This is a genomic window from Moorena bouillonii PNG, assembly GCF_001942495.1.
GTDB lineage: Bacteria > Cyanobacteriota > Cyanobacteriia > Cyanobacteriales > Coleofasciculaceae > Moorena > Moorena bouillonii.
Genome location: NZ_MKZS01000001.1, coordinates 3,705,349 through 3,763,019 on the forward strand (window position 1 = coordinate 3,705,349; position 57,671 = coordinate 3,763,019).

46 protein-coding genes, 1 tRNA gene and 7 pseudogenes (1 of these 54 running past the window's edge) are annotated in these 57,671 nt (G+C 42.6%); 23 read left to right on the plus strand and 31 right to left on the minus strand.

Translation table 11 applies throughout. The features are described 5' to 3' along the window. A partial coding sequence (locus BJP37_RS41950) for a hypothetical protein (protein ID WP_143727627.1) occupies positions 1–216 on the minus strand: 216 nt, incomplete at its 3' end. A 129-nt stretch (positions 217–345) separates the two neighbouring features. Further along, positions 346–1,148: pseudogene (locus BJP37_RS34470) on the minus strand (IS5 family transposase). A 72-nt stretch (positions 1,149–1,220) separates the two neighbouring features. On the opposite strand from BJP37_RS34470, the gene BJP37_RS44305 reads away from it, so the two are divergent. The 6 genes from BJP37_RS44305 (at position 1,221) to BJP37_RS15160 (ending at position 6,135) form a co-directional block, all read left to right on the plus strand. Continuing rightward, the gene (locus BJP37_RS44305) at positions 1,221–1,700 is read left to right on the plus strand and encodes a hypothetical protein (RefSeq protein WP_330359435.1); all 480 of its coding nucleotides are present in this window, start codon (positions 1,221–1,223) and stop codon (positions 1,698–1,700) included. Then, complete coding sequence (locus BJP37_RS44310; protein ID WP_075899964.1) at positions 1,701–2,042, plus strand: AIR synthase-related protein; 342 nt, start codon at positions 1,701–1,703, stop codon at positions 2,040–2,042. Positions 2,043–2,487: 445 nt separating this feature from the next. Next, positions 2,488–3,000: a 2-amino-4-hydroxy-6-hydroxymethyldihydropteridine diphosphokinase gene (gene folK, locus BJP37_RS15145; protein WP_075899966.1), complete on the plus strand. Its 513-nt coding sequence runs from the start codon at positions 2,488–2,490 to the stop codon at positions 2,998–3,000. 64 nt (positions 3,001–3,064) lie between these two features. After that, on the plus strand, positions 3,065–3,796 hold the full coding sequence (tmpR, locus tag BJP37_RS15150) for a bifunctional dihydropteridine reductase/dihydrofolate reductase TmpR (RefSeq protein ID WP_075899968.1): 732 nt from the start codon (positions 3,065–3,067) through the stop codon (positions 3,794–3,796). 37 nt (positions 3,797–3,833) lie between these two features. Continuing rightward, positions 3,834–4,721, plus strand: a complete 888-nt coding sequence (locus tag BJP37_RS15155; protein WP_075899970.1) for a dihydropteroate synthase — start codon at positions 3,834–3,836, stop codon at positions 4,719–4,721. A 76-nt stretch (positions 4,722–4,797) separates the two neighbouring features. Beyond that, entirely contained in the window at positions 4,798–6,135 is a 1,338-nt protein-coding gene (locus BJP37_RS15160; RefSeq protein WP_075899972.1) for a MurL C-terminal domain-containing protein, read from the plus strand. A 217-nt stretch (positions 6,136–6,352) separates the two neighbouring features. Here BJP37_RS15160 and BJP37_RS15165 read toward each other — a convergent pair whose 3' ends face one another. The 4 genes from BJP37_RS15165 to BJP37_RS15180 all read right to left on the minus strand — a co-directional run bounded on the left by BJP37_RS15165 (position 6,353) and on the right by BJP37_RS15180 (position 10,765). Further along, complete coding sequence (locus BJP37_RS15165) at positions 6,353–7,336, minus strand: L-histidine N(alpha)-methyltransferase (RefSeq protein WP_075899974.1); 984 nt, start codon at positions 7,334–7,336, stop codon at positions 6,353–6,355. Between the two features lie 123 nt (positions 7,337–7,459). Continuing rightward, a complete protein-coding gene (locus tag BJP37_RS15170; RefSeq protein ID WP_075906115.1) occupies positions 7,460–7,891 on the minus strand; it encodes an NUDIX domain-containing protein in 432 nt (143 codons plus the stop codon). Between the two features lie 407 nt (positions 7,892–8,298). After that, a tRNA-Asn gene (locus BJP37_RS15175) sits at positions 8,299–8,370 on the minus strand. Positions 8,371–8,587: 217 nt separating this feature from the next. Further along, a complete protein-coding gene (locus BJP37_RS15180; RefSeq protein ID WP_158069597.1) occupies positions 8,588–10,765 on the minus strand; it encodes a serine/threonine-protein kinase in 2,178 nt (725 codons plus the stop codon). Between the two features lie 417 nt (positions 10,766–11,182). Between BJP37_RS15180 and BJP37_RS15185 the strand changes: the two genes are divergently transcribed. Then, positions 11,183–12,451: a serine/threonine-protein kinase gene (locus tag BJP37_RS15185; protein WP_075899978.1), complete on the plus strand. Its 1,269-nt coding sequence runs from the start codon at positions 11,183–11,185 to the stop codon at positions 12,449–12,451. Between the two features lie 142 nt (positions 12,452–12,593). Here BJP37_RS15185 and BJP37_RS15190 read toward each other — a convergent pair whose 3' ends face one another. Continuing rightward, entirely contained in the window at positions 12,594–13,937 is a 1,344-nt protein-coding gene (locus BJP37_RS15190) for a lamin tail domain-containing protein (protein WP_075899980.1), read from the minus strand. A 494-nt stretch (positions 13,938–14,431) separates the two neighbouring features. On the opposite strand from BJP37_RS15190, the gene BJP37_RS15195 reads away from it, so the two are divergent. Continuing rightward, positions 14,432–14,848 carry a helix-turn-helix domain-containing protein gene (locus BJP37_RS15195; protein ID WP_075899982.1) on the plus strand — a complete coding sequence of 139 codons (417 nt, stop codon included), beginning with the start codon at positions 14,432–14,434 and terminating at the stop codon, positions 14,846–14,848. A gap of 213 nt (positions 14,849–15,061) precedes the next feature. Further along, positions 15,062–16,225: an RNA-guided endonuclease InsQ/TnpB family protein gene (locus tag BJP37_RS15200; protein ID WP_075899984.1), complete on the plus strand. Its 1,164-nt coding sequence runs from the start codon at positions 15,062–15,064 to the stop codon at positions 16,223–16,225. 35 nt (positions 16,226–16,260) lie between these two features. Here the strand turns inward: BJP37_RS15200 and BJP37_RS44315 are convergent, their stop codons facing one another. Continuing rightward, on the minus strand, positions 16,261–16,401 hold the full coding sequence (locus tag BJP37_RS44315) for an HNH endonuclease (protein ID WP_330359436.1): 141 nt from the start codon (positions 16,399–16,401) through the stop codon (positions 16,261–16,263). A gap of 173 nt (positions 16,402–16,574) precedes the next feature. Between BJP37_RS44315 and BJP37_RS15205 the strand changes: the two genes are divergently transcribed. After that, entirely contained in the window at positions 16,575–17,486 is a 912-nt protein-coding gene (locus BJP37_RS15205) for a sialate O-acetylesterase (RefSeq protein WP_075899986.1), read from the plus strand. Positions 17,487–17,560: 74 nt separating this feature from the next. After that, positions 17,561–19,285, plus strand: a complete 1,725-nt coding sequence (locus BJP37_RS15210; RefSeq protein WP_075899988.1) for a trypsin-like peptidase domain-containing protein — start codon at positions 17,561–17,563, stop codon at positions 19,283–19,285. Between the two features lie 209 nt (positions 19,286–19,494). Here BJP37_RS15210 and BJP37_RS15215 read toward each other — a convergent pair whose 3' ends face one another. Further along, a complete protein-coding gene (locus tag BJP37_RS15215) occupies positions 19,495–21,057 on the minus strand; it encodes a pentapeptide repeat-containing protein (RefSeq protein WP_075899990.1) in 1,563 nt (520 codons plus the stop codon). Between the two features lie 58 nt (positions 21,058–21,115). Here BJP37_RS15215 and BJP37_RS15220 point away from each other — a divergent pair, with 58 nt between their 5' ends. Beyond that, the gene (locus BJP37_RS15220) at positions 21,116–21,955 is read left to right on the plus strand and encodes a prephenate/arogenate dehydrogenase (protein WP_075899992.1); all 840 of its coding nucleotides are present in this window, start codon (positions 21,116–21,118) and stop codon (positions 21,953–21,955) included. A gap of 624 nt (positions 21,956–22,579) precedes the next feature. Here BJP37_RS15220 and BJP37_RS15235 read toward each other — a convergent pair. From BJP37_RS15235 to BJP37_RS45025, 4 genes and pseudogenes are all read right to left on the minus strand, one after another. Further along, positions 22,580–22,763: pseudogene (locus BJP37_RS15235) on the minus strand (IS1 family transposase); the annotation flags it as partial. A gap of 411 nt (positions 22,764–23,174) precedes the next feature. Next, positions 23,175–23,358, minus strand: a pseudogene (locus BJP37_RS42540) (IS1 family transposase); the annotation flags it as partial. Between the two features lie 293 nt (positions 23,359–23,651). Beyond that, positions 23,652–25,016 (minus strand): pyridoxal phosphate-dependent decarboxylase family protein, encoded by a 1,365-nt coding sequence (locus BJP37_RS15250; RefSeq protein WP_158069598.1) that lies wholly within the window; start codon positions 25,014–25,016, stop codon positions 23,652–23,654. Between the two features lie 349 nt (positions 25,017–25,365). Continuing rightward, positions 25,366–25,738, minus strand: a pseudogene (locus BJP37_RS45025) (transposase); the annotation flags it as partial. Positions 25,739–25,771: 33 nt separating this feature from the next. On the opposite strand from BJP37_RS45025, the pseudogene BJP37_RS45030 reads away from it, so the two are divergent. The 3 genes and pseudogenes from BJP37_RS45030 to BJP37_RS45035 all read left to right on the plus strand — a co-directional run. Then, positions 25,772–25,840 (plus strand): annotated as a pseudogene (locus BJP37_RS45030) (hypothetical protein); the annotation flags it as partial. 96 nt (positions 25,841–25,936) lie between these two features. Then, positions 25,937–26,200, plus strand: a complete 264-nt coding sequence (locus BJP37_RS15260) for a hypothetical protein (RefSeq protein WP_075899997.1) — start codon at positions 25,937–25,939, stop codon at positions 26,198–26,200. Between the two features lie 103 nt (positions 26,201–26,303). Then, positions 26,304–26,610, plus strand: a pseudogene (locus BJP37_RS45035) (IS1 family transposase); the annotation flags it as partial. A gap of 170 nt (positions 26,611–26,780) precedes the next feature. Here BJP37_RS45035 and BJP37_RS44585 read toward each other — a convergent pair. Next, complete coding sequence (locus BJP37_RS44585) at positions 26,781–26,897, minus strand: IS4 family transposase (protein ID WP_369121304.1); 117 nt, start codon at positions 26,895–26,897, stop codon at positions 26,781–26,783. After that, positions 26,875–28,128, minus strand: coding sequence for an IS4 family transposase (locus tag BJP37_RS15270; RefSeq protein ID WP_143727629.1), 1,254 nt, complete (start codon positions 28,126–28,128; stop codon positions 26,875–26,877). The genes BJP37_RS44585 and BJP37_RS15270 overlap by 23 nt, the downstream gene beginning before the upstream one ends. A 120-nt stretch (positions 28,129–28,248) precedes the next feature. Between BJP37_RS15270 and BJP37_RS36615 the strand changes: the two genes are divergently transcribed. After that, positions 28,249–28,692 carry a hypothetical protein gene (locus BJP37_RS36615; protein ID WP_143727630.1) on the plus strand — a complete coding sequence of 148 codons (444 nt, stop codon included), beginning with the start codon at positions 28,249–28,251 and terminating at the stop codon, positions 28,690–28,692. Here BJP37_RS36615 and BJP37_RS15275 read toward each other — a convergent pair. The 4 genes from BJP37_RS15275 to BJP37_RS41105 all read right to left on the minus strand — a co-directional run bounded on the left by BJP37_RS15275 (position 28,689) and on the right by BJP37_RS41105 (position 32,558). Continuing rightward, a complete protein-coding gene (locus BJP37_RS15275; RefSeq protein ID WP_075899999.1) occupies positions 28,689–29,966 on the minus strand; it encodes a BaiN/RdsA family NAD(P)/FAD-dependent oxidoreductase in 1,278 nt (425 codons plus the stop codon). The genes BJP37_RS36615 and BJP37_RS15275 overlap by 4 nt on opposite strands. 409 nt (positions 29,967–30,375) lie before the next feature. After that, entirely contained in the window at positions 30,376–31,368 is a 993-nt protein-coding gene (locus BJP37_RS15285; RefSeq protein ID WP_075900001.1) for a vitamin K epoxide reductase family protein, read from the minus strand. A 193-nt stretch (positions 31,369–31,561) separates the two neighbouring features. Further along, positions 31,562–32,392: a photosystem I biogenesis protein BtpA gene (btpA, locus tag BJP37_RS15290; RefSeq protein WP_070393211.1), complete on the minus strand. Its 831-nt coding sequence runs from the start codon at positions 32,390–32,392 to the stop codon at positions 31,562–31,564. Next, positions 32,301–32,558, minus strand: coding sequence for a hypothetical protein (locus tag BJP37_RS41105; protein ID WP_198954362.1), 258 nt, complete (start codon positions 32,556–32,558; stop codon positions 32,301–32,303). Before BJP37_RS41105 ends, btpA begins: the two co-directional genes overlap by 92 nt. A gap of 739 nt (positions 32,559–33,297) precedes the next feature. On the opposite strand from BJP37_RS41105, the gene rimO reads away from it, so the two are divergent. The 3 genes from rimO (at position 33,298) to thrC (ending at position 38,178) form a co-directional block, all read left to right on the plus strand. Further along, positions 33,298–34,620 carry a 30S ribosomal protein S12 methylthiotransferase RimO gene (gene rimO, locus BJP37_RS15295; protein WP_075900003.1) on the plus strand — a complete coding sequence of 441 codons (1,323 nt, stop codon included), beginning with the start codon at positions 33,298–33,300 and terminating at the stop codon, positions 34,618–34,620. A gap of 829 nt (positions 34,621–35,449) precedes the next feature. Then, positions 35,450–36,859, plus strand: a complete 1,410-nt coding sequence (locus tag BJP37_RS15300) for a DEAD/DEAH box helicase (RefSeq protein ID WP_075900005.1) — start codon at positions 35,450–35,452, stop codon at positions 36,857–36,859. A gap of 236 nt (positions 36,860–37,095) precedes the next feature. Then, complete coding sequence (thrC, locus tag BJP37_RS15305; RefSeq protein WP_143727990.1) at positions 37,096–38,178, plus strand: threonine synthase; 1,083 nt, start codon at positions 37,096–37,098, stop codon at positions 38,176–38,178. Here the strand turns inward: thrC and BJP37_RS36630 are convergent. Beyond that, the gene (locus BJP37_RS36630; protein WP_143727631.1) at positions 38,158–38,358 is read right to left on the minus strand and encodes a hypothetical protein; all 201 of its coding nucleotides are present in this window, start codon (positions 38,356–38,358) and stop codon (positions 38,158–38,160) included. The two genes, thrC and BJP37_RS36630, sit on opposite strands and share 21 nt — an antisense overlap. A gap of 206 nt (positions 38,359–38,564) precedes the next feature. Here BJP37_RS36630 and BJP37_RS15310 point away from each other — a divergent pair. Continuing rightward, positions 38,565–38,885 (plus strand): annotated as a pseudogene (locus BJP37_RS15310) (DUF433 domain-containing protein); the annotation flags it as partial. A 1,515-nt stretch (positions 38,886–40,400) separates the two neighbouring features. On the opposite strand, the gene BJP37_RS39295 reads toward BJP37_RS15310, so the two are convergent. Then, positions 40,401–40,589 carry a hypothetical protein gene (locus BJP37_RS39295; RefSeq protein ID WP_158069602.1) on the minus strand — a complete coding sequence of 63 codons (189 nt, stop codon included), beginning with the start codon at positions 40,587–40,589 and terminating at the stop codon, positions 40,401–40,403. A gap of 13 nt (positions 40,590–40,602) precedes the next feature. On the opposite strand from BJP37_RS39295, the gene BJP37_RS15315 reads away from it, so the two are divergent. Then, the gene (locus BJP37_RS15315) at positions 40,603–41,877 is read left to right on the plus strand and encodes an MATE family efflux transporter (protein ID WP_158069603.1); all 1,275 of its coding nucleotides are present in this window, start codon (positions 40,603–40,605) and stop codon (positions 41,875–41,877) included. 41 nt (positions 41,878–41,918) lie between these two features. Here BJP37_RS15315 and BJP37_RS15320 read toward each other — a convergent pair whose 3' ends face one another. From BJP37_RS15320 to BJP37_RS15355, 8 genes are all read right to left on the minus strand, one after another. Beyond that, entirely contained in the window at positions 41,919–42,944 is a 1,026-nt protein-coding gene (locus BJP37_RS15320; RefSeq protein WP_075900009.1) for a GNAT family N-acetyltransferase, read from the minus strand. A 233-nt stretch (positions 42,945–43,177) separates the two neighbouring features. Next, complete coding sequence (locus tag BJP37_RS15325; protein WP_075900011.1) at positions 43,178–44,035, minus strand: hypothetical protein; 858 nt, start codon at positions 44,033–44,035, stop codon at positions 43,178–43,180. 93 nt (positions 44,036–44,128) lie between these two features. Beyond that, a complete protein-coding gene (locus tag BJP37_RS15330; protein ID WP_075900013.1) occupies positions 44,129–44,503 on the minus strand; it encodes a VOC family protein in 375 nt (124 codons plus the stop codon). A gap of 17 nt (positions 44,504–44,520) precedes the next feature. Continuing rightward, positions 44,521–45,402 carry a sugar phosphate isomerase/epimerase family protein gene (locus BJP37_RS15335; RefSeq protein ID WP_075900015.1) on the minus strand — a complete coding sequence of 294 codons (882 nt, stop codon included), beginning with the start codon at positions 45,400–45,402 and terminating at the stop codon, positions 44,521–44,523. A gap of 37 nt (positions 45,403–45,439) precedes the next feature. Then, positions 45,440–46,219, minus strand: coding sequence for an SDR family NAD(P)-dependent oxidoreductase (locus tag BJP37_RS15340; protein ID WP_158069604.1), 780 nt, complete (start codon positions 46,217–46,219; stop codon positions 45,440–45,442). Continuing rightward, positions 46,209–46,736, minus strand: coding sequence for an SLOG cluster 4 domain-containing protein (locus BJP37_RS15345; RefSeq protein WP_075900017.1), 528 nt, complete (start codon positions 46,734–46,736; stop codon positions 46,209–46,211). Before BJP37_RS15345 ends, BJP37_RS15340 begins: the two co-directional genes overlap by 11 nt. Positions 46,737–46,881: 145 nt before the next feature. Continuing rightward, positions 46,882–48,120 carry a DegT/DnrJ/EryC1/StrS family aminotransferase gene (locus tag BJP37_RS15350; protein ID WP_075900019.1) on the minus strand — a complete coding sequence of 413 codons (1,239 nt, stop codon included), beginning with the start codon at positions 48,118–48,120 and terminating at the stop codon, positions 46,882–46,884. 159 nt (positions 48,121–48,279) lie between these two features. Further along, entirely contained in the window at positions 48,280–49,506 is a 1,227-nt protein-coding gene (locus BJP37_RS15355) for a glycosyltransferase (RefSeq protein WP_143727632.1), read from the minus strand. Positions 49,507–49,876: 370 nt separating this feature from the next. Between BJP37_RS15355 and BJP37_RS15360 the strand changes: the two genes are divergently transcribed. Next, positions 49,877–50,182: a hypothetical protein gene (locus tag BJP37_RS15360; RefSeq protein ID WP_198954056.1), complete on the plus strand. Its 306-nt coding sequence runs from the start codon at positions 49,877–49,879 to the stop codon at positions 50,180–50,182. Positions 50,183–50,869: 687 nt separating this feature from the next. Then, the gene (locus BJP37_RS41110; RefSeq protein WP_198954057.1) at positions 50,870–51,040 is read left to right on the plus strand and encodes a hypothetical protein; all 171 of its coding nucleotides are present in this window, start codon (positions 50,870–50,872) and stop codon (positions 51,038–51,040) included. A 236-nt stretch (positions 51,041–51,276) separates the two neighbouring features. Here BJP37_RS41110 and BJP37_RS15370 read toward each other — a convergent pair whose 3' ends face one another. Both BJP37_RS15370 and BJP37_RS15375 read right to left on the minus strand, forming a co-directional pair. Continuing rightward, positions 51,277–52,089, minus strand: a complete 813-nt coding sequence (locus tag BJP37_RS15370; protein WP_143727633.1) for a hypothetical protein — start codon at positions 52,087–52,089, stop codon at positions 51,277–51,279. A 194-nt stretch (positions 52,090–52,283) separates the two neighbouring features. Beyond that, positions 52,284–57,671 carry the 3' portion of an alpha-2-macroglobulin family protein gene (locus tag BJP37_RS15375; RefSeq protein WP_075900027.1) on the minus strand. Its footprint extends 369 nt past the window's final position, so the window shows 5,388 of its 5,757 coding nt (coding positions 370–5,757); the start codon falls outside the window, past its right edge; its stop codon occupies positions 52,284–52,286.

Sequence of the window (57,671 nt, forward strand, 5' to 3'; positions counted from 1 at the left end):
AATTCTAGCAAACAACGTCATTGCAAGCTTTGAGCCACTTGTGTCAGGCAGCCAGGTTAATACCTTGGGATTGGGATTGAGCAATCCTCCAGGAAGGAGAAAATTATGGGCTGCTGGAAAAGACAGCACCATCCCACCAATACCAGCACCAGCAATGGCTAGGGCGTGTCTGCAAACCCAATAATTTAGGTTAGAGAGATTTGCAATCGCGAGCATAAGGAAAGGAATTTGGGCAAAGCCCGACCCTAAGCAAACGTTTTGCTCAACTTGACCATAAATCTTTCTATGATCAACAGTTTAAAGATTTATTTTTATCTATAGTAGTCATAAAAAACATGATTTCAACTAAAGCCAGAGTAATATAGAAGCAATAGTCAACATAGCTAGGTAATTGACTGCATATTTCTCATAGCGAGTTGCTATTCGTCGATTTTGTTTGAGACGGTTAATTAGTCTTTCAATCCGATTACGTTCTCTATATAGTCCTCGGTTGAAGCGTTCTCGTTTCTTTTCGTTACTTTTTCTGGGAATAATAGGAGTTGTACCTCGACGACGTAGTTTTTCTCTAATAGTTTTACTACTGTATCCTTTATCACCTAAAAAGTAGCGAAAACGGCTTTTTGGCCTTCCTCGACCCTGACGTTTAACTTTTCCGAGGGCAAGCAAATCATCAAAACCAATGGTATCATGGCGTTCTCCTGATGTTAGAGCAAAAACCATTGGTTTGCCCAATCCTTCCGACCGAATATGAATTTTTGTGCTGAATCCTCCCTTACTCCTCCCTAGTGCCTGTGAGTCTTGCCCCCTTTTGCTCCGGCTGCGTGTTGATGTGCTCGCACGACTGTAGTATCACCCATGTGAACTTCCCAATCGATCCGACCCTCAGCGTCGGCAATTTGCTGAAGACTTGCCAAAATCTCCTCCCATATGCCCGCTTTTCGCCAACGATAAAACCGACTTGACACCGTACTATGGACTCCATAAGAGGTTGGTAAATCCCTCCAGGGCGCACCTGTTCTCAAAATCCACAGTATGCCATTTATGATCTGGCGATGGTCATGTGCTGGTTTTCCTGTCCAAGCTTTTTGAGGAGGTAACAAAGGTTTAATTTTTTCCCATTGGGAATCTGTTAAGTCTCCTCTTGCGATCTCAGTCGAGGCAAGTTTTTCAGCGAGCGCTCTCATCACAATACCTGAATCATTTTACTTCAGTATAGCAGTTTGCAGACACGCCCTAGTATGGACATGGCAAGGGTTTGGATGGACAGAGTCAATAATTGTGGGAATTGCACTCCATTAATTTGTGGTGGAAATGACCCTGTAGAATGCCATCATGTCTTTTGGGTGACTCAAGCTTCGGCTCCGAGTTGGATTAAAGTCTCAGGATTAACCACAGATGAGCAGGGATTTATTCTAGTTACTGATACCTTTGGTCTATCCTGCAACGGTCTAGTTCATCCTGAACAACTGCTGCGCAAAAGCGGGATGAAACCTGGTCAAGTGCTGATTCTGACTAAAGCCATTGGGACGGGAACTCTCTTTGCTGCTAATATGCGCTACCAAGCCAAAGGTCGCTGGATTGAACAGGCAGTGGAATCGATGTTACTATCCAATCAAACCAGCGCCCAAGTCTTTCGTGAATGTGGCGCAACAGCTTGTACTGATATTACTGGATTTGGAGTGTTAGGGCATCTCCGGTAAATGGTTAACGCCTCAAACGTAGGCGTGGAATTAGAGTTAGCAGCGATTCCGCTTTTACCAGGAGCAATAGAAACTGTGGCAGCAGGAATCACTAGTTCTATTCACCCTAAAAATTTACAATTTTCTATCTACATCAAGAATAGATTAGACGTTAGTCATTTCCCTAACTACCAGTTGTTATTTGATCCTCAAACCTCTGGTGGAATCCTAGCAGCTATTCCAGCGGAAAAAGCTGATGAATGTATTAATAAATTGAAAGCTTTCGGTTATAAAGAAAGCTGCTTAATTGGTCGGGTCATCCCAGCTCCAGAAGCTAAATCGAGAGCGATTACTATTATATAGCAGTTCTCAATTGGGTGAGGTACTTTCGTTCTTGGTTAATGATAGTAGGTAGTAGGCAGTAGGGATGGAGCGCAGTCTTAGGGGTTTACCTGATGAGCAACTTCCTAAGAGATTGCTCTTCACAAAGTTGAGCGAGCCATCGGCTAACTGCCTGTTGTCATGGAAAATCTTTATCCTCTCTAGATTAGCTCTTATTCCTTTCCAGATTCTAGCTAAAGTACCAATAAAAGCCGATTATCCTCTAAAATCATCAGTAAATGTAGCCCCTGCTAATCTCTGCCCAAGGCTAACACATGGGTTGTAGTGATATGCCTAGGTATTATTGCTAGTTAATAGCAGTTAGTCAGAATAGCTTAAAATTTTTTTCGAGCTATTGAATCTTTCTATGGTATTATAAATGTTTGTACAAGAGTAGCTTGCCACCAATTCTTCTGTCAGGAGCTGTATGGTATCTAATTCCCAAGTCTTATCAACTAGCAAAAGTACCCTTAGTGCGATCGCACTAGGTAGTAACCTCGGTGATTCTCAAGCCACCTTAGAAGCTGCTCTGATTGAACTCGATCAAACTCCAGGGATTACTGTCAAAACCCGCTCCAGTTGGTACAAAACTAAACCTATTGGACCTGTGCAACCAGATTATATCAATGGTTGCGCCCTAGTGGACACACAAGTAAGTCCCCAAAAGTTGCTAGAGACTCTGCTAGAAACAGAGCAAAAGTTTGGTAGAGTTCGTTTGGAACATTGGGGAGCAAGAACCTTAGATTTAGATTTAATCTTGTTTGGTAACCTGATTCTAGATACCCCTGATCTAATCATACCTCACCCACGCATGAGAGAGAGAGCGTTTGTGTTAGTGCCCTTGGCCGAAATCGCTCCTGATTGGATAGAGCCAGTCTCAGGAATGAAAGTTTCCCAACTTCTCGAAAGGTTAGATATTTCCGGAGTTACTCGGTATTAATTCTTAGGATATCAAATCTGGTTGATGGACTATATAAACTGAAAAACAATGGTGAACAAAGACAATGCTGAAAAAAGCTTTAGTTACTGGTTCAGCAGTGGGAATTGGAAAAGCGATCGCTCTCGATTTAGCTAGTAAGGGATTTGATGTTGCATTTCACTATAACCGCAGTGAAGAAGCAGCCAAGCAAGCTTCTGAGGAAGCAGCGACTCACGGAGTAAAAGCGATCGCCCTACAAGCAGATATCACCAAACCAGAGCAAGCAAAGTTATTGGTAGAAAATGCAGCAGCACAACTAGGGGGTTTATCAGTAATTGTCAATAATGTAGGCAACTATTTTAGTAAACCCACTAGCCAAATATCAGTAGAAGAGTGGCATTCTGTAATTGATTCCAACCTCAATACTACTTTTTATGTCACTAGTGCCGCAATTCCCTACCTGAAGTCCGCAGGTTGGGGTCGCATTGTTAATATTGGTGCTGCCAGTGCCCATAATGTCACTGCCCGTGGTACTAATACAGCTTATATAATCGCTAAAACTGGCATCATTATTTATACTAAGTCCCTTGCTAAAGAGCTAATTGCAGATAAAATTACTGCCAACGTGGTATCTCCAGGAATAGCAGAGAATTCCTTTGAATACGATGATGATTGGCAGGATGCTATGCCTAACTTACCAGCAAAACGCCCTGCCAGTTTGTCAGAAATTGTCCATGCTGCTTGTTTTTTTATCAGTCCTGATTCTGATTACATCACAGGACAAGTAGTAGAAGTTTCTGGCGCTTGGAGTTTATAGTTTTAGTAAATAGAACAATATTTTGAATAGGATAAACATGCTGACTCTCGAACATCTATACGACATTCATGAACAGTATAAGGATGCCTTAAGCGTAAAAGTTGAAGAATTTACCATTGGCAACAAACATTTGAATTTTAATTCTGAAAAAGCTATCTTAGGAGTAGTCAATCTTTCTAGTGATTCTTGGTACAGGGAAAGTGTCTGTTTAAGTTCAGAACAAGCGATTCGTCGCGGCATCATGTTAAAAGCCCAAGGAGCAGATTTTGTAGATATTGGTGCTGAATCTTCTTTGCCCCATGCTGAGAGAGTAGAAGATGTGAGGCAACAAAGTAAAATTTTGCCTGTGTTGGAAGCCCTCCATCAAGAAGGTGTGTTAACTTCTATTGAAACCTATTATCCTCAAGTGGCTAGGGAATGTTTAAAAGTTGGAGCCAATATCATCAATTTAACGGGTTCCCAAGACAATCAGGAAATTTATCAACAGGTATCGGAGTTTGATGCTGGGGTGATCATCTGTTACGTTCAAGGAAAAAACGTCAGAGAAGTTGATAACTTTGATTTTGGCAACGATCCAACAGACTTAATGTATGATTATTTTGCCAAAGAGATTGAACTAGCTACTAAACTTGGTGTTAGGAAAATTTTTGTTGATGCCGGGTTAGGTTTCTACTACAAAAATCTTCAAGACAGCGCCCTACGCATTCGTTTTCAAATGAAAACCTTTTTAAATACTTTTCGTCTTCGGAAATTGGGTTTTCCCGTGTGTCATGCCCTCCCCCATGCTTTTGAATGTTTTGGGGAAGAAGTCAGAAGTGCTGAACCTTTCTTTGCAGTTCTAGCAGCATTAGGAAAAACCGATTTGTTTAGAACTCATGAAGTTCCTAAAATTAAAGCTGTTTTAGATACTCTTAGTTTATTTTAAATCAAAACTAATGACCTCAACGACATCACATTTTTAAGATTTCAAGAGTAGATATCATGAGTCTCGAATAGAGTATATGGCAACAGGAGAGTCTCCAACCTGTGATGTCATTTCATCTGAAATGCCTTACTGGGAAAATAATAGGCTAATTTTTCCTTTTCTAATTAACGACTGGAAGCATGTCTATTATATCGACTTTCCTCTGGAATTTAAAAATACACAGAAACCCCATATATCTGTCTTAATTGGGATTGCAATGGCTGAAATTTACCGCCTTTGTGAAATCTGTACGCCTCAGATAGTGCAAGTTCCTTGGTATAGTTGCCTTCCGTGGGAATCAGATTGGTGGAATGAGGACATTTATTGGTATCTCCAGCAAAAGTTTTATCTGGAAAAATGGAGTTGGGATAGAATGCCTCGAATAGAGTTTTCCCGAAGTGAGCTAGAGAATTCTTGGTCACCATCAGTAAAGGATTCCTATCTTCTTGCAGTCAGTGGAGGTAAAGAAAGTACCTTTGCCTTTGAGTGGATGCAGCGAGCTAACCTGACCATGGAAACCTTTACTCTACACCATGCTGGGGGAATACTAGGAGACAATTGGCAGAAAAAGTTCCCAGTATTCGAGCCCATAAGAAAGCGATCGCACCTTTGGGAAATACTTACTCATCCTAGGGAAGATCCTGCTCAACATTTTGATTATAAGGGGGTACGTAACGATCCCACAATTACCAATGCCTTGTTCGTTATGATGATTATTGCAGCACAGCAGGGGCATAAGTTTCTGGTGCTAGCAAATGATAAAAGCTCCAATGAATCTAATGCCACCTATCAAGGACGTAGCGTTAATCATCAAAGTGCCAAGGGCAATGCTTACATCGAACGTTTTAATGATTTCTTGGAGCGCAAGGGTTTGCCATTTCGCTATGTTAGCATCTGTGAAGAGGTTTACTCTATAGCAACAGTTCAGCAACTATCCCTTTGGAACAAAAGCATCCTGAAGGATCTTACCTCCTGTAACGAGGCGCAGTGGGCTCCCGGCTCCTCTCGGTGGTGTTGTGGCTGTCCTAAGTGTGCTTTTTCCTTCGCGTTGATCGAAGCTGCAACAGATTATGATTTTGCTATCGATGTAGTGGGAGAAGACTTATTCAGCGTCAAGAAACTTGAGGAACTGTGGACACGTCTGTTTGACCCAAGGGCTGAGAAACCATTTGAATGTGTTGGGGAAAAACGTGAAACTTTGATGGCATTAGTTAAATGTAAACAACAGCGTATCAAGAATGGTCAACCCTTGGGTGCTCTTGCTGAGATACCAGATGTTAAGTTTGACAACTCTCTGCTGATGATATCTCCTCCCAAGAATATTCCTATGCCTCACAGAGATAAATTAGAGTCTGTCTGCACATTCCGACTTTGAGATGAACGATGGCAGGGAAGCGCAGCGCGATCGCGCAGTTCGATGAACGAAAAATCTGGAATTTATAATTCATCATTCATCATTCATTTTTTTCCTTGTGTATATAGCAATCCTAAATCAGTTCTAAAATCTGCCAAATCTTAAATCTTTACTGGACAAGGGTTATAGCGAGAGCTTCGGCCACTAGATTTTACGAATCATTTAGGACTGCTATAGTTTAAAGTTTTTGACAAAGATAAACCCCTTCTTCTTGATTAGCAGCTTCCCAGTAATCCAAAACCTTAATACCATAACTCTTTAGTATTTCTTGAATCATAGGAGTAGTATAACGATAGGAAAAAAATAATCTAATTCTATCTTTGCTTCTCCACTCAATAAGGTTGTTTTCTAAACTAAAAATCACATCGTTTTCTAATTCAAAATAAGCAGCAATTCTTTTAAATTGTTGATTTGGTTCATCCTGTTCTATTGTAAATTTAATAGTCCCATCTTTGGCTTCGACTCCAGCATCAAGTAAAACAGTAATTAACCACTCTTTAGTTAACTCATTATCATATTGAGGAAGAACTTTTTGAATACCTTGCAGATAATCAGAACCAGGGGCTAAATTAGCACTAAAAAGCAATATATCTCCCTTGCTTAGAAAATTACTTAAAATCGGCAAAATTTCCTCAGGAGCGAAATTGGGAATCATGCCAAAAAAGGTAATTATATTTCTTTTGTCTTGATTATCGACAAGGGAGATTAAATCATCAGAGTGAAGCAGATCGCAAACAATGGGCTGTACCCGTAAATTAGCAAAATATTCTCTGATCTTTTGAGCAGAAATTATCGCCAGAGATAAGCTAACATCAACAGGATAATAAGTTAATGCTCTTTCAGAATTTAATAATTGGGAAACTAGAAGTTTATCTTTTTCTCCACCACCACAACCTAAGCCAATTAAATTTAAATTTAGACTATTATCATCTAAAATTTCTGCGGTTTTTTTAAAACACTTGGCATAGGCATCAATACAGCTTTCATCTTGTCTAGCTGGAGAATAAGTTTCGTGTATTTTTAACCATTTTTGGCTTTGCTTGACACTATCGTAATGAAATTTGTGATTGATTTTACAAGAAGTAAAGCCAGCTAAATAATCTTGAAAAACTCGCTCAGGAAATTGACTGGGATGTACGTATACTTTTTCAAAGTCTAACATATATAAATTCTCAAACTCATCAGGTACAAATTTATTGGTTTTAGGAAACAGAGAACAGGAAACAGGGAGCAGGAAATAGGTGATAATAAAAAAAATATCTGTACCTAATAGCTATGATAAAAGCTATATATTATAGTGAGTATAGATTTGCTTTTCTAGATAGTCCTCAATTAACACGCGAGTGTAGCTATTGAGAGGATATTCCAGAGCTTTTTGGGGAGTCACCCATGCCCATTCCTCAATTTCTTCGTTGGGAGTGATGGTTTCCGTGGCAGAAAAGGCATAGTAATTAACCATGATGAAATGGGCTTCTCGCACAAACTGTGAGTCCAACACTGCTTCCTGTAGCAACCCAAAGCGTACCTGGGTCAAATCTAGACCAACTTCTTCCCGAAACTCCCTGAGGAGTGCATCCTCAAGGGTTTCACCCCATTCTACTTTACCTCCTGGTACACCCCATTGACCCCGCCATTTAGTGGTTTTGACAATCAAAATTTGTCCACTTGTAGTTAAGACAAGTGCCCCTACCGTAGTCAAAGGAAACTGCCCCTGCACAGATAGCCCTCCATTTGTGATTTCCTCTGGAATCCCATTGCTTAGCTTGTGTCGAATTTTTTGTTTCACAGACCTACCTGGAATAGGTTAGCGCAGTTTCCAATCTTTAAGGATCACAATCTGAGATCACCAATCACCAATCCTGATTTCTGGGCTAGTGGCCAGTAAATCAGGATTTTGTGAATTTCAGGGGTAAGCTCGAAGCTATTCCCTGTTTAAAACTTGATTCTCACAATACTCTACCATGCCCAAACGCGCTTATCGTCTAGTTGAGCAACAATGAACGACCCCTTAGTGAAAAATCTTCTATCCACTGGCAAGGCATTTCAGGGGAAGCCTGAGCCGCTAACTCTCTAGACCTTGAAGAACTTCCAGGCTACTAGGAGTTGTTATACTGAAAATTTAAACTCCCCAGGCAAGATTCGAACTTGCGACCAATCGGTTAACAGCCGACCGCTCTACCGCTGAGCTACTGAGGATTGCCAAACAATTGCTCTTCACATCTACTTATTATAATCATACAGTACAAAGTCTGGCAAGTACTTTCGCAAATTTTTTTGAAATCACTGTGGTGTCGGGAGTTTTGAGTACAAGGGAAAGTAAACAATAAATAGTTAACACTAAGCAGTCAAGTAAATATAAGCCAGTCAGTAGTCACCAGTCAGTAGTCACCAGTCAGTAGTCAACAATACTATCCTAATCGTTGACTTCTTGCCACTGTAGCCCATGCTTGAGTGGGGAACGGCTTGATTCAACGTTGACCTTGAGCAACGGTTTTTGGTTAACCCCTGATTGCCTTTGTTTTTCTAACACTGCTCTAGCTAATGCCGCTTGTCGTTCCACTTCTTCCTTTAAATGCTGCTTACGGGAATACTCAGCTATCTTGATTCTCGCTTTCTGGTAGGTCGGGGTTTCTTTAGGGATTTGAGACAAATAAACTAGCGCTTGAATAAAGTTACCCTGTCCTCCTTGTTCATAGGCTTCTTGTAACAAATACTCTGCTCGAATCTGTTGCTTTTGCTGATATTCCTTCAGCTTTGGTTGGACTTTAGCACCGGTGGGGGTTTCTGGATGGATTTGTTCGAGTAGTGCGATCGCATTGCTAAAGTCTTGGGCTAATGCTTGTTTGTAGGCTTGCTTTAATAACCCTTGGGCTTCTGCCTCAAGGCGAGGTTTTGCCTTCTTGACTAAGGGCTCCATCTTCTTTTGCCAAAAGCCAATTGAGGGCATTTTATCGTATCCCTCAAGCACATCTGACCATCGTTCTTGATAAAAGGCTTGCTCTGTAGCCTTAAATAGAGCTTCAGCACCTTGCCATTGTTGCTGCCACTGTTGAACCGTATTTAGGGATTGTTCATAGATCAGACTATCGCTAGGAATCGATTCTGCTAGTGCGATCGCTTCCTCCAAATCACCGGCTTGATAGTGTTTGATTGCCTTTTGTAGAATATCAAATTCAGAACGAGACGCAGAAGCATTCAGTAGAGCATAAAGTCCGATTAAAATCGCTATACCATTGGAGCTTGCTGCTCCGACTCCGATTCTTTTCAGTAAAGGTGGCAATTTTGGCCAGCTATATAGGGCGAATTCACGGACATACACTTTCCAATGTAAGTCAGGCTCATAATTGCTAAGTGCTGAGTCGTTATTACTAGTTTTTGAGTCTTGAGTGCTGAGTGTTTCCTGCTCAGTTTTGACTCCTGAGTCAGACAATAGCGCTGCCTGTTTTAATTCTTGTGAGCTAGACTCCCTAGTCAGTGCTGAGTCTTCAATGCTAACCCTTGAGTCAGACTTAGTATCCAGCACGCTTAATTCAAAAGTGTCATTGTCACTAAACTCGATACTGAGTGCTGAGTGCTCCGTTATCAGTTCTGAGTCAGACTGAGTATCCAGAACGTTGAATTCAAGAGTGTCATTGTCACTAAACTTGATACTGAGTGCTGAGTGCTCGGTTATCAGTTCTGAGTCAGACTTAGCAATAGATACTTTTAACTCAGGACTTTGAGTAGACATGAGTGTTTTAAGTACGATTAATGCATCATTTGCTGACTGATAACGCAATTTGCTGTTGTAAGAGACCATATGGTTGAGTACAAACGCCATTTTATCGCTAACCGATACATGGTTTCGCCAATGAATCTCACCAGTCTCAGGGTCAGCCAATTGCATTGGGGTCATGCCTGTGAGGGCGTGAATCGCAATCATTCCTAGGGAATAAATGTCACTGTTAGGAAAGGATTGACCAGCAAGTTGCTCTGGGGGTATGTAGGCGAAGGGACGAATTGTGCTGGATGCATCAGACCGTGGATACTCGGTCAGATGGGCTTTGATTGGCTTTGAATTAATCAGCTCAGCAGCACCAAAGTCAATCAAAACTAGCCTACGGTCTGACCCTCGTCTGATTAGGTTATTGGGTTTGAGGTCTCTATGAATTATCCCTTGGCGGTGAATAAATTCTAGAATGCCTAGAACATCTTCTAATAGTTCAATGCACTGGTTTTCGCTAAAGCGTTTATTACTGTTTTGGCTGATTGGCAGTTCAGTACTAAGAGTTTCTCCGACAATTAAGTTTTGAACTAAGTAAAATCCCTGGTTATCTTCAAAATAATCAAGTAGACGGGGAATTTGGTTATGGCTGCCCAGTTTGATCAAGGTTTGAGCTTCATTGAGCCAGAGACGCTTAAGAAATTGCCATTTTTGAGGATCATCGCTTTTGGGCTGAAGATACTTAATCACATAGCGGGGATTGCCCTGTTGTCGGGTATCCTCTGCGATATAGGTTTTGCCAAATGCCCCAGCACTTAAAGATTCAATGATTTTATAACGCCCGTTGAGGAGCTTTCCCCATAAGGAATGATTTGGATTAATTTTCAAAGAATTTTTTCCTACCAGAATCACTTCTATTTAGTTTTTTTCAAGAAACCAACAGTGTTTCCGGAATTAGTGGTTGATAGAAGTAATTGGATTTGCGGTAGCGTCACCCGGTAGGAAATGGGATGTAAGCAATCAGCTATATTAAATCAGCTATATTAAATAAGATATATTAAATCACCTATCAGTGATCAGTAATTTTAATCATGGGCGTTACTCCCGTTGCGGGATGATATGACAATTGTTGACAACCCCAAAGCTTCCACTCTTCACCCTTCTTCCCTCTCCGGATGTTGTCCTCATTTGCTACAACAGAAAGCAACTGGGTATAAAAACTATATGCCAGGATAGAGATTAGATGTGTGTTCTTCGGTGGTCATCATATCCGCTTCTTAAACATGGAAAGTTGAAATTAGCACTATGAGCAAGGATCTAGACTTTAGCCCCCAGGGCTATGAAATTAAACAAGAGTTAGGACAAAATCACGCTGGGGGTAGAGTCACCTACCTGGCGACACAACTGGAGACTCAGCAACCGGTTGTGATTAAGCAGTTGCAGTTTTCCCAATTAGGTACTAGCTGGGCAGAATACGACACTTATGAACGAGAAATTAAACTCCTGCAGCAGCTAAATCATCCTAGCATTCCTCGCTATATCGATTCTTTTGACACTCCCACTGGATTTTGCTTAGTCCAAGAATATAAACCAGCACCTTCCCTCGCGGAAGATTACCACTGGACACCAGAAGAAGTTAAGCAAATTGCGATCGCGGTCTTGGAAGTCTTGGTTTACTTGCAACGGCGGCAACCTCCTGTGATTCATCGAGATATTAAACCAGAAAATATTTTGGTTGATAGACAGGGCAACTTGAAGGTGTATCTAGTAGATTTCGGTTTTGCCCGGATAGCAGGTGGGGATGTGACCCTCAGTAGCGTTGTTAAAGGTAGTGTAGGGTTTATGCCACCAGAGCAGATGTTTAATCGGCAATTGACCAAAGCATCTGATCTCTATAGCTTAGGAATAACCCTGATTTGCTTGCTGACAGGGACAAAATCTAGCGAAATCAACACCTTAGTTGATGAGAATTATCGGATTAATTTCAAACCACTGTTGCCCAAGCTAAATCCCCAGTTTATTCATTGGCTCCACAAAATGGTGGCACCTAACCTCAAACATCGCTATCCCGATGCAGCAACTGCCCTCAAAGCCCTGAAGCCGATTGATGTGGTGAATGATATCACTCCTCTAAAAACACTGTTGCAGGCTATACAACCAACAAAAGCAGTAGTAAAACTTGCCACCCTCAGTCTTGTGGCTGCGTCTTCATCGGCTATAACCTATGCCTGGATCACCAGTCCAGCCAGACAGTTGCTAACCAGTGGAGAATGCCAAGGCTGCAATCTCCCAAATATCAACCTACAGGATAAGAACCTCAATAAAGCTAAGCTGCAGGGGGCTAATCTGAGTGGTGCCGACCTAGAGGGGACTAACCTGTGGAAAGCTAACCTCAAGGGGGCTAACCTGTCGGGAGCTAACCTCGAGGGGGCTAACCTAAACGGTGCTCTCTTGCATGGTGCTAACCTGGGCGGAGCTAACCTCAAGGGCGCTAACTTAGACATCAAGAGGGCTAAGCGCTGGCGTATTAACCTCAAGGGCGCAACTATGCCTGATGGCTCTATACATAAGTAGAGATAAGTAGTCCAATAGTAGTCCGATCGTGTCTGGTTGAATACTTATCATTCTGGGTTTTTCGTCAATTGAAAATTAACAATTAACAATTAACAATTAACGATTAACCTAAATACCAAGTGATTAACCTGATTCGAGATGACTAGTTAAATTGAAAGATGTGACCAGAACGAGCACGAGAGTATTTCACTGTTGCTATCTGGTTAGAGGAGCGATCGCGTACTGTGATCAATCCTGATTTATTGCTCAAGTGCATTGAGGATTGAGTTAAACGGGTGATGGGGAAGCGCTTAACTTCGTTAGGTTGGAGAATGCCACTCAGGAGTTGGGGACGACCTAGTTTATCTGCCATCTCCCAGCCAGTGAGGTCAATGGCTTCACTGGTCACATTCTTCAACTCAACCCACTCCCTTCCCCCTTCATCGGAGCCTTCAGGATTAGGTAATGCCGCTACGATTATCACAGGACCATCATTCTTAATGATATCATCTACTGGCACAACTACTGGACGATCCATATCCGGTTCTTTTGTGCCATCCTTGCTCAGGAAGATGGGAAAGAAGGAACGAATAAACTCGCCACGGCTACCATTGGGATTGGTACTGCGGTAGAGGACTAAATCGTAAGTGGCATCATTGATAGTAATTCGAGCCTTGTCACGAATTTTGCCGTAGACACTTTCATAATAGGCAACGGTTGCGAGCGCGATTTCACATTCAGGGCTTGGTCCAACAAAAAATCCGCCTTTCTTCTTGAACAATTTAGCAATAACATTGCCTCGAATATCAGTCACATTTTGGGTCATTTGTAACGTGACAACGTTGGGATTATTCGGTCCTTGATTACCTCGTAAGTCATACTTGTAGCCGAGAAAATTAACTCTATGATTTTGTTCATCAAGGTAGAATTTTACCCATGAGTGATAACCAGAAATGCTGCCAAGGGTTTCTCGTTGATCTCCAGAGCGGATATTGTATTTTCCTTCTCCAACAAATACATGCTCAAAGCCAGAAGCGAAGTGAGTTGATTTGCCCTTGTAGTAATTGGTATAGAGTTCAAACCAGATTCGCTGTAGCTTGAGTCTAAATTGCTGCTCCGAAAGAGTCTCACCTAACTCTTCGTTAATATAGTTTCGGGCAAGCTGTATCGGTTTTGTAGACATAATCAGAGAAATAAAATCTAACTGCTCATGTTCTTCTTCTTCAGGAGTAACTTCTGGGTCAACAGAGCGGATAGCGTAGTTATCTAAAAGTTTAATGAAACTGCTATAAGTGCGGGTTTCATCGAATAATTTGTCTTCATTGACTTTATAGAATAAGGGTCGGGTAGCTAAGTCGATTTCCCGTTGACCGCTAGCTTTGACCTGCTCATCTAATAGAATGTCAGCAGTTTCGTCTTCCCATTCTCCGGAGCTAGTGCGAGTGCTAACCGAGAATTGGTTTTCGTCACTTTCCCAAATTTGTTGATAAATATTGGTTTCGCTCATGTCTCTCTTGTTTAAGTTAAATGATCTAAAAGTTGTTGAATATCTCTATGCCAAGTTGAATGATTGACGGTCAACGGTCAACGGTCAATAAATCTATTCTAGGCTCAATATTTTCAGGAGACAGTACCCTTGAGGGTACTTTTTTATTGCTCAGTCACCCAGGGGGTAATCTCAAATCTGACTATTAAACTCCCTTAACCCACTCTACCCATGCCAGCGATTCCGTGAGGTAGCAACAATGTAATAGTTTGACAAGACCCATACCACCCATTAATTCCTCTTAACTCACTAGACCTATTCCAGTCATTCCGTTAGATAGCGACAATACAATAGTTTTACAACACCTAAACCACCCATTAAGTATTTTTAGTCCATTAATCCCATTCTGGCGACTCTATGAGGGTAGCGATAATGCAATAGTTTTTCTAAACCCTTGCATCTTATCCAAAATGTGGTTATACTAATAGTATCTTTAAAGCAATGGTTTTGCCGCCATGATGATTTCTACCGCACAAGCCGCTGATTTACTGGGTGTTTCCGCCACTCGCGTCCGTTACCTTCTGGGCAAGGGCAGAGTCAAAGGAGCGTATAAGGTCGGTAGAACTTGGGTGATTCCTTTGTTTGATGGCATGCCAGTGGTCACCCCTGGCACTCGTGGACCAAAGCGGAATTGGTCAAAGCGTACAAATTACACGAAGGCTGTGATCCACGTTAATCAGAAAGTGATTCGCCAAAATCACAACACCGGGGAACGCAATCCAGTGATTACGGTAAAACGAGGATCTAAAAACATTTACGGTCATACTGTCGAAGTCAATGGCCCTTGCCGGGTGATGTATCGCCCTGATAATCCGCTACATTGTGGCGCAAGGGTCTGGATTGAGACTATCTCAGATTTTCAAGTGATTTGAGCCAAGACTCTCACCGGGTGACAAGCAGCTTGAAAGCATGAAGCAGCAAGCTTTAAATCACATTGACCGAAAACCCTGAGGGCTAACCCCATAAATTCCATTTATGGGGTTAGCCCGAACAGGAATTTATTCCCTAACTGTCCTGGAAGTTATACTATGGGGATATCGACTATAATATTAAGTAAATCAAGTAAACCAAGGAGGTGATTTTAGGTGTTGGTAATGGAGTTCAAGGCTGTCCTTAAAGAGTCTCAAAAATTAGCGATAAATGAGGCAATTAGAACGGCTCGCTTTGTCCGAAATAAAGTACTTCGGTACTGGATGGATAATCGTGGAGTGGGAAAAAAAGAATTGTACCGTTACAACACCCAAATACGCGAAGAGTTCAAGTTTGTCAAAGACCTGAACAGTCATGCATGTCAAGCCTCAGTTGAAAATGTGGAACGGGCAATAAAGCGGTTCTACGACAACTGCAAGAAAAAGGTACCTGGGAAAAAGGGTTATCCCCGTTTCAAAAAACATTCTAGATCAGTTGAATATAAGCAATCTGGTTGGAAATTGTTGCCCGACAAAAAATTCATTAAGTTTACCGATAATAAAGGGATTGGAAAGGTCAAGCTCAAGGGAACCTGGGATTTATGGCGTTTCGAGTCAAAATTAATCAAGCGGGTTAGGATAGTCCGTCGAGCTGATGGTTATTATGTCCAATTCTGCGTCAAAGTAGATAATCACGAACAATTAGAAGCGACTGGGTTTACTGTTGGGTTGGACGTGGGACTAAAAGAGTTTTACGCCGACTCTGATGGGTACACCGAACCCAATCCTAGATTTTATAGAAAAAGCGAAAAAGCTATCAAGTTTTATCAGCGTCGAGTTTCCCGGAAAAAGAAAGGCTCTGCCAATAGAAAGAAAGCAATTAATAGGCTAGGTAGACAGCACCTTAGAATAAGTAGGCAACGTAATGAGCACGCTAAGAGACTGGCGCGCTGCGTAATCTGGTCTAACGACCTGGTCGCCTACGAAAATCTAAAGGTGAAAAACTTAGTTAAAAACCACTGTCTCGCCAAGTCTATTAATGATGCTGGTTGGTATCAATTCCGGGAATGGTTGGAATATTTTGGTGAAAAGTTTGGTCGAATAACTGTCGCAGTTAATCCTGCTTATACTAGCCAAAATTGTTCCCAGTGCGGCGAGGTTGTGAAAAAGTCACTATCAACTAGGACTCATACCTGTAAATGTGGCTGCCAGCTAGACAGAGACCATAACGCCGCCAAAAATATCTTAACGAGAGCCTTGAGTACGGTGGGGCACACCGGAACTTTTCGAAACGCTCGGGGAGAATCGACCTCTACTCTTCTTGGCTCCGGCAAGGATTAGCAAGTTGGCTCGTTGAACCGAGAATCCCCCGGTTTCTAACCGTGGGGAGTGTCAAAAGCAGGGCAAATAGTAATCGTGGGACCAGGTTTCATCTTTTTTCGCTTAGTATTTTGTCGCGGTATCAGGTGATGAACTGTCAATCGCTCTACATCTCTTCCACAAAGTTCACAAGTCATTGATAATGATAGAAATTATTATTTATTTAGGGACAAATTATTAGGGAGTAGGGAGTAGGGAGTAGGGAGTAGGGAGTAGGGAACTTCGAAGTTGGAAAAAATCCTGTGGACTTCATTACTACGATAACCGTAAAATCCTAAGTGTTGAACATCTCAACTAAACATCCAATATCATGAAAGCTTGGTCAATAATTTCCTATCTAGTTATCGGTATAGTTATCGGTGCTTTTTTAGGTATTATACTACAAAAGTCTGCTCAAGTAGACCAGTTGCTCAGACGCTACGGTATCCTCAGCACTTCCACCACTAAGCATGATCAAAGCAAACCAGTTCCTGCCAATTTTCAAGGGAAGATGTCCCTGTTTATTTTGGCAGGACAGTCGAATATGTCAGGAAGTGGTAAGGTAACACCAGCCAGTTCTGTTACTCACCCCAGAGTTTTTGTCTTTAGAAACAATTACCGCTGGCATCTAGGCCAAGAACCGATTGATTCACCAACCGGACAAGTTGATCACGTCTCGGAAGATAAGTTAGCTGGAGTCGGTCCAGGGATGGCGTTTGCTACTGAATTGCTCAAATACGATCCTGAGCTGATTATTGGTTTAATTCCCTGTGCTAAATGGGACTCTACTATTCAACAGTGGAAAAAAAATCTAAGTGAAGATACTTTGTATGGCTCTTGCTTAAAGCGAGCCTATGCAGCTTCACCAATGGGAGAAATTAAAGGTTTACTATTCTTTCAGGGAGAAAGTGATGGCCTTAATCCTCAATCCTACCCAAGTCGAAGATTCTTCCCTAATCAGTGGGCTGATAAATTTGTTAGGTTAGTAAAAGATTTCCGTCAAGACTTAGGGAAACCTGACTTACCAGTAGTTTTTGCTCAAATTGGTACCACTACTGATCCAGAAAAGCTCCCGAACTGGGAAACCGTGAAAGCGCAACAGGAAACAGTCCAGTTACCAGCTACTGGGATGATTACTACAGATGACTTGGGTTTGCAAGACCATGTTCACTTGACAACGGAAAGTTATTTGATTGTTGGAAAACGATTTGCTAAAACATTTTGGAAACTTACTCAAAGATAATAGTCAAAGATAATAGGGTGGATCAAGACAGGGAAAACTAGAGGAAACGTCGCCATTGATTCTGGTCAAGCTTGATGAACATCTTATCTAAAACAGTTCTTGATGCAGTCGCTCATGGGGGAAACCCCCAAGACCGCGCTGCATCGCTTCCAGCGCTTTTAGTTCCAGGGTTTTTTTTAATTGGAAGCATCGCCATCATTCCAGCAATTCCCACAGTGGTGATATCAACACCAGCTGCTAAAACTGTTGCGCAACAAATTACTGTCCGCATTGATGGTCCAAAACAGGGTGGGAGTGGGATAATTGTTGAACGCCAAGGAAATGTATATTATATCCTGACTAATGCTCATGTACTACAAAAAGCTGGCATCTACAGGATTCAAACCCCTGATGGCAATCGTTATCCTGTAGACTCCCGCTACATCAGACGGATGCCAGGGGTAGATTTAGCGATATTACCTTTCATTAGCACCTCTAACTACCCAGTGGCTAGGTTAGGGAATTCCCAGCAAATCAGTGCAGGTCAAAGGGTTTATGTTGCTGGATGGCCCCGTTCTGGAGGTGCTTCTCAACAACGGCGGTTTATTAATACCGAAGGATTGCTCACGGAGGCTAGTTCTAAACTTCCTAGGGGATATGCTCTGAGTTATACCAATTTGGTGAGAATTGGGATGAGTGGTGGACCGGTATTAGATAATCAGGGGCGGGTAATAGGCATTAATGGCATGGTCAGGTTAGTGGGGAATTCTGACACAATTGTCGCATCTGGGATTAGCATTGACACCTATTTAACCTGGCGCTCTCAGCTGAAACTACCAACTCCTGTAAAGACTCCTCAAGTCGCTGTCTCTCCTACAGCTGTATCTGCCAAGACCGGAACAGTTTTCTACAAGTTGGCCAATACCCTTAAAGTAGGAACTGGCTCAGTTAGTTCTGTGGGGATTGGCACCCTTGCTCAAGGGAGATCAGTACAGGGATTGATGGCCGCTAGTGGTCATAGTGATGGCACTATCTCCCTGTGGAATCTGTCAACTGGTCAATTAATTCGTACCTGGCGAGGTCACGGTGGCGCAGTGAATGCTGTGGTGATTAGTCCGGATGGTCAAACCTTAGTCAGTGGCGGTGATGACCGTATGATCAAGACCTGGAATATTAACACGGGTAAACCGTTAGTTACCCTGACTGGACATCAAGATACAGTGGCGACTTTAGCCTTCAGTGCAGATAGCAAAACTTTAGTTAGTGGCAGCTGGGATAACACCATTAAGATTTGGCAGCTGCCTAAGGGTCAACTGTTGCATACCCTTACCGGACATTTAGGTTCGGTGAATTCTGTTGAAATCTCTCCTGATGGCAAAACCTTAGTAAGTGGTTCTCAAGATACCACTATTCGGCTGTGGAATCTAGCTACAGGTAAGTTAGTGCGTATCCTCAAGGGACATTCTCGATCAGTATCGTCTGTAGCGATTAGTTTGGATGGGAAGATTTTAGCCAGTGGTGGAGGAGACGGCACGATTCGCTTGTGGAATCTTAACACTGGTAAACTGACTAGGACCTTGACGGGTCACACAGATGGAGTGTGGTCAGTAACGATGACTAGAGATGGAAACACCCTAATTAGCGGTAGTTGGGATAAGACCATTAAGTTGTGGGATATGAGGAGCGGTCAGTTGAAAAGCACCTTAAATGGTCATTCGGGCTATGTTGTGGCTGTTGCTTTGAGCCAGGATGGTCAAACCCTGGTTAGTGGTGGTTGGGATCAGCAGATTAAAATTTGGAGAAAGCAAATGTCTAATTAACTTGAATTAACTTGAGTTTAAGATAAGCGATTCGGCAAAGCCGACGCTTCGCGAACGCACTCCTAAGCTAAAACGCATTTAAAATGGGCTTTAGCAAGGCAAAAGCCAAAAGCCAAAAGCCAAAAGCCAAAAGCCAAAAGCCAAAAGGATAAGCAATGTCGCTCAAAGGTTGGTGAGAATTGCTATAGATGTGGGAGTTGTCTACACCATCAACCGGTCAAATAATCCCACGCTTTAATAAATGCAACAATTTGACTCACTGGAGGCAGGGTTGATACTGGTCTTGATGGTGTTGTAGTGTCTTCAGATTGCTCGCTCCAGCTTGATTGATTCATCAGATACTTCCCAAAATCTTGATTATAATAAATACTTAATGAGTAGTCTCTAGAGTTAGTAATAATTGTCTTAGTCGGAGCCATAAAAAAGTTAGCCGATGATTTTATTTCTGGTGCTAACTTAAGGGTTTTAATTGGTTTAAGCAGCTCAATAGCTTGGCCAATATTTGTAAGTAATTTATTTATTTGCTTTTTGTCTTGATTACTTAAAGTGTATATTGATCGTGAGGGTAGGCTATTTAATAAGGTCACAATATTGCGATGAGTTTGACCTCCATCTTTGAAGGGGACAATTGCCAAGTAAGCGATAATGAATAAGTCAGCGTTGTTGCTTGTAAAGGTAATGGTTGTTCTGCGAACACTCACCTCAATGCTGGGTGGTTGATTGAGCACTTCAGACACATTGGCTATCTGATTATAAATCGAGGCTAAAGCCAAATTTGCTTTGAGGTCTAACGGGGTATCAACGATAATCTTTACTGTTGGCAGGGTCTCGTTGAAAAAGGTTTTGGCAGCTTCGGAAGACAGACGGATAATTTGACTTTGATCGCCATCGGGACTCAAGTCAACCCATTCACAGATCAGTCCTTCAGTTTTAAGACCAAACCGGGAAACGGCATATAGTTTTGCCCCAGTCAGGGTAGCACCAGTCAAATCTGCTCCAATCCAATTGGCTTTAATCAGCCTTGTCTTACTAAGATCAGCGTGTACTAAACTGGTATTAACTAAATTGGCATTGCTCAAATCAGCCCCAACTAAGGTAGCTCCACTTAATTTAGCGTTGCTGAGATCAGCCCAACTGAGGTTTGCTCCACTTAAATCAGCCCAGCGTAGATTTGCCCCACTGAGATCGGCTCCCCTAAAATTGGCACAGGTGAGATTTCCTTGTCTGATTTCAACCCCTTTGAGATTACTACCGCTGAAATCGGCTTTGTGCAGATTTGTTCCGTTTAAGTGCGCTCCCTTCAAATTTGCTTGACTAAGGGTTGCCCCGGCTAAATTGGCTTCATTGAAGGTAGCGCGGCTGAGATTAGCTTGTCTGAGGGTGGCTTCTCGTAAATCAGCACCAGAGAGGTTTGCTGCGGTTAGATTTGCTCCACTTAGGGAACCACGAACCATCTCAGCACGAATCAGTGATGCCTGAATCAGTTGGGCACCTCTTAAATCAGCCCGAATCAAATTTGCTACATTGAGCTGTGCTTGTGTTAACTTGGCTTTAGAGAGATTGGCACCGCTGAGTCTAGCAACGTTTAAGTTTGCTCGGCTGAGGTTTGTGCCGCTCAAGTTAGCACCACTTAAGTTAGTTACCCTCAGGTTAGCTTCACTCAAGTCGGCACCACTAAGAGTAGCGCTGCTTAGGTTAAGTTCCGTAAGATCAGCAGCTGTAAAATCTCTTACCCCTGCTGCATATTGTTGGATAATTTCCCTGACATTCATTACAATCTAACAAAAATTAATATTTATCATGGCATAGGCTGAATCCCGCTGAGAGATAATGAAAATTGGTATTGTAGGACTGGGATTGATGGGTGGATCCCTAGGATTGGACTTGAGAGCACAAGGTCACCAGGTCTTGGGAGTCTCTCGTCAACCAAAAACCTGTCAATTCGCACGTGATCACGGCATTGTTGATGATGCGAGTATTGACTTAAGTATCCTAGCCACAGCAGAGGTTGTATTTATTTGCACCCCGATAGCCGCGATCGCCTCTACTGTCAAGGATTTAGTCAACTATCTTAACAAGGATACCGTAATCACTGATATTGGTTCGGTCAAAATGCCAGTGGTTAGAGACATTGCTCCCCTGTGGAAAAATTTTGTAGGTGGTCATCCGATGTCAGGAACGGAACACAGGGGTGTGGAAGCTGCGGTGTCGAATCTATTTGCAGGAAATCCTTACGTACTGACGCCGATTGAGACAACACCACCACCAGCACTTGAGAAGGTGGAGGAGATTGTGCGATCGCTTAAGTCATTGGTTTACATCACAAGCCCGGAAAACCATGACCAAGCGGTAGCATGGATTTCTCATCTACCGGTGATGGCGAGTAGCAGTTTGATTGATGCTTGTATGCAGGAGACTGACCCAGTGGTGTTGAGCTTAGCCCAACAGTTAGCTAGTTCTGGTTTTCGTGATACTAGCCGTGTCGGGGGTGGTAATCCAGAACTGGGAGTAATGATGGCTCGTTACAATCAGGAGTCGATAATGCGATCGCTTGTAGGGTATCGCGATCGCCTTGACCAGATAATTGAGGTGATTGAACAGGAAGATTGGTCGAGTCTGGAAAAAATCTTTGAAACTACTCACGTAGCGCGGAAAAAGTTTGTTTCGTGAGTTTGTGGGTGAGGTACCCCGCCCTGCCCTTTACCAATACCCACACTCGACCCAGCCCCTTTCTGATCAGGGTTTCAGGAACGAGTGTGGCATTCCCCCTAAGAGAGCATTTATAAAGTAAAAATAAAGAAGGTGAGCGTACGCCAAAAATCGACTTAGGGTGTTGAGGAGGAAAACAAGTGAGCAAGTCCAGTGTGTTCAGGTTTAAGAAAAGCATATAAGAGCGACCATTTCAGATGCAGAGTGGAAAATAATCGAGCCTCTGATTCCAGCAGCTAAAACCGGAGGTCGTCCACGTACAGTAGACATCTCCAGGAATTGCAAAGCATTTCTATCACTAGCTTTGAGATGATTGCGATCCTGACGGGGCGACATGAAAGCTACAAGGCAGACAGAACTTGCAATCTAGCCCTGAGACCCTTTAGATAATTAGGCAACTTATGGCGGTTAATTTGCATTAACTCCTGCACACATTCAGAGTAAAGTTGAAATAAATCAACCCACAAATGAGCATGAATACCAACATAATAACTACTATGTCTACGGATATAACGTTGAGGTTCTCGCTGACGAACTAAGTATTTTTGTAAGCCCGGTAGTGATAAACATGTAGTGATGGCCTAATCAAACCGACAAACATTGATTCGAGTGATGAATAAAATTCCAAATAGCTCCTAAGTGATTTTCGTTCTTTTTTGGAAAATGACAAAGTTTTTCTTACCAGACGACTAATCCTTTGTCTTAAGGTATTATTTAATCTTTCAATATGATTAGTTTTACCAGTTTTTTTTGCTACTGGCTTGTGACGTTGTCTTGATGCAGTCGCTCATGGGGGAAACCCCCAAGACCGNGAGCCTCTGATTCCAGCAGCTAAAACCGGAGGTCGTCCACGTACAGTAGACATCTCCAGGAATTGCAAAGCATTTCTATCACTAGCTTTGAGATGATTGCGATCCTGACGGGGCGACATGAAAGCTACAAGGCAGACAGAACTTGCAATCTAGCCCTGAGACCCTTTAGATAATTAGGCAACTTATGGCGGTTAATTTGCATTAACTCCTGCACACATTCAGAGTAAAGTTGAAATAAATCAACCCACAAATGAGCATGAATACCAACATAATAACTACTATGTCTACGGATATAACGTTGAGGTTCTCGCTGACGAACTAAGTATTTTTGTAAGCCCGGTAGTGATAAACATGTAGTGATGGCCTAATCAAACCGACAAACATTGATTCGAGTGATGAATAAAATTCCAAATAGCTCCTAAGTGATTTTCGTTCTTTTTTGGAAAATGACAATGTTTTTCTTACCAAACGACTAAGTCTTTGTCTTAAGGTATTATTTAATCTTTCAATATGATTAGTTTTTCCAGTTGTTTTGGCTACTGGTTTATGGCGTTGTCTTGATGCAGCGCGGTCATGGGGGAAACCACGGCAGTCGCTCATGGGGGGAACCCCCAAGACCGCGCTGCATCGCTTTTTAGGTAAGCTGTGATAACAGCTTAACCTTTTTGTTAATAATAAAAATTTAGCAGTTTTCTAAGGATTATTTAATCAGTATTTTTGATTAATTATATAAGTATATCTAATTAATTGATAGTCAAATTCCTATATTTTTCCATAAAAAAAAGCCTTATTTAAAGTCAATGGAATGTTGCATGAATACTTATTTATCACTACCTAATTTTTGACTAAGTTTCGCTAATTAATTCCAGTCCATTTTTTCTAATTTCGTAGAGTAACTTATGAAAGTGACTAATATTAATTCTGTGATTCATAAAAACAACACGCAGAGAATTAATTCCATCAATTTCTACCTTCGAGATAAAAAAATTACCTCCTTCCTTAATTCGGTTTCTAATTGCCAACTGAAAATCAGACAACAGATTATCACTCAAATTTGACGGTACATATCGAAAACAAAGGATATTCACCTCCGGTTGATGAATGGTCTGGAAATCTGGTTCATGTTTTAGTATTTGATAGGCTTCCTGAGTCAACTGACACAAATATTCAATTTGATCAGCAAATATAGCCTTTCCATAGAGCGCCCATAATACCCACAAGTTCATAATTAGGGGTCTTTTAGTACATTCAAAATTCTGTTCTGCACTATCAAATTGAGTATAGATATCAGGAACTTTTTCAAAGACATAACTAGCGTTTTGGCGGAATGCTCCATAGCTCTTTTTTTTGTTCTTATAGAAAAGAAGGGTACACACTCCAGGCAAAAACATCATCTTGTGCGCGTCTAAGATAAAGGAATCTGCCTTTTCAATTCCTTTTAATTTGTGACGCAACTGATCACAAACCAGTAAACTACCACCATGAGCGCCGTCAATATGAAGCCAGATATTTTTATCTTTGGCTATTTGTGCTAATTCATCAATCGCATCAAAAGCACCTACGGAAGTAGTTCCGGCTGAAGCCACCATACAGAAAACATTTAGTCCCTGCTTCTCTGCTGCTTCTAGGGTAGGGCGCACCTTATCTATACAAATTTGCCTTTTCTGATTAACTGGTAAACGGACAATTTGATTTTCTCCGATTCCCATAATCCCCGTAGCACGACAAACACCATAATGTGCATCTTCACTCATAGCAATTGCTGGACGATATTTGTCCCCCAATGCATAAATACCTTCTGACCAAATCTGAGGAAATTTTTCATTCCTAGCTACCAAAAGAGCGGTTAAATTGCCTAAGGTCCCCCCAGATGTAGTCACCATAGCAAAACTATCAGGAGCCCAACCAATAAATTGGTTAAATTCATCGGCCATAATACGCTCAACTACATTCGGTAACGGCCCCGCTTCATAGAAGGAAGATGGTTGATTCACGATTGAACTCATTAAATCAATCAGGCCAGCTAAAGGAATTACGCCAGAAAACTGTCGCCCCATATAACCGGGTGAGTACACTTGTATTCCGGTTTTAATGTATAAGTCAATAATGGCTTCTAGCTTTTCTTGATTGTATGTAGCCGTGTTCTTCTGTCCCTGATTCATTATATCTTTTGCTGTTTGGGACAAGTCATAAGGATTAGTCAGTGCCAACCCTCTGGTTGATGAGTCGGCTAAGTATTTTTCTAGCTTTGATATAATAATCTCAGCGCTCTTCCGAAACAACTGATGATCAAAAACTCCTTCCTTATTTCCCAAGTTTTCGATATCTCCTACAGATTGCAAATGCATACTATCTCTCACCCTTGTATTTTTATTGTATTACGATTACGATGATGATTTGATGAGTAACACGAATTTATAAGCTGTTTGAAATTTTAGACACACAACAGCTTAATCAATTTTACTTTCATAGGAGAATAATAACTTTTACATTTCACTCTGTCAAGTCGAAAAAAAAAATTACTCCCCTACTCCTTAGAGCTGATTTGTAAACAAAAAATTAAGACGCTAATCTTCTTGTCATTAAACGAATTAATGAACCATATATCATCCCTGTACTCATTTGTGTATATAACTCATAGTCTTTACTAAGCGCGTCTAAATCGATAAAACCCGCCAAATGTTCTTTCTACAATCCACCGCTTCGGTAAAATTTCAAACTCTTTTGATTTCCTTTCTATCACTTCGACTCGAACAGAATCACCACATCCCTGTTTGACGGCTTGAGCAAAATTCCTTCCTGAATAACCAAAGGTCCACCCAGACCAATTCTAATAACTGAGTGCTTCAGACAAAACGACTACTGCTCCGAGCCTTTCAGAAGCATTGGCTGACCTTACTAATACCCCAATGAGTAATCCCTGAGAATCGACGGCGTTGCTGAATCAAAAAATGGTATACTAAAAATAAAACCATGGAATGCCCGCGCATGTCATAGCCATAAAACTCATAAATATGGTCATCAAAGAGGAAAACAAAGATATAAATGCAACGAATGTGGACGACAATTTATAGAGGTTAAAACTGAGCGTGGTTACGATGAACAAACTAAATTGCTCTGCCTAAAAGCGATGCAGCGCGGTCTTGGGGGTTCCCCCCATGAGCGACTGCCGTGGTTCCCCCCACTCGCGCTTTGCATCAAGACAATGTATCTAAATGGCATGGGCTTTAGAGCCATAGAAAGAGTTACTGGCGTTCACCATACTACCATTATAGGTTGGGTTAAAAAAGTTAGTTTACGATTAAAAGATGTATGTTTTACTGAAGAAATACCTGAAATACCTGAAATTGATGAGCTACAAACATTTGTAAAAAAAAACCAGATTTGGGTTTGAGACGAAACCTTGGAGAGGGTAGCCAATGAGCGTCGGCAGGTTATGAGTAATAGTTTGAAGTCTTTTGTAATAAGGCTACCCTCTCCTACGGTAACTTTAAAGGACGGCAGCTAATAAGCGCTATCCCGGGATTTTAAACTTTATAATTGGTGACCGTAGTGCTGAAACTTTCAAAAAGCTTTGGAAAAGCGTAAAGCGATGCAGCGCCGCCAAAGGGGGTTTCCCCCACTCGCGCTTTGCATCAAGACATAGAAAATGAAAATATGAGATTAAGACATTATTTTGCTAGACTACATCGACGAACTCTTTGCTATTCTAAATCATCAGAGATGTTGGAATTATCAATTAGGCTTCTTATTTATTATTTAAAATATCACAAAATCCCCCTTCCTGGTGAAACCATTCTATAATTCAGCAACGCCGATTTTTCAGCCTCCCCAGCACAAGTTCATGTCTTTAGTTCTGGATGAATCTTATAAACGTACCTTTGTAATGTTAGGGGGGCGGGGGACGCAAGAGAGTTTTGTTCCCCCCAGAATTGCTATCCATTAGGCAAAAGTAGTCGAAACGGTGATAGAGACTAGGATGTAGAAGCAAGTTGTGAACCTTCAAACAAATGGTAGAAGGTCGAAAGCCCTCGCCAGAGAGTTTTCAGGCCAGGTTCACCATCTCCACTACGAGCCAAAAATCCACCCAAGCGCGCAATCGCTCATCAGAGCTTGATGAAGAGTAGGAGGTTTTTTCGAGCGGTTTTTGGGTTGAAATTTACGTCGCAAGAGTTTCCATTCCGCTGGAGAGAAAACAACTTGGCAAGAAGCATTCGGATTAAGTCGAGCTTGATAAGTCAACCACATTAGTCGCCAAGCAACAATGTTATAAGTAGCCAATGCTTTGAGTAAACGCTCTCGGGTTTGGAGTTGAAGTTTTTCCACACCACAACCACTTTTTAGGGTAAAGTGAAAGCGTTCTATAAGCCATCGATAGCTATACCACCGTACACATTGCCAAGCTTGTTGGAAGTCATCAATGGGTAGAGTAGTGAGCAACAACCAACGAATAGGTTGACTACCATCAGCCGGTTTCTCCGTTTCTTCTACCAGTAGTACGTTAATTTCCACTGGATGGAGATTGTGAGGTTTGGGGTGATTTTGAGGTACTTCCAGTGTGACTCTCATCCCTCGGATTTGCAATGTTGCTTGACGAGCTCGACGTTTGGGATTACGCTCCAAGTTAATGGTCATTGTACCTAAAATTGACCCTTGTTCAATCATCGGTAACAGATATCCCATCTCCTCTTTCACTCTGCGGTTATACTCTCCTCTAATCAGTAATTCGCTATTGGCAGAGCGCTTTTGGGCAAATAACTCAAAGATATCAGCCTCACGATCTGCAACATGTATAAGCTGGATTTTTTCGGCTAGTCCTTCTTCGGCTCCTTTAGCTGTCTGTAACCATCGATAGCTTTCTTTTTCTTGAATTGGTTTTTTCTTGCGTTCTTTTTTCTTTCCACTCCTTTGCTTTCTTGTCCAACTCTGCTGATGTAGCATTCCCAATGGTTCTCCTTTGCTACTTACTGCTATACAGCTATGAACTTTGATTCCTTGTTGAGGAGTCTGATTGATATATCCCAAATCTTTGGTTGCTTCATGTGTTGTATACTCCAAGTCGGTCGTATCCTGTATAGCCAGTACTACTCCTGCTTCTACACACCTCCTGACTACACCTTCCCTGTGTGAAGCCAATATTTGTGTTTTTTTCACTTTCTCATTTGACCAAAATCTGTAGATACTTTGGCTTTTGTTCGCATTACCACTCGCTTTCGGTACTGTTTCTCCTGGATGTTCGCTTAAGAGCAACAGTGTCTTTCTCAATCTTTTGGCATGGCGTATGTCCTGAAAAATTTTGGATTTATTTCCTGGCTTATCCAATCCTTCATTTGTTCTTCTTCATCCCCTGATTGACTTTTCCTCTGATACTCTCACAACCTTAGCCTTGCTGTCCACAAAGTGCGAACACGATTGTTAAGTTGATACTACAACTGGGAAAGATTGGGCGGCGCAGCGGAGGTTGAAGCGCTCCCTACGGTATCTTGCCACGCCAGTACAGTGTTTGGGTGGGGAGCAGCTTCAACCCGCCCAATAAGCGCGAAGCGTTTCCCAGTGGCGATAGCTATGATTTGGCCTAGCCTCTCTAAGAGTTGGCAATCGCACTCTTGGGAGACCCCTATTCGTCTAGCGATCGCACTTCTTATTTTGCGATCGCACTTCTTATTTTGCGATCGCACTTCTTATTTTGTGATCGCAGTCTTGGGAAACCCCTATTCGTCTAATAATGGCTCTCACCACTCCTCTCCCAATCCTTGCCTAAATCCTAGTCTCTATCACCGTTTCGACTACTTTTGCCTAATGGATAGCAGAATTGGGGGGCTAGGGGGGCGAAACCATACCCAGAATCAGCAACGCCAAGCAAATTACCAATTACCACAGTACTAACTATTTCCAATCCCTTGACCTCCCAACCAACCGGTTGTCCAAGCACTCTGAAAATTAAATCCCCCGGTAATTCCATCAATATCGAGAATTTCCCCAGCAAAGTAAAGACCTGGACATTGGCGGCTTTCCATAGTCTTGAAATTCACTTCTTTGAGACTAACACCACCACAAGTAACAAACTCTTCCTTAAAAACTCCTTTACCTTGAATCAAATAGCGTCCTTGAGTCAGTTCTTGAACTAACTGATGTACGGTTTTTTTGGATAACTCAGCCCAACGGTTTTCTGATCCCACTCCGACACTAGTAACTAAACTCACCCAAAGGCGCTTTGGGATAGGAATGGGACAACTAGTAGTAATGAAGCGTCGAGGTAACTGGGATTTAACATCAAGGAGTAATTTGCGCAATCGGTCTGGATTGTAATCAGGAAGCCAATTCACCAACAAGGGCATTTGATAATGGTGTTCGTGCAACACTCTCGCCCCCCAAGCAGAAAGCTTCAGTACCACTGGACCACTTAAACCCCAGTGGGTAATTAGCAATGGTCCCGTTTGTTCCTTCAAGGTTTTACCAGCATCGGGTAATTTGAGGCAGACCTGTTTAACACTCACCCCAGCTAAATCCTGTAAACGGGAGTCTGGGATATTAAAAGTGAATAGAGAAGGAACGGGGGTTTCGATGGTATGACCTAAGGCTTTTGCCCAACGGTAGCCTAGGGGATTGCTACCAGTAGCAACCAAAACGCGATCGCATTTTATAGTCTCACCATTCCTCAACCCAATTTCAAATCCTCCTGGGGTCTGGTGTGGCGTGTCAGGAGTTGGGTGTTGGGAAAATTGCCGAGAGATCCACTTAACCGGATTACTAGTGCGAATATTCACCCCTGCCCTCTTAGCCACTTGTAAGAGACAATCAACAATAGTTTCCGAACTATCAGTAATCGGAAACATCCTGCCATCTGCTTCAGTTTTCAGCTCAACACCGTGAGCCCCAAACCAAGCAATGGTATCCTTCGGTTGAAAGCGGGTGTAAGCCCCTCGCAATGCTTTGCTTCCCCTCGGGTAAGCTTGGACCAATTGGGCTGGATCAAAACAAGAATGAGTAACATTACACCGTCCACCACCAGAGATGCGCACCTTCGATAATGGATGGCGTGAGGCTTCTAGCAGAGTGACATTGGTATGGGGATGAGTAGTTGCACAGGTAATTGCCCCAAAAAAACCAGCGGCTCCACCACCAATGACTATGACATTGAGATTTTGTGAATTATCCAAGGGAATCGGGAATTGGGAATCGGGAATCGGGAATCGGGAATCGGGAATCGGGAATCGGGAATCGGGAATCGGGAATCGGGAATCGGGAATCGGGAATCGGGAATCGGGAATCGGGAATCGGGAATCGGGAATCGGGAATCGGGAATCGGGAATCGGGAATCGGGAATCGGGAATCGGGAATCGGGAATCGGGAATCGGGAATCGGGAATCGGGAATCGGGAATCGGGAATCGGGAATCGGGAATCGGGAATCGGGAATCGGGAATCGGGAATCGGGAATCGGGAATCGGGAATCGGGNCCCCATCTCCCCATCCCCCCATCTCCCCATCTCCCCATCTCCCCATCTCCCCATCTCCCCATCTCCCCATACTTCCCATACTTCCATCTCTTTACCTTTTGCCTTCAAATCCTAGGATCGTCCTGGCAAATAGTACTTAAAGTCCCTTGAGCCTTTATAGTCAGTGACATTAGCCAATTCTTCTAGAGTTTGGACACCAGGAAGCAATTCGCCATTAATTTGCCAAGTAGGATAGGATTTAATTCCAGCAGCGATACAAGCTTCTGTCTGAGCATTTTTGCCATCACGAGCACACTCTATATAATTGATTTGAGAGAATGCCTGTTTTCCAAACAGTTGCTTCTGCTCATAGCAGTGGGGACACCAGTAAGCTCCGTATTTCTTAGCACCAACCTCAGTCAAATGACGCGCCAGATCAATTTCCGATTGACCAGAGGTTGTGTTAACTTTCCAGCCACCAATCGCTGCGTTTGGCGCACCAGAGGCTGTGGGAATTGGACCACCATTGTCTGCTGATGTAGCCACGGATTCCCCAACATTAGCATAAACGCCTAAGGTACCTACCAAGGTGATCATGCCCACGATCAGACCGATAAAGAAAATTTGACCAATATCTTCCCAACTTCGACCCACAAGGGTTAGGACTAGCAGGCTAATGGCAAATAATGCTGAAGTGATGCAGTATATACAGAGTGCTTGGATCTCAAATGCCAGCAAGTACATCAAGTAGCTACTGAACACTGTCATAGCTGCTGCACCTGCCAACAGCAGTAACCAAGTCCAATTTTCTAGTTTTGAGCGAAGTCCTTTCTTTGGGTCTCCCTTTACTAACAAGGGAGCCAAGGCAAATGTAGCCATACTGGTGTATGCCAAGAAACCAAACAAGGTTAGTGGCAGACCAAATATACTAGCATAAGGGCTGGAAAGGACATCATTACAGCTGGAAGCATTAGCTGCACCCGCGCTGCAAACTGCAGTACCACCTGTCAGTTTAACCACAGTCAGATAAGCAGTTAACAGGGCACCCACGACAGCGATCGCAGCAATCAGCTGACGGGACCAACGATAAATCCAGGGGGCAGAACGCCTGCGACTTACACTCATAATCTAGATAATGAGGAATAGGGGTTGCTTGAAATTTCTAACTACTACGTTATCAAGTCAAACAACCAATAGACAGAAATCAAGTTAACATACTGTTGAAAGCCAACCTTCACCCTTCACCCTTCACCCTTCAACCTTCACCCTTTAACCTTCAACCTTTAACCTTCAACCTTCAACCTTCAACCTTCAACCTTCAAACAATTGGTTTTTGTTCTTGTTTAGCAGACACACTACTGCGTACTGCTTCCACAAATTGACTGACCCGAATCGGGTCAATAGGTTGATCAATTTGTCCACGACGCTTGAGGGAACTAGAGACAATTACCCCATCAGCATATTGCATCAGGGTGGAAATATTTTCCCAATTAGCGCCACTGCCAATAAACACTGGTTTGCCCTTAGCCGCCGCCGAGGCTAACACCAGATCTTGAGGATTGGTAGGAGTACCGGTTCCCCAGCCAGAGAGAATCACACCATCAGCTAACCCCCGCTCTATGGTTTCTTGTACAGCTATGGTGATATTGGGTGACTCCAAAGGTTGTCCATGTTTGACTAGAACATCAGCAAGAATCTTAACATCACTACCCAGTGCCCGACGGTAGCGCAAGAGTGTATGAGCCTGTCCCTCAATTAACCCCTGGTCTGTTGCCATAATCCCAGTCAGAACATTAACGCGGATAAATTTAGCCCCTACACAAGTAGCAATTGCCAAAGCACTATGAGCATCATTGCGCAAAATATTGATCCCTATTGGTATAGGAACCAGGTTCATAAGTCGCTCGACTATGATCGTCATGGTACTGACTACTGCTGGATCGACCTGGTTTTTGGTAAATGGGGCGTCGAAAAAATTCTCAACAATCACCCCATCCACTCCACCAGAGCCTAAGGCGGTGACCTCTTGCTCGGCTCGGTCAATGACAGCTTGCAGGCTACCCCCCCAGCGCGGGGAAGTAGGGAGTGGCAGCAAATGCACAACTCCTATGATCGGATTCGGTGTCTGGAAAATTTGCTCTAAGTTCACAATCGTGGGATATTTGGAAGCCCCATCTCATCAGGGAGCGGGGAGGAAAAGCTACAGATAGAGGGAACCAGCGCCCCCTGTAGAAAACTTGGGAATTGAGAGTAGGGTCGGATGCCTTGTCTTGATGCAGTCGCTCATGGGGGTTTCCCCCAAGACCGCGCTGCATCGCTTTCTGGCATCGGTCTACCACTGGCATTAATGGTAAAGCTATGGTGCTTACCCTTTTGATTACACCTGGGATTTAGTTCTCCCGGTTGCTAAAACCAGTTGCTAAAACCAATTGTATCGGTCAGTGCTATCCCCAAAGCAAGCACCTTAATTCCTGAAGACGATTTCTAGTGGTGGTAGGTTAACAGAGGTGAGCCCTAAAACTACTACATCTGTTTTGAATGCCTACTTATTCTAGGTCAAGGGTAAAATAGGATTATATATAGTACCAGTAGATTGTACCTTTGTCCTGTCAACTTTGAGCTTTTCGAGCTGCTTGTGGTTAAGAGCCCAGATCAGCACTACTCGATTTAATCCCTGTAGGAGCTCAGCCCCCCGCTCCCCCATAGAGGGAGCTTACCAACACGAGCCCGTTGGAGTCACGATCCCCGCGAGCCCATGATTTTCTGTGAGGGATATTTTTAGATTTCCTCATATTTTTTTGAATATTTTAATAAAATTTAATTTAGAATGAGTGTATAGGTTTTCATAGTGAAATCAACATGGAACATCAGTACTAGTAGATTAGGAGAGCAGATATAGAAGTTGAGCACATCACTTACACACTAAGCTCAATCACACCAAGCTCAATCACACCAAGCTCAATCACACCAAGCTTAATCAATGGTGTAAGGTTCTGCTAAAGGGCAGTAGGTGATGTGACTAAGCGGTAGTAAATATAATAAGATGATTAATGAATGGGCAAAAAGCCAACTGTAGCAATATCTCACTTGGGCTGCGAGAAAAATCGCATTGATACCGAACATATGCTGGGTCTGCTGGTTCAGGCAGGATACCAGGTTGATGCCAATGACGAATTAGCTGACTATGTTATTGTAAATACCTGTAGTTTTATAGAAGAAGCGCGGCGAGAATCAGTCCGCACGCTGGTAGAACTGGCGGAAGCTGATCAAAAAATTGTGATCACCGGCTGTATGGCTCAACACTTCCAAAGCCAATTATTGGAAGAGTTGCCAGAGGCAGTGGCAGTGGTGGGCACCGGGGACTACCATAAAATAGTAGATGTAATCCAAAGAGTAGAAACAGGCGATCGCGTTCAAGAGGTTTCTACTGAACCAACCTACATTGCTGACGAAACAACGCCACGCTACCGAACAACTTCTGAAGGGGTGGCTTACCTGCGGGTGGCAGAAGGCTGTGATTACCGCTGTTCATTCTGTATCATTCCGCACCTCCGGGGAAAGCAGCGATCGCGTACCATAGAATCTATTGTTGCGGAAGCTGAGCAGTTGGCATCTCAAGGGGTTCAAGAGCTGATTTTAATTTCCCAAATTACCACCAACTATGGTTTAGACATATACGGCAAACCCAAACTAGCAGAACTGCTGAGAGCATTAGGTGAAGTAGACATCCCCTGGATTCGGATCCACTACGCCTATCCCACGGGTTTAACCCCATCCGTGATTAAAGCCATTCACGAAACTCATAATGTTCTTCCTTATCTCGATTTGCCTCTACAGCACTCCCATCCAGAAATCCTCCGCTCCATGAACCGTCCTTGGCAGGGACGAGTAAATGACGCTATAATCACGCAACTAAAAACTGCACTTCCTGATGCAGTGTTGCGAACCACCTTTATTGTCGGGTTTCCCGGCGAGACAGAGCAGCACTTTGAACACTTGCTGGAATTTGTCCAGCATCATGAATTTGACCATGTTGGAGTGTTTACCTTTTCTGCGGAGGAGGGAACAGCAGCATACAAATTGCCTAATCAGTTGCCCCAAGGGGTGATGGATGCCAGACGGGATGCCCTGATGGCAGTTCAACAACCGATTTCCTTGAAAAAAAATCAAAACTGTCTGGGCAAGATAGTTGATGTTCTCATAGAACAAGAAAATCCCTTAACGGGTGAATTTATTGGTCGCAGTGCCAGATTTGCCCCTGAGGTGGATGGATTGGTCTACGTTCAAGGTGATGCCTCTTTAGGAACCATAGTAACAGTAGAAATTACTGATTCTGATGTCTACGACTTGTATGGTTCTGTAGTACTACCTCCGTAAACAAGCCACAGGCTTTAACTAGGGGCTGGAATTAAAAACTCCACCACTAGGGGAAGTAATCTGGTCAATCCTGAACCAGAAATGATCCTTGGTCTTTTAGATTATGGAGCTGTAAACAAGGTGTCTAGCCTTGTCAAAAGCAGGTGTCTGTCGCCCATAGTCATGGCACACTAAAGCGCACACTAAACGGCACACTTAAAAGACCTGGTTAGGGGGTAAAAACTAGCTTAGCGGTGCATCAAGTCAGCTTTGAGGGTTAAATTTGGGATGATTTACCCCACCCCAATCCAACGGGCAATACCTAGGTAAGGAGCCACCCTCAACCTGACAACTGTGTCTAGGGCATTAACCATTGCGTCTGTAAGACGTGTTCTAGTGGGATGAACCTAATCTCAAGCTTTTAGACACACTAAATAGGTCGCAACAGACCCCAGCTGATGGTGACAGCGATGCAGAGGTGCGACCCGTGGCGAATTTAATTCTTAACGCGGAAAGCGCACCATTACCGACCTGAGGGGGTTTAAGCCAAAGCGCGACTGCATCAAGACTAGGTGCAACTTATGAGTTGATGCCTATCAACAGGTGCGACCCGTGGCGAATTTAATTCTTAACGCGGAAAGCGCACCTAACCAAATGGGTGGAAACTAAACCGCTTTCTACTCATGTAATCTCATCATAGGTTTGTCAAGGCAAAATCCATGGTGAGTCAAAGCTGATGGCTCACTGTCTTTATAGCCATGACAGTGTTTCCTCACACGTTCAACTACTAACTTTCTGACTTACCAGAAAAAAAACCACAACTAACCAACGAAAAATCGAAAAATAACTTATGACCGTTTCTTTCCAAAGCCTGGGATTGTCTGAAACTTGTGTAAGCCAACTCGAAAAAATCGGCTTCACTACACCTACTACTATCCAAGCCCAAGCTATTCCTGAACTGCTCAATGGCCATGATGTACTCGGTATGTCTCAAACCGGTACTGGCAAAACAGCAGCGTTTTCCCTACCAATGCTAGATCGCATTGACTTGGACAAGCGAACCGTACAAGCCTTAATTCTAACCCCAACCCGAGAGTTAGCCCAGCAAGTTAACCAAGCGATTCGGGACTTCAGTGAGGACCGTCGATTGCATATACTAACCGTCTGCGGTGGTCAGTCCATTGAGCGGCAAATTCGGATGCTCTACAAAGGCGCTCAGATTGTGGTAGGAACTCCCGGACGGGTGATTGACTTGCTAGACCGGGGAGACCTGAAGCTGGAAAACCTGAGCTGGGTGGTACTCGATGAAGCCGATGAAATGTTAAGCATGGGCTTTATCGATGATGTTAAGAAAATCCTGCAACAGACTCCCGAAGAGCGTCAGACTACTTGCTTCTCAGCAACTATGCCCCGGCCAATTCAGGACCTAGTCAGCAAATTCCTGAAATCCCCCGTCACTGTTAAAGTTCAGCAATCGAAAGCAGCACCAGCGCGCATTGAACAGCGAGTTTACATGGTACCCCGTGGCTGCTCCAAAATCAGGGCTCTCCATCCGATTCTGGAACTGGAAGACCCAGAAGCTTCAATCATTTTTGTGCGAACACGAAAAGCGGCTGCTGAACTAACCAACCAATTACAAGCGGCTGGTCACAGTGTGGATGAGTACCACGGTGATTTGAGTCAGAGTCAGCGGGAGCGGTTATTGTATCGGTTCCGGAAAAATCAAGTGCGTTGGGTAGTAGCAACCGATATTGCTGCCCGTGGTCTAGATGTGGATCATCTGACCCATGTGATCAATTTTGACCTGCCGGATCAAGTAGAAAGCTATATTCACCGCATTGGTCGTACCGGTCGTGCTGGTAAGACAGGAACAGCAATTACCCTGATTCAACCTTTTGAACGCCGTAAACTCTACCAGATTGAGCGCAAGGTGCGGCAAAGGTTGGAAGTTACCCGGATTCCGACCCGCTCACAAATTGAGACCCGGCGCTTAGAAAGACTGCAGGCAGAGTTACGGGAAGCTTTATCAGGGGAACGGATGGCTTCTTTCTTGCCAGTTGTACGGGAATTGGAAGAAGAATATGATGCTCATGCGATCGCAGCGGCAGCATTGCAATTGTTCTATGACAAAACTCAACCCCCCATTAGTGACGATATCGAAGAACGAATGGTGGAACGTCCCAAACTGCGGCTTAACACAGACAAACGCCATCGCACAGAAAAACCCAGAAAGCCTGTGATTCAGAATCAGTCAAGATAAGATAGACAAAGATGAAGTGTAAAGGATGAAGGCGTATTGGATGAAGTAGCAAAATATACCAGTTGCTGAGTAAGCAACAATAATCAATGGGAGGGTTGACATATCATAACCTTCATGCTTCATGCTTCATGCTTCATACTTCACACTTCACACTTGATACTTCACCCTTAATACTTCCCTAACCAAACGTGGCTTCAAGTCTGTCTGTTTCTGATTCCTCTACTGTAAGTGGTGGCATTTCTACTTCGCTCAACTGGCCTGGCTTAGTTGAGGCTTACCGTACTTATTTGCCAGTCACTGACTCCACACCAGTGGTAACCTTACTCGAAGGTAATACTCCTCTAATTCCTGTCCCCACTATTGCCAAAATTATTGGCAGAGGAGTAAAGGTACTGGTGAAATATGACGGTCTCAATCCTACCGGTAGTTTTAAAGACCGGGGCATGACCATGGCGATTTCAAAAGCTAAGGAAGCAGGAGACCAGGCGGTAATCTGTGCTAGTACCGGAAATACCTCGGCATCAGCAGCAGCCTATGCTCGTCGAGGGGGAATGCGGGCATTTGTAATTGTTCCTGATGGTTATGTGGCTCTGGGGAAATTAGCCCAAGCGTTGGTATATGGAGCAACAGTAATAGCGATTAAGGGAAATTTTGATGACTGCTTGAAAATTGTCCAGGAAATGGCATCAAAGTATCCCGTGACCTTGGTCAATTCCCTCAATCCTTATCGGTTAGAAGGTCAAAAGACAGCTGCGTTTGAGATAGTGGACAACTTAGGTGATGCTCCTGATTGGCTGTGCATACCAGTTGGCAATGCTGGCAATATTTGTGCCTACTGGATGGGATTTTGCGAGTACCATCAGCAGGGGAAATGCGATCGCTTACCCCAAATGATGGGATTTCAAGCATCTGGAGCATCTCCGATTGTCGCTGGCAAAGTCCTAGAGCATCCCGAAACCATTGCAACGGCAATTCGGGTGGGCAACCCGGCTAGCTGGAAAAAAGCGATCGCAGCCCAAGAAGCTAGTAAAGGGGCATTTAATAGCGTTACCGATCAAGAAATTTTAGATGCCTATCGGTTATTGGCATCCCAAGAAGGAATTTTTTGTGAACCAGCGAGCGCCACATCAGTCGCTGGTTTGTTGAAAGTAAAAGACCAGGTGCCCACAGGAGCAACCGTGGTTTGTGTACTGACTGGTAATGGTCTCAAAGATCCAGATACTGCAATCGCGCACAGCAACAACCCATTGACAGAAGGGATTGAGCCCACAACTGCTGCTGTAGCAGAGGTGATGGGGTTAAAGCCGAAAGAGGCTTAAAGATGAGTGGTAACGTCGGTTGTTAGGTTGAAGGTTAGTCGGTTGTTCCCGTAGCGTGGCCAATAGGCCAAGGTTAGTCGGTTGTTCCCGTAGCGTGGCCAATAGGCCAAGGTTAGTCGGTTGTTCCCGTAGCGTGGCCAATAGGCCAAGGTTAGTCGGTTGTTCCCGTAGCGTGGCCAATAGGCCAAGGTTTAGCTAATCCAGCGAGATTAGCCCTATAGCAATGTTCGTAATGGTGTTTCCAAATTTAAGGAACGAAGCGATTCAGCGCGGTCTTTCATAACTGTTCCCGATTCCCGATTCCCGATTCCCGATTCCCGATTCCCTGTTTCCATCAATCCTAGTAGAGCATCTCATTTCAAAACACTATCGCCATCAAATTACTTATGCAACTAGAAGAGTATTTCAACTTTTTGGCTCCTGATGACATTCGGATTAAAGGTCATCGGATTGGGATTGAAACGGTGTTGTACGAGTATTTATTTAAAGGACGCACTGCTGAAGAAATTGCCAAAATCTACTCGACTCTGACCTTGGAAGAGGTCTATGCCACAATTCTTTATTACCTACAGAATAAAGACACAGTTAGTCAATACATTGCTGACTGGCTAGAGTGGGCACATCAACAGCGTAAAGCTCAAGCCTTGAATCCTCATCCTGCTGTTGCTCGACTCCGGAAAATCAAAGCAGACAGACAAGCCCAGTTGAAGCATTTCACCCAGGCGGTCAACGAAGAGCTTGAGGACCTCAGCTCTAGCTTCAAGGCCAAGGTTGGGGACGTTAACCGATTGTTCCAACGGTGGAAATGGCAGAAGCGGGAAGGAAATAAGTGGATTGCCATTGGGGAAGGGCGGCGGCACCGCAGAGGCAACCAGTGGCACAACTCGTTGATTGAACCTGTGGCAAAGGAGTTGTCAGTTGTGTATTGCTCTGCAAAGGAGCTGCTGGGAAGAGTTTCAGCGGAACTGGGCGGGATAGACATTACCCCGAATAAGCTCAGCTCAGTTTTGGCTCAGTTGGGGCTACAGGAAAGAGTCGATGTCGAAGGAAAATACAAGAAATGGATCCCGGGCAAGAATGCGATCGCAACCGATGGAACCGAGTTGATTCGAGCCAAGGCATCAAAGGTTGTTTATCATCCCGATGTGGTGAAAGCGGTGGTGAAGAAACGTTCACTTTTTGTTGCTTCAGAACGCAAAAAGATAAAGAAAAATACTGGGGTAGAGTCTTTTGGGTTGAAGGTTGCGATCGCGACTATGGGCAAGGTGGAGGACTTGATGGAGCGACTTGTTGAAGCAACTTCAAGCTTTCTTGAATACACTGAAACTCCTTTTCCATATACTTCTCAACCACTTAAAGCTCAATCAGAAGTGGTCTCAGTAGAAGTCGATCCGCAGGTCGATCCACAGCAGGAGCTTGCTACTCAACTAGATCTGGCAGCAAAAATAACTCCAGAAAAATTAATCGCAGCCCAGCCTGACCATATTGCGCAAGGGGTCGCGATCGCGGAATGTATACAAGGGAATTATCGTGAATTGTCCAAAAAATTACACCCAGATTCATCCAGGTTCCCCACCCCCATAGCTGAAAGATCGATCAGAATTCTCAATGCGGCCAAGGTTTTGCTCGAATCTAAAGAGACTCAAGCGACGACTCCCTGGCAAACTGCCGCTAGCAAGCTTCAAAGATGGTGGGCAGAACAACAGGGACGTACAACCAGGGGAGCGATCGCTTAGAATAGACGAGTACCCCTGACAACTCCCCTGGGGATACATTGCTCCCGCGAACCCCTTTGAAAAGAGTTGACGGGGTTCGCACTTTTGATCAATTTTTGGAATTTATTAATCCCACGGTTCCAACAAAGACAGAGGGAATGAAACAGTTATCGCCTCCGATGATGGTCTCGATCAAATCGGCGTAAGCTTTAATCCCACTCTTAAAATCGACACCCTTGAGGACGGCATCAATCCCTTCGTTGAAATATTCGTTGATACCTCGATCAAGGCTGTACCTGTGCTTGCTTTCGCTTCTGCGGCAGGCAGCTAGGGGTATTGATAGAGAAGCTGCTATAAAGTGCCATGCTTACTTGAGAAGTTCCGTATCAGCTTTGGGAATTGGAACTTTTCTCTTTTCAACCTCATTCCTCTGTCCAAAATACTTGAATTCAGTACAGAATTGGTGAAAAAGTTCCGACACCCGTATTAATCAGTACTGTGTTAACTTCAGTAAAGAATTGCCTGAAAGCTAGACAGATTAATGCTTTCATTGACGTTGGCACTCTGTGCCAGCTTTCCTAGCATTAAGCCATATTGTTGAATGAACACAAATATAGAAGATAAATCACTGTCTCCAGCAGTATTGAGCGTGCGGAGCATACCAAAAGCTTTTTTAAGGTTGGCGACTGTTAACATCCTCTCTAGCCTTTTGATTCCCCTCTCAAGTACTGTAAGTGTTCTATTTTTAGGGCATTTGCATGAAATCCATCATCTAGAGGGAGTAGCTCTAACTGCTGCACTGCTCAGCAGTCTCTATGAAGCCCTACTCTTTCTCCGTGCAGGCACTACAGGAATCACAGCTCAAGCCTCTGGTCGTGAGGACGAAAGAGAAATGATTCTAATACTGGCACGCAACAGTTTACTAGCTTTGATAATAGGAATAGCCTTGACGGCCATGCAGCTTCCTATGCAAGAGACTTTTTTGGCAATCCTGGAAGTTGCCCCAAATGTCAGCGCTTCTGTTTCTTCCTGTTTCAGTGCTCAGATTTGGGGGGCACCAGCAATCCTATTAAATTTTGTCTTCTTTGGTTGGTTGCTAGGGATTGGCCAGAGCAGACTAGTTTTGTTGCTGGCGTTCGTTGGGACTTTTACAAATATCATTATGGATTATTTTTTGATAGTTGTCTTAGATCTAACAAGTGCAGGTGCTGGAATATCTCAAGCGGCTAATCAATATGTAACTTTGTTAGTTGGGCTATTTCTCGTATGGCGAAAAGTGAGGAGTTATAACATTGAGATAGACTGGAAAAGTATCTTCAATGCTTCGGCAATAAGGGAAACATTATTTTTAAATAGCAATATTATGGTTGCTCGCATCATGTCCCTTACGACTTTTCTCTTTTTCAACTATAAAAGTTCTACCTTGGGGACGAATATTTATGCAGAAAATACCCTTCTCATGCAGGTTGTTCTAATTGGCTATGCTTGCTTTGATGGACTGGGTTTTGCAGTAGAAACTCTAAGTGGAAACTTCAAAGGAGCAGGCCAAAAGAACAATCTAATAGATTTGATGTCATTTGCTGTCAAAATCGCTCTGTTAATCAGCTTAATCATTGCAGGAGTATGCACGTTATTCCCGACATGGGTATTTAACTTGTTTACTAATCATAGTGAGATAGTAAGTGGTATACATCTATATTCTCCATGGCTAGTGTCCGTTCTCTGTTTCGGTTCTATCGAATTTGCATTGGGTGGCTATTATCTGGGGCTAGCAGAGGGATGTGCAATTCGTAATTCGGCTTTTATTAGTCTTTTCACAGCCTTTTTACCCATAGCGATATGGTCTTCTTATGCCCATAGCAACCATGCTTTATGGCTAGCTATGTCTGCATTCCCTGCTGTTAGAGCAATTGTATTTTGGATAATATTTCCTAAAACTTTAGATTTGCTTCTGACTGAAGATTCAGATTTAGCCACAAACTAGAGGGATATAGGCCTAGAGGATTTCTGAGTTCTTGCAAACCTCTAGGTTAAGTAAATGTTCTGATTGATGAACTCTGTATTAGCATAACGGTATTTATAAGGCTCATGGCCTCGCATAAAATCAAATGCTTGGAGACCTTTTTCTCTGAGATGATAAAACATCATGCGATGCATCACATGTCCCGGAGAAAATCTATAATATTCAGTGTTAAAAGACAGACGATATCCCCAATATATGCGTTTAAATATGAACCCATAATAATAAGCTAAGGGATTTTCATCCAAGGAAAGTTCTGTTAGTACTAGCAGACCTCCAGAAGCTAAATAGGAAATTGATTGGCTGAAAAATCTTTTAATTGCTGGGTCATCAAAAGTATGTTTTTTGTTTTCTCTGTGAGACCACTCTTTCATATGCATTTCAATGAAAAGGGGCATGCGTATTGAGATTTCTTCTAATGAGTTAAAATGCTGACACTTAAGCTTGCCTTTTTCGCCTAACTTACGTTGCTGAGTGGCATACTTCTTCTTGTTCGCAGCTATAGTAAAAGCTTCTTCCTTTTGTAACTGTAGCTGCGGACATCTAGAACCATCTTCTATTCTTACTTTAAAGTTGTATTGTGTTGAGTAATGGAAGTAGTCAATCAATTCCGAATGTTGACAAATTTCCCTTAAATTAACCTCATCCCAGAGGACTCCTAGTCTTTGTTTGATGTAATGAATTATCTTGGCATAAGCTATTCTTGGCTCAATCATCGATGTGTCGACAACAATATCACTGTAGTCAGCATAGGGATCACTCAGAAATAAAAGCACCTTGTTCATTTCAGATGTCTCGAGCATCATGGGTGCAATCGCGCACACAGTATTAATCTTGAGTACCAAAATAATATGTAGGCGAAGGGATGCCTCAAAAGTACCCACACACTCCCACCACGCTAAATTCCACTGAGGAGTTTGGAATGGAGTCCTCGCATAAACTTTAGCAATTTTGTTCCAGTCTGGTACCAGAGTTCTAAATGCTTTTTGTGTATCTACTATCTCTATCGTGTACATTTGAATATTACCCATGAACAATGTCTGGATCTAGCAATAAGGCCAACTACTGGAATTAGTTTTGTGGCAATTTGCACGAATATTACTACCTCCAACCTCAGGGATGATTCAATGATGGAATAGCGTTCCTGCCTATCTCATCTGAAAATGAATCAGCCCTGCTTCCAACCTTACCTTTGCTAGCAGCCTCTCAAAAGAGTCCTGAGTTGACCCATAAATCAAGCAGATCAACGAGTTTCTATCGCTGCTTACTCTAGCTCACAGTCATCTTCCATTGAAAAGTCTAGTCCATAAGATATCTGAAGCCTCATAAAGTACTGAAGTGCATTGTAAGGATTTTCCTTGAATCTAGAGTGGACGTAGGTCATGTATTCCTGTTCATAGAGGTTTCTAAATACACTGCGAGTCAACTTGAAGCCAAGGTCAATATTATTCACTTTGGCAGAGTAGAAAGCCTCAAAGCACTTGAAGCAATCTCTGCACCAACCTTTGTTTGAGTTGTCGCAGCTACCATCAAAGGGGATACTATTCTTGTGCAGGTATTCTATTAACTCTTCCTTATGCAAGTGGGAACACACAGAAATGACTTCATTTCCAGAGCAGTACTTATTCCAGTGCTGCGCAAACAGTGGATCTCGTTCGATAAAAGAATGTGATACAGCATTCCGACACACGAAAAGATCGTTTCTTTCCATTCCAATATAAATTTTCTCATACCCCAATTGTGCTGCAACAGCAGCACAGAGGAAATGAACCTGCCCAACACGGCGATGAGGTCCAGAAAATACTGGGTAATCATCAATGCTAAGCAAGTCTGGTTTGAGGTGTTCAATTTTGTGAAGGGTATACGTTGACTCAACCCAACCAGAATACCAGAGTGCCACTGGCTTGTGGGGCTTTGGATATTCAAGAGAAGGTAGAGTATTATCAACTTCAAAAGAATGTTCCTTTCCAAAAGTAATGAAGCTTGCATACCATCCCCAAAATTCTCTGTCATAGTTTGGCGGAACCTTAATTACCTGTTCCCCCGTGAGAATCTGATGACGAATATTCAGATCTTGGGCTGCTTTCAGCTCCCGATCCTCATCGTTCAAAAGTATTGCCATATCCTGTCTTTGTGTACTCCGCCTCTATTTTATAGTATCTTCTACCATTACTTGATTATGGAACAAGTATTTCCGTGAAACTGATTGCCTAAATTAAGATTTTTTATCTTGATTAAGTTCGATTAGATAACCATTAGGATCTCGAATAAATGAAATCACTTCATGACCTATTTCAAAGGGATCCTTTACAATTTCAACGCCTTGAGAACGTAGCTCTTCTGTGAATGAAACTACATTATCAACTTCAAAAGCTATATGGATCCGTGTTTCTGGGAGATCCTGATATGTTTTGTCATACCACAGCTCAATACCTGGAGGGGTTCCAGTAGTAGATAATTGGATAATTGCACCGTTATCAATTTCATACCTACATATAGGCTTAAGATTAAAATAACCGCAATAGAAATTGAGGCTTTCCTCAATATCTAAGATGTCAAGCTTAACATGGAGAAAAGATTTAATTCCCATATTTCATAACTCCTATTTTAGGATTTTAACTCTTCAATTGATAGTTGCTTGAAAATTGTTCTAAGATGATTAACAGATTGTAACCATGAGTTTTCAAGGAAAGATCTTTGAGAATGTGGTTCGAGGGAAAGAAAACCATCATACCCATCTTCCTTTAGATGATGAATTAATCCGACCCAATTTATAGCTCCCTGACCTAGAGGTTGCATAATATATTCCCGGTCAAAATCTTTATAGTTCTTCCAGGAACTCTCTTGCGAATGGATTTTAGGAGAGTAGCAGCTACCATCTTTTACTTGAATATAGGCAATATGAGGCTTTAAAGTTTCGTATGCTAAAGGAAAAGGTTCTAAGCCAGTGTAATAGTAATTACAAGGGTCGAATGTAAGTTTAAAGTTTGGACTATCTACTTGCTCCATCATTTTGAGTAGAGAAAGGGGACGACGAGTAATATCACTTTTGAAAAGATCTACACCAAACAGATCAAATTCATTCTCTAAGGTGATTGTTACTCCCAATTCCTCCGCTAATGAAAGGCATGGTTTGAGATATTTTTGATATTCAGACATTGCTTTTTTATCATCCTGAATATTACTATATCCAAAATAAGTATTGGCAAAAAAAGCTTGACTCTGGTGTGCCAACTCGATTGCTTGCATTAGCAACTTTTGATCTTCTAATGAGCCTCCTGCACGATATAGTTCACTACCAGTCGATATACAAGCTACCTTGAGCCCTGCTTCTGAGATCAGCTCAAGAGTAAGTTCAACCCCTTCCACTTCAAAATTTTGGGGATACCATAACTCAACAAACCGAACTTCATTCTTTTTAGCCTCATTTATCAGTTTTGTAATTGAATCAGACGAATTCAGTTCAGTTCCTGAAATTGCTAATAACATTAATACTGCCTCGTTAATATTATTACTTATCGTTTTACTAGGGCATTACCACCCCTCTATTAACTACGATAGTCTGTCCTGTAATGCGGTCACTTTTTGATGAACAAAGAAACAACATCGTGCCTACAAGATCTTCTGGCGTTTGCTCTTTTTGAATTGCACAAGCTTCCGTTACTATTGGCTTAATGGTTTCCATCATGAATTCTGAGGACTCAACTGCTTCAGATATTGTCAAACCAGGAGCAATCGCATTTACATTGATATTAAACTTCCCAAGTTCACGAGCTAAACAGCGTGTCATAACAGCCACAGCTCCTTTTGAGGCAAAATATGCTAACTGCCCTTCATATCCTTTCCAAATAGCATCTGAGGTAATATTAACAATTTTGCCGCCCCCTATTTTTTCCATAATAGGCTTAACATACTTGCAGCATAAGTACACACCGGCTGAATTAACAGACATCACACGATTCCATTCAATCTCTTCTAATTCCCAAAACGGTTTAAATGGTTTCTCTACATCTAACATAATGGCTGCATTGTTAACTAGAAAATCCACACGTTCAAAATAACTAAGAATGTTTTCAAACATCTTTTTGACACTTTTTTCAGAGGCAACATCTACCTCGACGGCTAGTGCTTGCCCACCTATTTTTTCCAATTCACTAGCAGTTTCTTGAGCTCGTTTGTAGTTAATATCCGCAACAACTACCGACACTCCCTCCGAAACAAAACCTTCACAGTATGCTTTGCCAATCCCCCGTGCTCCTCCTGTGACAAGTGCAACTTGTTTAGCAGATTTTTTATTAATGATCATGTGACTCATACTCCTTAATCATTCCTAAAAAATCATCAATAATACTGGGAATTTGTTCAAAATACTCTCCATCAACGTGATTGAAATAGGGAGATTTGATTTTCTTAATATCTATCAATTGCTGTTTTCCGAGAATCAACAAAGGCTTGCCAATATCAAGTGTAAGAGCAGTTTCTGTCAGTGTTCCATACATTCCATCAAAAGCAATAAGACCAGATGCTGTCCAGACAACGATATTGTTTCTTGCCAAATCCATTGATGTAAGAATAGGGTAATCAATATAATTGTTGGCTAACAGCCTTTCTTTTCCTTTCATTATCCCAATTGTTGCACCTCCTGTCTGTTTGCAACCTTTACACACAGCTTCCATGATGCCATCTTCTCCTCCACAGACGACAGATATTCCGCGTTTTCCCAATTCCTGACCAACATTTTCTGCAAGTATCACTGCTTCTGGAGTAGTACTAATGGTGCGACCACCAATAATTCCGACAATTAATTTTGACGATGCAATCATATTCTAAAAAACACCTATAAATTTTCGGGAAACGAATCTTCATAATCAGATTCAATTAGAGTAATCTATCATAATTTAATCGTTAAAAAGCAATATCAGTATTACGTGATCAACTTAGGTATCTGCTTGGGAATTTTTTCGTCCTTTAAGTCATAATTGAAGCAGTCAGATCGCGAAATTCTTGAGCTTTTTCAGCGATTGACTCATCTTCATAAAAAATATTGATCCCGAAATCGGTTCCAAGGTATGAATCAGATACTCCAATACTTAAAGTAATTGCACGACCTAAAATATCATCAGTTTGTGGAAGCATTCCTTGTGTATAAACAACCTTGCTTGGGTAAGAATTTTCACAAGCAAAAGGACAGCCATACTCCGTCGGCATGTTTTTATTAAGTAGTTGAACCATGTTTCCATAGTAATGTTTTCCTGATTGCAATAGCGTTTTACTGCCTATTGACTTTGCTACAGCTTTAGCAACTGATTGAGATTCGAAAAGGAGAGTAAGAGTCGTGGAAGCATCTCCCTCTTCATCATGAATATTTTGGAAGTACAAATTTGGAATTAGAGAAAGTGCTTTCTTAAATTTGTATTTTTTGTCCTTTAGAGTACTCAGAATTTTTGCTAACTTTCTAACCTGAGCTAGTGCAACCGCCCCAACAAGTTCATTCATACGTAAGTTAAGACCAAGAAGGTTTCCTTCGCCAGCAAGCCCTAATCGGAAAGGCTGCGAACCATGATCGTGGAAGGCAAAGGCTCTTTCGTATGTATTAGTATTATTAGTGATAAGCATTCCCCCTTCACCGGATGTAATGACTTTGAAGACATTTAAAGAGAATGCTCCCACGTCTCCAATAGTTCCTAGTTTCTTGCCTTTGTAACTAGCGCCACAAGCTTGTGCGACATCTTCAACGAGATAAAGGTTATGACGGTTAGCAATTTCTTTCAATCGAGTCATATTACATGGTTTGCCCAACATATGAACAGCCATGATTGCTTTGGTGCGATGTGTTATTTTACGTTCAACATCATCAGGATCTATAGTTAAAGATTCATCAATTTCTGCAAGAATGGGAATGCCTCGGGAGTAGGCAACCGAGGCAATGGAGGCAATAAATGTGTATCCAGGCACGATCACCTCATCTCCAGGTCCTATTCCTAAAGCAGCTAGAGCAGCTAGGAGAGCAGAAGTCCCGCTATTCAAGGCAAGACAATGTTTAGCTCCTGTAAACTTCTCAAATTCCCGCTCAAATTGATAGACCTTTGGTATTGATCTACCAGTTTGATCGTCAAAGCGGTAACGACTCAATTCGCGTGAGGTTATCACCTCTATAACTTCATCTAGCTCTTCTTTCCCAATTAAATTCCATCCGGGTCCAGACATTTATTTCTACTCTCAAAAAAGAATTAAACGCAATAAAAATTGTATTATAGCACTGCGCGCTGATCGTGACTATAAGCTTTTGCCATAACTTTTGATAATTTTCGAGCTCGAATCACTCTAACTAGAATTTGTAACTACTATAGCGCGCAGCGCTATATTTTAAAGCTGGTTAACTAATTGCATAAATTTATATGCACTTAAGCTTCCACTGTATTTTTGAGCAATATTTTTGTAGTAATATTGTTCTTGCTCAAAATTTTTGTTAGATAAAAAACTAAGAAATCTCTTTTTGAAATCTAGATTATTTTTTACTAGCAAGTATGGTTTTAAACCCATTTCACTGAAAGCTGCAACATTAAACGATAATACTGGCTTTCCACAAGCTAGAAGATCCATCACACTCATACTCCACAAAGCATGTGGTTTAAGAGGCGCAATTCCAGCTCGAGACTTACTCAGATTCATCATATAATCATTTCGATTATTAAAATGTTTTACCTTAACAAAAGGTAAGCTTTTAATGGTCGTTAGGTTTTTATCAACTGCTGGATTAAGGCGAGATCTTTCAGGGTCACGACCTTCTGTAGGATTCGTGACAATGATATTAAAAGACTTTATTTCGCTTGTATATAAATCCGTTAATAAATCGAAAATGTGTTGAGTTCCATAATCATCATATAAGCGATGATTATAAATAAAATCAAAGGGCTGATCTATATATTGACTTGAAACTTGTTCCACCTCTTTCAAATCAACAGGAGGCGATAAAACTTGACAAGAACCAATGTCTACTGACTTACTTAATAATTTATTTTTGACTTGTTGTATCAAGTTAACAGCAAACTTACTACAAGTCAGTGTTATATCACTTGAAATTACCCCTTCTAGCAAACGCATCATAAGGATTTCACATAATCCATTTTGATTCATGGATTTTTCATAAGCAATACCTGGCGAGACAGAAACACTTTCTTTTATGTCTATGATTGGCATAGCAGGAATATAGTGAACATAACTAATTAACTTGCAACTTAGACCTAATTCTTCTTTGATAATTATGGCAAAATTTGCAGACTGTTCTGGCATATTGACAAGACAAACATCTGGCTTAATCTCATTTAGTAAGTATCGGATCTCATTCCAAAGGAAACTCAATCTAACTTGAAACTTGGAAATTCCCAAGTTCACTGGGATTATTTTAATTAAAGGATGAAGTTGTGGCATATCAGGAGGTCCTACAGCAATAACTTCAACTTTCTCATCAGATTCTAAGAGCGATCCAAATAAAATTCTATTGAAAGTAAAAATGCTATCAGCTGCAAAGTTAGGATAATTACTAGGAAAAATTACTGTTAATATTCGTGTTTTTTTTCGATTATTGTTCATAATCATTTTTGAGCAAAAGAAAGATTTGTAGTTCCAATATCTGTTTTACTTTGAGAAATCACCAAATTTTCTCTTGATTATTTTCTCAACTGAAAGTAATATACCATATTTTCCTTTGGCTCTCTTGAAAAACTTAATTGCTTAAACTTATTTAATAAAGTGTTAAAATTTTGGTGTGGCTGAAGAATAATGATATATGGCGTTGCGACAGCAAACGGACAAAAAACGCTGGGTAGGCTTAAACCTGTTAACCTAAGCCAGAGGGTCACCCCCTTGCTGACGGACACAAGTGGTTGAAAAGTAAGTAGGGAAGGGGTTGGACAAAACAGAAAAATCTGGGTAAATGGGGTAGTCAAGAAAAATCCCAATTATGACCCAGAAAAAAATCTACTCACAAGTGTATAGCTACCTAAGCGCAGGTAGCTTCTTTGTTGATATCAGACATATAGTGACGTTGGCATGGATGGTGGCGGCTTTACTAGGGAGCCAAAAGGTGAATCAGGGGGAATGGGGTAGCTATGTCCAAAGTCGAGCTATCCAAGAAGACAGCAATCAAAAACGATGGCGTCGGTTTTTAGGGAATCATCGGGTCAAGATCAAAGAAATCTATGTACCGCTAGTTCTCAAGGCAATATCACAGTGGAAGCAGGGAAGATTATACAAAGCCATCGGATAGTACCCAGTTGTGGAATAAATACTGCTTTGTCTACTTATCGGTGATTTTGTGAGGTTGAGCATTACCACTGTTGTGGTTAGGGTTAGAACACAAAAGTGCCAGTGTCGCCTGGGAGAAATATGCCCCCTTACTAGAACAAGCGTATCAATATCTGGCAAATTTCCCAAACGTGATGTTGTTGGCGGATAGGGGATTTGCCAATCACGATAAGCGTGAAATGGTTACAATTAACCCATTGGCACGCTTTCGATCCGTCTACCGTCCGATACTCTGATTCACGGTGTCCAGCGTCGAGGCTTTGGATATAGCATTCGTGAGTTATATCCCCCCAAACGAGAAGCGGTTTTCTACAAAAATGTTGGTTTATGGGAAGATGCTCAACTTAAGGCTCATCTCGCTAATCTATCTATATTCTTCCCCATTTAGTCCCTGGCTAGGCACCCAGGGTACTCTAGGCCAGGTTAACTGAATTTTCCCTGTGTCTCATTCAAAATAGCTGAAAGCCTTGTACAGATAGATGGAGAGCCTCATAAATTTAAGCAGCTCAACTGTCAAATGAGCGAACGGTGAGTAGTGATTCGCGCAGTTGGGGAAATCGGTACTCCGAGCCTCAGTACACTAGACCCATAAATTCTGTTATGGTGCGAGGATTATAACTTTGTTTTGGTAACCAATAACCGTAGGTCTATGCCCGTACATTTAACTGACCACATTTCCCAAAGTCATCATGTCCCAGGAATTTTTATCTTAAACTCCAATTTCAGCATTGGTCAAAATATTGAAGAGTTAATTATAATTACACAATGTTCTTATGAGCAGGAATATCAAGACCAAATTATTCACCTGCCGATAACTTGAATTAATTAATTATTCTGAGCATAAGTCTCAACAATACATTGCTCATTGTTCGTCTTAGAATCTTCATCGATCAAGCCTGAGGGGGTAAGGAAATAAGCTAAAACGCAGACTATATAAGCGACCTAGCTTTTAGACCTCGTTGATTATAAAATCGTAGTCTTGATGCAGTTGCTCATGAGAGTCCCCCCATGAGCAACCTACCTCACTAGATCATCCCTACTCCCTATAACCCAGGATTAAAGTCCCTGATCTAATTGAGAGCTACTATATGAACTGGGATAATCTAAAATTCTAGTTCTCTCAAACCCAATTGGCAGTCGATTTAATCGACTTAATTCCTTATCAATGTGATTAATAAAGTACTTCATTTCTATAGGATTGCCATCGATATCTTGACCTGTGACCAAGTAGCTACTTACCTCATTCTGTAGAGATGCATAGTTCAGGTATAACTGTTTGTTATTGACAATACTATCCTCATACCGGAATAATCCAGGAAGATTTCCAAACAGAATAGCTGATGCTGAAACCACTACGAAGATATTAATCACATAAGGGTGAGTACTATTCCAACCTGATCGAATAATAAAGAGTAAACAAATTCCTGCTACAATTGCTGTACCATAAGTCATTAACTTAGACATATAGTAATTGTTGTAGAAGAATGTCATCATTTTAAAATGCCTTTGGTCTCGCGCTTGGATTTCTTGGATTTGGTCACCAATTCTTTCTTGTTCAAGGGGAGCAGCATCAGGGATGGTTTCAGTATACGCAACTGTTTCTGTTGGAGGTAACAACCACTTTTGAGTTTGATAGTTACCTAAGGAATACAGAAAGATGACTCCTACAGTAATCAGTAAAACCAATACAGACGTTATGGCGATATGTCCAATCAGTGGCTTCGACCAAAATTTTGGCTCAGTTAAGCCTATTTTGTTAGTTTCGTTATTTTCGGTTTTGACAACGGTTTCAATGGTTTCATGATTATGAGTTTTTGTCGAATTTCCTTTATCGATGTCGATAGCTGAAGATTTATTGAACTCTAACATTAGCTTGACCTCCAAGGGGCGGACATTCGTTTTTTTATGAGGATTCGGTTTTTGATTCGGATATGGATTTAGCACCATCAACTTTAAAAGGGTATTCAATAAGTATTAATTTGTCAATTTCAGGCAAAGGCATAATGGTAATTAGTAATTAGTAATTAACAATTAATAATTAACAATGGACAATTGAATCATAACTAATCACTAATCACTAACGTAGAGGAAGCCGACCTACCAAATTCTTCTGGGGCATAGTTGAGGTGTGCTTGGGCAGGGGGCCATAAATAGGTTCCTGGTGTCACTGACCGCACCAGATAATGTAAATTATAGACACCAGCTTCCAATCGATCGGCATAAGCCACAATGCGATCGCGATGAATTTTCTGATAATCGATTTGCCAGCTATCCTGTTGAGCTTGGAAGTAAGGGGTAGCAGTTTGGAAACTAGTATCAACTGCTTCCAACCCAGCTGGTAAGAGATCTTCGATCACCACATGATCCACTGGATGATCGCTAATCACCTCAACACCAATATCAAACACTTGTCCCGCTGGTACTGTTAATGGCTCTTTGAGAGCATACAGTCCAATCTTTCGCAACACCTTTTCTTGATTAGCCGGACGTATGGTCTTGTTTACTCGTAATCCATTAAACCGACCAGCTTGATTGCCTTGTAAGCGATAACGATAGCTGGTTAAGTAGTGTAGAGTCCCTGCACCAGATTTTTTGACAATTAGGTCATGGCGACCTCGGGGTAACTTATCCATAGTAACCTGAATCGATTGACTAGGTTTCTGATACCCCTGGAATTGGGCTGAGCCAAGTTTTTTCCCGGCTAGTTGTACCGTTGCTCCAAAGCTGGGGGGTGTAGGCTGTAATCGACTATAGTCTACTAAGGCACTCAAGGCTTGGGCATTATCGTAGCTAGTTTGCCAAGTGCCGTCTCGCCGTAACTCTAATAACCCTTGTAATAGTTTACTGCGAACCTCGGCTGAGCTGTTTTGGGCGATAAATAGGCGCAAGGCTTGAGCTTGTGCAGTAGTAGAAGAATCCAGCCAACGCCAGCTTTGGGGTAAGTTTATCCGAGCTGAACGCCCAGTTTGATAGATGCTTTCCTGAAACTGATTGACTAGAGTTTGGGCTTGGCTCCGCCACTGAGGAAACTGTAATAAGTAACGCGCTAATTTAATCTGAGTGACCCGGTCGAAGTTACTGCTCTGTTCATAAAGGTATCCTAGGAAGTCACTGCGGGTCTGACCGAGTTCTGCTAACCCCATCAGTGCTTCTAATCGCACCTTACTCTTACACACTACGCTCTTGCAATAATCATACTGACCAGGATTTGCCAATATTTTCTGCAAGTAGTTCTGGAGACGGCTCACCATCCCAGCATCTACTGATAATCCTGCTGCTTTCGCCCGAGCTAGAGCAGTAGCAGCATAGGGAGAGACGAAGGGGTCTGAGGATTTTTGTCCGGGCCATCTGGCAAAGCCACCATCTGGTCGCTGGAGTTTCTGTAACTGTTTGATAGCCTCAGTGCCTTGTTGGCTAGGGTTAAACTCAGCAAAGGTCTGACCATATTGTTTGCCGAGTATTTCCAAATTGGATGCGATCGCTAATTTACTTGCTACCGGTTCTAAGAAGGGTAAGTCTTCGTTATCCAAGACTTGCTTAGCCGGAGCAGTAATCTCAGGAATCAGAGTGCTAGCCAGGGAAATCTCTAACCCTCCGCTGTCAGGTACCACGTTACTAGCTATATTCACTGGGATTTTTACTTGAGTCCTGGTTACTCCCGATTCCACCACTTGCTCAGTAATGTCAACCGGTTTAACAGCTAAAGGTACTTCAAACCCATCCTGATTACCATTGAGCTTAGTCGTAAACTTGACTTTAGCTTTATCCAAGTTATTGGCTACCATCGGAAAACGATAACCACTGGTTCCGGTCTTGGCTGAGGTTTTTTGATTCAGCGTAGGCCCTTTACCATCATCAAACTGAACGGCACCGGTCAGTTGTCCATTAATCTGTAAATCTCCCGTTTGCCCAGTATTATTAATTAGCGATATACCAGCTTTAAAGCGATCGCCTGGACGAGCAAATTGAGGTAATACTGGATTAGCCATCAGCCGCTTGGTGGTGATAAAGGTAGCCTGGCCATTCCCAAAGTGTAGGTTTCCATCCGTTGCTACTGCCATCACCCGCCAAGTGGTTAAGTTATCTGGTAGTTTAAAGGTTACCCTTGCTTTACCATTGGCATCTGTTACCAGTGAACCATTGTAGTAGGCTAAGGGTTTGAATTCCGTGCGAATCCGAGTACTAGCTGCGCCAGAAGACTTTCCTCCACCATAGCCCCAGCCTTTTCGCGTCATTTGCGCCGCTAGCTTTTCTAGCACCACCTTAGGACGGTTATCACTGAAGCGAGTGGAAATATCTTGCTGAGCATACACGGTCTCTACTAAATCCGGTACTTGGTAGCCACTCAGTTGCAAGATGGCTTCATTGACAACCATCACCGTAAACTGTCCCTTTACCGGTTTACCCTTAGAATTTTGCAATGCTAATTCCACGGTTTGCTTAGCACCAGGTTCAATGGACTTAGACTGCAATGTCTCTGTTACCTTGAGATAGTTATCATCCAAGCTGGTATTAAAGGGAGCAAAACCAATCCGCACCAGATTTTCTACACTCCCCGGCTCAACTTGGGATAGGGGTTTGCCTTGGCGCACTACTACTGCTTCTACTGCTGCATTAGGTACCATCTCGGGAGTGACTTTGAACTTAATCTCTGGCGCACCCCCTTTAACTTTGACTACTTTGCGATAGAGAGTATTGTTGCGAACTACTGAAAAATACAATTCCCCTTCAGCATAGGGAGATTGAATCAAGGCTGTAGCTGTTTCCCCCGGCTTATAGCTATCCTTGTCTAGTTTGATATCCAGGCGAGAGTTATCATAGCGAGACCCCCAGTACACTGAGTTTCCACCGGTTGCCCAAATTTGTAAGTCTGTTGCTGCTAAGTCATTTTTAGCTTTAGCAAAATTAGCGCGAATTCGATAAGAACCGGATGAGGGGGGAGTGAGCTTGATGGATTTCGGACTACTACCAGAACGGACAGTTACCTCTTTAACGGTTTTGTATTCTACCTGATTCTTTTCTCGCTGACTCCCTGCCAAGACCTGGGTGACACTGCTGTATTTCATCTCTTGCAGTTCCAGGCGTACTGATTGTCCTTTGACCACTTTACCGGTGGGGTCAGTAACAATCACGTCTACAGGGAATGGTTTTCCGGCATCCGCCACCCAATCCCCTTTTAATCCAATTAGTTTATCGCTAGGTAATGCTGTAAATGTTTTAGAATCGGATACCGACAGATTCGAGACATCGGTAACTTGGGAATCTACCCGGTAAGTCATGGGATAGGGCAGGTCTTTCGTCACCGGAATAGTTAGACTACTTTCCCCAGACTCACTCAAGGTTTGATTAGTTTGGAGTACATCACTGGTAACTTGCGGTCTTTCTTGGGGCCAAAACCACTGCTGACCAAAGGAAAACTCTTCCCATCCTGCTGGAGTAAAGTAGACGGGGGTCCGAGTGACGTAATAAGCAACCTTTCCCCCGTCTACATTTGAACCAAACCAATAATTTCCTTGGACATTAGCGTCCACCTTCTCGCCCATGTTAGCAAATTTTTGAGCAAGGGTTAGGTCAACTTTAAAGTTAGGAGGATTAAACTCAGCTACTCGGAAACCACCTGAAATTTCTTTCCCATTGCTTCCCCTGGCCTGAACGGTATAGAAACCTAGGGGTTGATTCTCTTTCAGGGGTAATTCTAGGGAGAAAGTACCAAATTTATTGGTTTTTTTAGTGCCTAAGTCTGTCTTCTTACCATTGGGTTCTACCAGCGTGACCTGATAAGATGCATTTTTGTCTTGGGTGAGGTTATCTTTTTCTAGATAATAGGCGGCTGCGGTGAACCAAGCCTTTTCTCCTGGTTGGTAAAGCTGTCTGTCTGAGAAAATAGTGCCTCGGGATTTGGGTTTGCCATTGTCCCAGTCTGAATAAATCCCGTAGCCATAATATCCACTATATTCATTGGTTCGAGTAAATGCCCAGTCTTTGCCTTCTTTAGCAATTACCAGTAATTGCGGACCTTTAGTGAAGCGCGTTGCCCCATTCATACATTGCCGAAGAGCCTGGCTGTTTAGGGCGATGGTGCCAGTTCTGTCAGTTTTTGCGATCGCACAGGGTTTTGGTGAGCCTCGATAGGAAGCATTCAGCTCAGACTTATATATCTCTACCGTTGCTGCTGCTGGTGAGCCGTTGGACAGATGATTGACTTGCACCAAACCGGAATCAGGAAACCATTGCGCAAACACTCCCAAATTGGTCAGCTGCACCATGCCATAAAAGGTTGGTTCCCACCACTTTTCATTTCCATTCCCATCTTGATAGCGATAGGTTTTGGCTTGCACTCCATAGGCCAACATTCCCGTTGAACCTCCCAGTCGTTTCCTCAGGGAAACCGCGATATTAGTGGTTTTATTTTTCTTTCCCGCTACCCGGAAACGCTCCCATTGACTTGGGTTCGGTAATAAATCATTGCTCTTGCCACTGGGATAAGCGGAATCTTTATAGACCAAGTCAGTGGGTTGAACAATGCGATAAGCCGCTTTATACTCCGGTTGCGGTAAATTGACTGTAGAAATATTCAACTGTAGGGACTCGGAATTGCTTTTTAGGGTAGAGGGAAAGATATGCAAATCCGAGGGAGCCCAGATATTCCCTGCTAAATCCCCTGTTTCGTACTTAAAGGTTATTGGTTCACCCAAGGTTTGCCCAAATTGGTCAGTGAGATTAGCACCGAGAGTAACGGTATAGGTAGTCTCTGGTTCTAATGCCCAAGGATTAAGGTTAACAAATCGATTGCCATCATAAGCTTGCACCAATTTGGGAGCTTCCTTGGGAGCAGGCTCAACCGTAATATGCTCCATGGCGGAAGAGGCCAGCAAAGGATTATTAAATTCCAACTGAGCTGCCCCTTTCACAAACCGTCCATAAGCGCCTCCCGCCTCTGGCTGTCCATAAAAGGTGATTTCCTTATAGGTCAAGGGGTCAAAGGTTTTGACTTGACTAACGAAAGGGGTTTCAGTCGCAATATTGCCACGGGCCGGACGCACACCAGGGGCAAAGGCTAATTTGTAATCGGTAGCTTTAGTTAGGGGTTGCTTAGGGGTGATCGTATAAATCCATGGCCGCAAGGAGGGGTTAAATTCCTGAGCTGGTTGCCTATACTCTGAGGAAACATCCTCTTGTTCTTTAAGAGCGACATCTAGCTTGACACTCTGAGTCTGACCTTTCGGTGTCATGCTCAAATGCTCCTTTACTGAAGCCAGATCCAATTGAGTATTGGAGGTAAACTCTAACTTAGGCTCCAGAGCAATCGGTTCTGGTTCCGCTTCTGGATTCCTCTGAGTTGCTGGCAAATTGGTTAACTGGATCGGGGCAGTATTGAAGGTCCAGGCTAAGTCTTGTTCTAGACTATGATTGTTTAGGTCAGCTAATCCTGCTTTGATGGTAACTTGGAC

What these genes read in the sequence shown, in the direction of transcription:
- BJP37_RS41105 (WP_198954362.1), bottom strand. Translation starts at nt 32,558, where the DNA reads ATGCAGCGCGGTCTTGGGGGAAACCCCCATGAGCGACTGCATCAAGAC.
- BJP37_RS15210 (WP_075899988.1), top strand. Translation starts at nt 17,561, where the DNA reads ATGAACATCTTATCTAAAACAGTTCTTGATGCAGTCGCTCATGGGGGA.
- BJP37_RS15360 (WP_198954056.1), top strand. Translation starts at nt 49,877, where the DNA reads ATGACCCAGAAAAAAATCTACTCACAAGTGTATAGCTACCTAAGCGCA.
- BJP37_RS15325 (WP_075900011.1), bottom strand. Translation starts at nt 44,035, where the DNA reads ATGGCAATACTTTTGAACGATGAGGATCGGGAGCTGAAAGCAGCCCAA.
- BJP37_RS15160 (WP_075899972.1), top strand. Translation starts at nt 4,798, where the DNA reads ATGGCAACAGGAGAGTCTCCAACCTGTGATGTCATTTCATCTGAAATG.
- BJP37_RS15190 (WP_075899980.1), bottom strand. Translation starts at nt 13,937, where the DNA reads ATGAGCGAAACCAATATTTATCAACAAATTTGGGAAAGTGACGAAAAC.
- tmpR (WP_075899968.1), top strand. Translation starts at nt 3,065, where the DNA reads ATGCTGAAAAAAGCTTTAGTTACTGGTTCAGCAGTGGGAATTGGAAAA.
- BJP37_RS39295 (WP_158069602.1), bottom strand. Translation starts at nt 40,589, where the DNA reads ATGTTAACAGTCGCCAACCTTAAAAAAGCTTTTGGTATGCTCCGCACG.
- BJP37_RS15165 (WP_075899974.1), bottom strand. Translation starts at nt 7,336, where the DNA reads ATGTTAGACTTTGAAAAAGTATACGTACATCCCAGTCAATTTCCTGAG.
- BJP37_RS15320 (WP_075900009.1), bottom strand. Translation starts at nt 42,944, where the DNA reads ATGGGTAATATTCAAATGTACACGATAGAGATAGTAGATACACAAAAA.
- BJP37_RS15300 (WP_075900005.1), top strand. Translation starts at nt 35,450, where the DNA reads ATGACCGTTTCTTTCCAAAGCCTGGGATTGTCTGAAACTTGTGTAAGC.
- BJP37_RS15340 (WP_158069604.1), bottom strand. Translation starts at nt 46,219, where the DNA reads ATGATCATTAATAAAAAATCTGCTAAACAAGTTGCACTTGTCACAGGA.
- BJP37_RS41110 (WP_198954057.1), top strand. Translation starts at nt 50,870, where the DNA reads ATGCCCGTACATTTAACTGACCACATTTCCCAAAGTCATCATGTCCCA.
- BJP37_RS15335 (WP_075900015.1), bottom strand. Translation starts at nt 45,402, where the DNA reads ATGTTATTAGCAATTTCAGGAACTGAACTGAATTCGTCTGATTCAATT.
- BJP37_RS15185 (WP_075899978.1), top strand. Translation starts at nt 11,183, where the DNA reads ATGAGCAAGGATCTAGACTTTAGCCCCCAGGGCTATGAAATTAAACAA.
- BJP37_RS15195 (WP_075899982.1), top strand. Translation starts at nt 14,432, where the DNA reads ATGATGATTTCTACCGCACAAGCCGCTGATTTACTGGGTGTTTCCGCC.
- BJP37_RS15260 (WP_075899997.1), top strand. Translation starts at nt 25,937, where the DNA reads ATGCAGCGCGGTCTTGGGGGTTCCCCCCATGAGCGACTGCCGTGGTTC.
- BJP37_RS15155 (WP_075899970.1), top strand. Translation starts at nt 3,834, where the DNA reads ATGCTGACTCTCGAACATCTATACGACATTCATGAACAGTATAAGGAT.
- folK (WP_075899966.1), top strand. Translation starts at nt 2,488, where the DNA reads ATGGTATCTAATTCCCAAGTCTTATCAACTAGCAAAAGTACCCTTAGT.
- BJP37_RS44315 (WP_330359436.1), bottom strand. Translation starts at nt 16,401, where the DNA reads ATGACTTGTGAACTTTGTGGAAGAGATGTAGAGCGATTGACAGTTCAT.
- BJP37_RS15220 (WP_075899992.1), top strand. Translation starts at nt 21,116, where the DNA reads ATGAAAATTGGTATTGTAGGACTGGGATTGATGGGTGGATCCCTAGGA.
- rimO (WP_075900003.1), top strand. Translation starts at nt 33,298, where the DNA reads ATGGGCAAAAAGCCAACTGTAGCAATATCTCACTTGGGCTGCGAGAAA.
- BJP37_RS15330 (WP_075900013.1), bottom strand. Translation starts at nt 44,503, where the DNA reads ATGGGAATTAAATCTTTTCTCCATGTTAAGCTTGACATCTTAGATATT.
- BJP37_RS15205 (WP_075899986.1), top strand. Translation starts at nt 16,575, where the DNA reads ATGAAAGCTTGGTCAATAATTTCCTATCTAGTTATCGGTATAGTTATC.
- BJP37_RS44310 (WP_075899964.1), top strand. Translation starts at nt 1,701, where the DNA reads ATGGTTAACGCCTCAAACGTAGGCGTGGAATTAGAGTTAGCAGCGATT.
- BJP37_RS15215 (WP_075899990.1), bottom strand. Translation starts at nt 21,057, where the DNA reads ATGAATGTCAGGGAAATTATCCAACAATATGCAGCAGGGGTAAGAGAT.
- BJP37_RS15345 (WP_075900017.1), bottom strand. Translation starts at nt 46,736, where the DNA reads ATGATTGCATCGTCAAAATTAATTGTCGGAATTATTGGTGGTCGCACC.
- BJP37_RS15355 (WP_143727632.1), bottom strand. Translation starts at nt 49,506, where the DNA reads ATGAACAATAATCGAAAAAAAACACGAATATTAACAGTAATTTTTCCT.
- BJP37_RS15370 (WP_143727633.1), bottom strand. Translation starts at nt 52,089, where the DNA reads ATGTTAGAGTTCAATAAATCTTCAGCTATCGACATCGATAAAGGAAAT.
- BJP37_RS15350 (WP_075900019.1), bottom strand. Translation starts at nt 48,120, where the DNA reads ATGTCTGGACCCGGATGGAATTTAATTGGGAAAGAAGAGCTAGATGAA.
- BJP37_RS15285 (WP_075900001.1), bottom strand. Translation starts at nt 31,368, where the DNA reads ATGAGTGTAAGTCGCAGGCGTTCTGCCCCCTGGATTTATCGTTGGTCC.